Origin of the sequence: Pantoea sp. GCM10028869, assembly GCF_042666835.1 — a bacterium.
GTDB classification, from domain to species: domain Bacteria; phylum Pseudomonadota; class Gammaproteobacteria; order Enterobacterales; family Enterobacteriaceae; genus Pantoea; species Pantoea leporis.
Map to the genome: position 1 here is coordinate 259,229 of NZ_JBHTGO010000005.1, position 57,671 is coordinate 316,899.

A 57,671-nucleotide genomic window follows, 5' to 3' on the forward strand; every position below is an offset into this window, starting at 1 on the left:
TTCTGATTATTAAAGGTGCCAACCAACAGTTGAAGCCAGCCGATATCGATGCCGCCGCTGACGCGTTGAAAAGCTGCCAGTTGATCATCCTGCAGCTGGAGATCCCGCTGGAGACCGTTTATTACGCCATTGATTTTGCCCGTCAGCATGACATCAAAGTGATCCTCAATCCGGCACCGGCGGTGGCGGATCTCAATATCGACTACGCCTGCAAATGCGACTTTTTCATGCCGAATGAAACCGAGCTGCAGATCCTCACCGGCATGCCGGTCACCACGGATGAAGAGGTGAAGCTGGCGGGGCAATCGCTGCTCAAACGCGGGCTGAAAAACCTGATCATCACGCTGGGCGGGCGCGGTTCGCTGTGGATGTCTGGCGACAGCGTGCATCAGGTTGCCCCCACCGCGGTAAAAGCAGTGGATACCAGCGGCGCGGGCGATGCCTTTATCGGCTGCTTCGCCCACGAGTTGGTGAAAAGCGGCGATATCCCGGCCGCGATGGCGCAAGCCTCGGCTTATGCCGCCTGCAGCGTGACCGGTCGCGGCACGCAGCGCTCCTATCCCGACGCGGAAACCTTCCAGCGTTTTCTCAACGTTCACTGAGGTCGAGTTATGCAACCGAACATTGTTCAGCAATCTGATGGCTATCTGAATAAAACGCCGCTGTTCCAGTTCATTTTGCTCTCGTGCCTGTTCCCGTTGTGGGGCTGTGCGGCGAGTCTGAACGACATCCTGATCACCCAGTTCAAAAGCGTGTTCGCGTTAAGCGATTTCGCCAGCGCGCTGGTGCAGAGCGCGTTCTATGGCGGCTACTTCCTGATCGCTATTCCGGCCTCGCTGGTGATCCGCAAAGCCACCTATAAACTGGCGATTTTATTGGGACTGGCGCTGTATATCGTGGGCTGCGTGCTGTTCTATCCCGCGTCGCACATGGCAACCTACACCATGTTCCTGGCGGCGATTTTCGCCATCGCCATCGGTTTGAGCTTCCTCGAAACCGCCGCCAACACCTACAGCTCGATGATTGGTCATCGCGATCACGCCACGCTGCGCCTGAATATCAGCCAGACCTTCTATCCGGTGGGCGCACTGATGGGCATCGTGCTGGGCAAATATCTGGTGTTTCAGGAGGGCGACAGTCTGGAAAGTCAGCTGGCCGGCATGAATGCGGAACAGGCGCATGCGTTCCGTCTCACCATGCTGGAGCATACGCTGGAACCCTACAAATATCTGGTGATGGTGCTGGTGGTAGTGATGCTGCTGTTCCTTTTCACCCGCTATCCGCGCTGCAAACCGGAAAGCAGTGAAAAATCGTTGCCGTCGCTCGGCGAGACTTTCCGCTACCTGGCGGCGAATCGTCACTTCAAACGCGGGATTCTGGCGCAGTTCTTGTATGTCGGCATGCAGGTGGCGGTGTGGTCGTTCACCATTCGTCTGGCGCTGACGCTCGGCGCGGTCAATGAACGCCATGCCTCTAACTTTATGATTTACAGCTTCATCGGCTTCTTTATCGGTAAATTTATCGCCAACGTCCTGATGACGCGCTTCCGTGCGGAAAAAGTGTTGATTGCCTACTCGCTGCTGGGTGCTCTGGCGCTGGCGTATGTGATGTTTGTGCCAAACTTTACCGCCGTGTATGCCGCCATCCTGGTCAGTGCGCTGTTTGGTCCGTGCTGGGCGACGATCTACGCTGGAACGCTGGCTACCGTCGATAACAAATACACCGAAGTAGCGGGCGCGTTTATCGTGATGTCGATTGTCGGTGCTGCCTTTATTCCTGCGATTCAGGGCTTCGTCTCCGATCATCTGGGATCGATGCAGCTGGCGTTCGGCGTTTCGCTGCTGTGCTTCGCCTGGGTGGGTTACTTCTTCTGGGGCGAGCTGCGTCATAAAAAACAGGCAGAAGCAGCCGGTCGTTTAGTTGAGGAGATGCCATGAAAACCCGTTTACCGTTACGTCGTGAGCAGTTTCATGAAACGCCAGCCACGCTGCTGCGCAACGAAACGTTCCACGTCGAGCTGTTTCGCTATCCCGCAGGCGTGGAAGCGGTACGCATCAGCAATCCACGCGGCACGGTGATCGTACTGCCGTTTTACGGTCAGATGGTGTGGGACGCTAACTTTGACGGCCATTCGCTGACCATGGGCCACAGCTTTAAGCAGCCGCTGCCCGGCAGTTCGATCATTGATACCTACGGCTGTTTCGCTTTCCACTCCGGGCTGCTGGCCAACGGCTGTCCGGCAGAGGATGACGATCATCCGCTGCATGGCGAAATGGCCTGCGCGCGCATGGACAGCGCGTGGATGGTACTGGAGGACGATCGCCTGTCGCTGGAGGGCGAAACCGAGTATGTGAAGGGCTTTGGCCATCACTATCTTGCCGCACCGGCGGTGCGCCTTGAGGCCAATGCTGCGCGCCTGCACATTGAGATGAACGTCACTAACCTGGCAGGCGCTCCGATGCCGCTGCAGTATATGTGTCATCTGAACAGCGCCTGGCTGGATCAAGGGCGTTTCCAGCAGTCGATCCCGACCGATGCGTTCCAGCTGCGCAGCTCGATCCCGGCGCACGTCAAGCCTACCCCACAGTGGCGCGCATATACCGATCAACTGGCGCGCGATCCGCAGGCGTTTCAGCAGCTGGATCAGCCGCAGATGTGCGATCCGGAGATCGTGTTTTTCGCCGACGATCTCCAGCAGTACGGCGATGAGATGCAGTTCGAGCTGCACTCACCGCAAGGGTTTGCCCTGATGACGCGCTTCTCCAGCCAGCAATTCCCACACGCCACGCGCTGGATGCTGCATAACCGCGATCAGCAGGTCGCCGCCTATGTGCTGCCGTCAACCTGCCGCCCGGAGGGTTTCAAAGCCGCACAGCGCGCCGGCACGCTGATTGAGCTGGCCCCCGGCGAACAGCGCCATTTCAGCGTTGAGACCGGGATTTTGTAATCAATGGCGGTCTTAGGATCGCCATTTTAAAATCAATATCAACAGCGGATGTTGATATTAAAAATCATTTAAAAAATATCAAATATACCCCTATCTCCCCTCGGTTAATTGCAATGATCTAATGATTTAGATCAAATTATTAAATAAGAGGATGTGCATTATAGTAATTTTATTTAAATTTACGTTCAGGGAAGGATTATGGCATCTGTACCGATAGGACCTGGTGCATTAATTATTCAGAATAATATGCGTGAAGCCAGATGTAATGGTATGTCGAGAGGTATGGCGACACCGGCAACCTATTACTGGTTTTATCAAAAAGTACGCAATCGCGGCCCTTGGGATTACAAACAATTCGACTTCAATTGGGCTGCTTTTGGAAACTTCAATTTTGGCGCTTCAGGCAGAGCGGCTGGCATACCCGATGACATTTTGCTGATGGGCGCGGGATTTGCTCAAACACTCGCTGGCACATCAAAACCTCGCTGGGGAAAGTGGTATGATGTTCCTCCCTATGGAGATGATCCCACAGATCAACGCAATATACGCGAGGGAATTGAGTATGCTAAACAGCACGGTTATTAAGCGATTTCATTTGATACTGACTCTTCTTTTGCTGATTATTATTGGTTTTTTAGTCATCGGTAATGAAAGCTCACGCGATAATGATGTGTTGAAGCGTAGTCAAAAAATCAATCAATCTTCCTGGCTATATATGACTGAATACAGTGCTGGCGGTGCCACTGTTCCTGTTATTTATCGATATTATTTAACCAGTGAGATTACCGGCAACGAAAAACAAGTTTTAAATAAACTTAAAACGTTGGAACCTCTCATTGAAGGTGTAGGAAGCATCCGCTCAATTAACATATCAGCTAATGGGCATATCACCTTTAGGTGGAGTGGAAAAATAGTGTCAGTGAGTAGTAAAGTTGGCATGGCAGATTTTGAATTTGAAAATTAAATAAAATATTTAAAATGCTCTAAACGACGTGCCTCCTGCTTGTAGACGCGGCCGTTAAGCCGCTCTTTTGAATTATCAAGCTCAACTAAATCGCCACTAATCCGCGTACGCCGTCGGCTTCCATGGCGGATCCGGCGCCGCGCTGCACGATCTCGCCGCGCGACATCACCAGATAGCTGTCGGCCAGTTCGGCGGCGAAATCATAAAACTGCTCGACCAGCAGGATCGCCATATCGCCGCGCTGCGCCAGCTGGCGGATCACCGCACCGATCTCCTTGATCACCGACGGCTGGATCCCTTCGGTTGGCTCATCGAGGATCAACAGCTTTGGTGAACAGGCGAGGGCGCGGCCAATCGCTAATTGCTGCTGTTGTCCGCCCGACAGGTCGCCGCCGCGGCGCGCTTTCATCTCACGCAGCACCGGAAACAGTTGATAGATCTCCTCCGGCACCGCTTTGGCCTGTGCGCCAGAAAAACGCGCCAGCCCCATCAGCAGATTCTCTTCCACCGTCAGACGCGGGAAGATTTCGCGCCCCTGCGGCACATAAGCGATACCGGCCTGCACGCGCTGATGCGGCTTGCGGCTGTTGATCACATTATCCTGCCAGCGAATTTCGCCGGATTTAGCCGGAATCAGCCCCATCAAACATTTCAGTAACGTGGTTTTACCCACGCCGTTACGTCCCAGCAGGCAGGTAATTTCACCCGGCTTCGCTTCAAACGACAGGCCGCGCAGAATGTGGCTGCCGCCGTAATATTGATTCAGTTCCGTGACTTGCAGCATGTTAACGCCCCAGATAAACGTCGATAACCCGATCGTCCGCCTGCACTTCGCGTAACGATCCCTCGGCCAAAACCTGGCCCTGATGCAGCACGGTGACGTGATCGGCAATGGTTTCAACAAAGCCCATGTCGTGCTCGACCACCATCAGCGAATGCTTACCGGCGAGGCTGCGAAACAGCTCGGCGGTGTATTCGGTTTCGGCATCGGTCATGCCGGCTGCCGGTTCATCCAGCAGCAGCAGATGCGGGTCCTGTACCAGCAGCATGCCGATTTCCAGAAACTGCTTCTGGCCGTGCGACAGCAAACCGGCTTTGCGCTGACGCTCGCCGCCCAATCGCAACAGTTTTAGCACCTCATCAATGCGATCCTGCTGCTCGCTGTTCAACCGCGCGCGCAGGCTGGCCCACACTGATTTGTCGTTTTTCAGCGCGATTTCCAGATTCTCAAATACCGTTAGCGCTTCGAATACCGTGGGTTTCTGGAACTTGCGCCCAATACCGGCGCGCGCGATCTCCACCGGCGACATTTTGCTGAGATCGGTATCCTGGTCGTAGATCACCTGGCCATTATCCGGTCGGGTTTTACCGGTGATCACATCCATCAGCGTGGTTTTTCCCGCGCCGTTGGGGCCGATCACGCAGCGCAGTTCGCCCACGCCGATCTTCAGTGAGAGATCGGTGAGCGCACGAAAGCCGTCGAACGAGACGTTGATCTTCTCCAGCTGCAATACCGGATCGCTTTGTTCACGATAGCGATCCGAGGGATGAGGTTGGGTAAACAGGTGTTCAGTCATCACGCCTCCGGCGCAGCAGGCCAATCACGCCACGCGGCAGGAACAGCGTGACCAGGATAAACATCAGGCCAAGGAAAAACAGCCAATATTCCGGGAAGGCGACGGTGAACCAGCTTTTGGCTCCGTTAACGATGGCGGCACCAAGCAGCGGACCAATCAGCGTGCCGCGTCCGCCCAGCGCCACCCATATCGCCGCTTCAATCGAGTTGGTTGGCGACATTTCGCTGGGGTTGATAATGCCAACCTGCGGCACGTAGAGCGCGCCCGCCAGCCCGCACAGCACCGCCGACAGCGTCCAGACAAACAGCTTGAAGCCTTTGGGATCGTATCCGATGAACATCAGGCGGTTCTCCGCATCGCGCACCGCGGTCAACACGCGGCCAAACTTGCTGCGTGCCAGCGCGAAGCCAATGCCGAGGCTGACCAGCAGCAGCAGCACCGTGGCGACAAATAGCCCAATACGCGTGCCGGTAGCGGTGACGTTAAAGCCGAGCAATGTGGTGAAGCCGGTAAAGCCGTTATTACCGCCGAAGCCGGTTTCGTTGCGGAAAAACAGCAGCATGCCAGCGTAGGTCAGCGCCTGCGTCATGATTGAGAAGTAAACGCCTTTGATTTTCGAGCGGAAGGCGAAGAAGCCGAACACCAGCGCCAGTAAACCCGGCACCAGCATGATCAGGCACAGCGCCCAGGCAAAATGTTGCGTGCCCGCCCAAAACCACGGCAGCTCACTCCATGAAAGAAAAGACATGAACGCGGGCAGGCCGTCGCCGGATGCCTGGCGCATCAAATACATGCCCATCGCATAGCCGCCAAGCGCGAAGAACAGGCCGTGACCGAGCGACAGCAGCCCGGCGTAACCCCACACCAAATCGAGCGCCACCGCGACCACGGCGTAACAGAGAATCTTGCCGACCAGCGTTAGCGTGTAGGTGGAGATCGCCAGCGGATGGGTGGCGGGCAGCAGGGCGCAGAACGGCAGCGCCAGCAGCAGCACAGCGATCACCACGCCGAGGCTGAGCGTCAGGCGTGGCGCTTTGCGCGCAATAGTTAACGTCATTGGCTGGCTCATCAGTCAATCACCCTCCCTTTGAAGGCAAACAGGCCCTGCGGACGTTTCTGGATAAACAGCACGATCAGCACGAGGATGAGGATTTTTCCCAGCACCGCGCCAATCTGCGGCTCCAGCACTTTATTAAGAATGCCAAGACCAAAGGCCGCGACCACGGTGCCCGCCAGTTGGCCGACGCCACCCAGCACCACCACGAGGAAGGAGTCGATGATGTAGCCCTGACCGAGCTCCGGCCCGACGTTGCCGAGCTGCGACAGCGCCACGCCGCCGAGTCCGGCGATGCCAGAACCGAGGCCAAACGCCAGCATATCGATGCGTCCGGTCGGCACGCCGCAGCAGTCAGCCATTGCGCGGTTCTGCGTCACGGCGCGCACGCTCAGGCCGAGACGGGTTTTATTCAGCAGCAGCCAGGTGAGGGCCAGCACGGCAAACACGAACAGGATCACCGCGATACGGTTGTACGGCAGTACCAGATTCGGTAATAGCTGCAGCCCGCCGGAGAGCCAGCCTGGGTTAGCCACTTCCAGGTTCTGCGCGCCAAACAGCATGCGCACCAGTTGAATCAGCATCAGGCTGATACCCCAGGTGGCGAGCAGCGTTTCCAGCGGACGTCCGTACAGATGGCGGATGATGGTGCGCTCCAGCAGCATGCCCATGCAGGCGGTGACCAGAAAGGCCACCGGCAGCGCCAGCAGCGGATACCAGGCCAGCCACTGCGGTGCGAACTGCTGGAACAGGCTTTGCACAAACCAGGTGGCGTAGGCACCCAGCATCAGCATTTCGCCGTGCGCCATGTTGATTACGCCCAGCAGGCCGTAGGTGATCGCCAGACCGAGCGCGGCCAGCAGCAGAATCGAACCGAGCGACAGGCCGGTAAACGCCTGACCGAGCAGATCGCCCCACATCAGGCGCTGTTTAATCTGCTTCAGGCTGGCGGCGGCGGCATCACGCACGCTGGCATCGGGTTCATTGCTGGACTGGGTTAAGCGCGTGAGGCTGGCCTGCATGTTGGGATCGCTGGATTCGCCGAGCAGTTTGACAGCCTTAAGGCGCAGCGCCGCATCCGGGCTGGCGAGTTGCAGGTTGGCCGCTGCCATCAGCAGTACGTCGTGCACTTTCGCGTCTTTTTCCAGCGTCAGACGCTGCTCAATCAGCGGCAGCATATCGGCGACGCCATCGTTTTGTAGTTGTTGTGCGGCACGTAAACGGATCGCGGCATCATCGCTCACCAGCTGATGGGCGGCGAGAGCGCTGGCGATCAATACGCGCAGGCGGTTGTTCATGAACAGCTTTTTGGTGTCGCCGTCGGGCTGTTGCGCGCTGTCGAGCGGCTGCAACGCTTCACCTTGTTTGCTGAACGGCTGCTGTTTTTGATCGATGACCACGGTTTCATTGCGCAGCGCCTGCAGCAGCGGCAAGCGACTGGCCTGCGGTGCGGCGGCCCACTGCTGGAGCAGCGTGGCTTGTTGCGCGCGGCTGGCGGCCGCGAAGTCTGCGCCATCGCCCGCCTGGGCGAGCCAGGGCAGCAGTAACAGCAGACAGCAGAGATAACGGCGGATTGTCATGGTTCTGGCCCTGATGGTGAGAAGTTGTTTTGGTTTGGATTGGTGTGGCTGTCCCCCTCCTCGGTCCTCCCCCATAAATGGGGGAGGAAGACGTTGCCCAATGCCAGCAATGAACATGCATGTGGCAGCGTCTCCTTCCCCCATTTATGGGGGAAGGCCGGGATGGGGGACAGCCAGCACAACCCCTACTGCGTTGATTTCACCGGATGGTCCGGCTTCTTATCATTACCCGCAATGTACGGGCTCCACGGCTGGGCGCGTACCGGTTGCTCGGTCTGCCACACCACGTTGAACTGACCGTTCTCTTCCACTTCACCAATCATCACTGGCTTATGCAGGTGATGGTTGGTTTTATCCATGGTCAGGGTGAAACCGTCCGGGGCTTTAAAGGTCTGTCCCGCCATCGCCGCGCGCACTTTATCCACATCGGTGGTGCCCGCTTTCTCTACCGCCTGCGCCCACATGTGCAGGCCAACGTAGGTCGCTTCCATCGGGTCATTCGTCACCACGGTGTTGGCGTTCGGCAGGTTGTGCGCCTTAGCGTAGGCGCGGTAATCCGCGACGAACTTCTGGTTAGTTGGGTTATCCACCGACTCGAAGTAGTTCCACGCCGCTAGCTGACCGACCAGCGGTTTGGTATCAATGCCGCGCAACTCTTCCTCGCCGACGGAGAAGGCGATCACCGGGATATCCGTGGCTTTGATGCCCTGATTGGCCAGTTCTTTGTAGAACGGCACGTTGGAGTCGCCGTTGATGGTGGAGATCACCGCGGTTTTGCCACCGGCAGAGAACTTCTTAATGTTGGAGACGATGGTCTGATAATCGCTGTAACCAAACGGCGTATAGACCTCTTCGATGTCTTTATCCTGTACCCCTTTGGTGTGCAGGAAGGCGCGCAGTATCTTGTTGGTGGTGCGCGGATAGACGTAGTCGGTGCCCAGCAGGAAGAAGCGTTTCGCGCTGCCGCCATCTTCACTCATCAGGTATTCCACCGCCGGAATCGCCTGTTGGTTCGGCGCGGCGCCGGTGTAGAACACGTTCGGCGACATCTCTTCGCCTTCGTACTGCACGGGATAAAACAGCAGGCCGTTCAGCTCCTCAAACACCGGCAGCACCGATTTACGCGATACCGAAGTCCAGCAGCCAAACACCGCCGCCACTTTGTCCTGCGTCAGCAACTGGCGCGCTTTCTCAGCGAACAGCGGCCAGTTGGAGGCCGGATCGACCACCACCGGTTCCAGCTTTTTGCCCAGCACGCCGCCTTTGGCGTTGATCTCATCGATAGTCATCAGCGCCACATCCTTCAGCGGCGTTTCGGAGATCGCCATGGTGCCGGAGAGCGAGGACATAATGCCGACCTTGATGGTGTCAGCAGCCTGCGCCGCAAAGGCAAAGCCCATGCTGACCACAGAGGCAGAGAGCGCGAAAGCCTTGAGCAACGAACGTCTTTTCATCAGTAAACCCCTCACGATGTTTGTATTGTTATTCAATGGGTTGAAGTCGAGCCTGCTGTAACATATGCAATGTGATCTTTCTGACCTCTGCCTTACTGACGGCAATATGGTCGGTTAAAATGCGCTGCGCCTCCTCGGTTTGTTGCTGGAAAATCGCCCGTAAAATCTGAGCGTGCTCGCGGTATGTCGCCTCCATTCGGTCGTCTCGGGTAAAATCGAGACGGCGAATGATGCGGATTTTTTCGGTCAGTTCGGCGTGGATGCGCGCCATCTCCTGATTGCCAGCGGCGGCCACCAGCGCCATGTGAAAGGCTTCATCCTGCGCCGAAACCGCTTTGCCATCGGCCAGCGGCGGTGCATCCATCCAGAAGCTTTTCAGCGCGGTGAGCATGTCGATGCACTGCGGTGCGGGCAGTGCGCACAAGCGGCGCACCGCTTCGCACTCCAGCACGGTGCGAAAGTCGTACAGCTCTTCGAAATATTCAAAGTCAAACGGCTTCACCTGCCAGCCGCTGCGGAACCACACTTCGACGTAGCCCTCGCGCTCCAGCCAGAACAGCGCCTGACGCACCGGCGTGCGGCTCACTTCCAGCCGATCGGCGATTTCGTTTTCGCTAAAACGATCGCCCGGCATCAGTCGGAACTCAAAAATGTCCTGCTTCAGCGCCTGATAAACCTTTTCGGCCAGCGCTTCCGGACGACCTTTGCTACGAGGGCTCGTATTCATGCCGACTCCTTATTCCAGCCACAGCAGGGCATCGCCCGGACTCACCGGACGTCCTGCCTGGCAGGCAATGCGTTTCACCGTGCCGGCCTGCGGCGCGACAATCGCCAGTTCCATTTTCATCGCTTCCACGATGATCAGCGTTTGACCGGCTTCCACCGCGTCGCCCGGCTGCACCAGCACTTTCCAGATGTTGCCGTTCATATCGGCGCACACCGCCAGCGCATCGTCGTCGACTTCGGCCACAGCCAGCGTCTCCTCGGTGGTGAGCGGCGCGTTCTGCTCTTCCTGCGCCCACAGCATCACTTCCTGTTCGAAGGCGGCGGACTGACGCTGGCGGAAATCACTGATCGATGCGGCGTTTTCCGCCAGGAATTGATGATGGGCGGCGAAGTCGAAGACCGTTTCTTCGATGCGCACCGTGGCGCGGCCTTCGCGGAAGTCATCGCGCAGCTGCGTCAGTTCGTCTTCCGTTACCGGATAGAAGCGCACCTGATCGAAGAAGTGCAGCAGCCACGGCTCGTCGGCCGCGAACTGATCGTTTTTCAGGAATTTGTTCCAGATTGGCAGCGTGCGGCCTACCAGCTGATAACCGCCGGGTGAATCCATGCCGTAGATGCACATGTACATGCCGCCAATGCCAACCGTGCCTTCAGCGGTAAAGGTGCGCGCCGGGCTGTATTTGGAGCTCAGCAGGCGATGGCGTGGATCGATCGGTACCGCGCACGGCGCGCCGAGATAGACATCGCCGAGGCCGAGAATCAGGTAGCTGGCATCAAAAAGGGTGTCGCGCACCGCTTCGCGGCTCGCCAGGCCATTAATACGCTGGATAAAATTGACGTTATTTGGCAACCACGGCGCGCTGGCACGCACGGTTTCCTGATAACGTTCGACCGCGCCGAGCGTGGCGCTGTCTTCGAAGGCCATCGGCATCCAGACAATACGCGACGGCACTTTCAGCTGGCTGACATCGCCGAGCCCGGCTTCCAGTTCCAGCAGCAGCTGCATCAGCTGTTTCTGGCTGAGAATCAGGCTGTCGTAGCGCACCTGCAGAGAGCGTACGCCTGGCGACAGCTCTTCCACGCCCGGCACCGCGCGTTCACGCAGCGCATTCATCAGCAGATGCACGCGCAGACGCAGCGCCAGATCCAGCACGTTATCGCCGTACTCAATCAGCACATATTTATCGCCCGCCTGGCGATAAACCGCCGCTGGCGTGGTTGCCGTGGCGGGGAGCGCCGCCAGCAAGGTGGCGGAACCGATAGCGCTGGCTGCTAAAGAGGGCACCGCAAAGGCCGGCGCGTGGCTGCTGCGCAGCGTGGCCACGCTATGCGCCTGGGCTTTTTCCAGCGCCACCGCTTCGTCGGCGCTGATTGGGTGGAAGCGAATTTTATCGCCCGGTTTCACCTGGCCGACTTTCCACAGTTCGGCTTTGGCTATGGTCACCGGGCAGACGAAGCCGCCGAGGCTAGGGCCGTCGTGCGTCAGGATCACCGGGAAGTCGCCGGTGAAGTTCACCGCGCCGATGGCGTATTCGCAGTCATGCACGTTGGACGGATGCAGGCCGGCTTCGCCGCCGTTGGCGCGCGTCCATGTCGGTTTCGGGCCAACCAAACGCACGCCGAGGCGGTTGGAGTTGTAGTGCACCTGCCAGTCGCTGGCAAAGAACTCATCAATCGCCGCCTGAGTGAAGAAATCCGGTGCGCCGTGCGGTCCATACAGCACGCCGATGCGCCATTCAGTGCCGTAGTGCGGCACCAGCGCATGATCGAGCGCCTGCGGGGCGCTGACCGGCGCGGGCGTGGTGCAGGCAGCGAGCTGCGGCTGGGAGATTGGCAGCATATCGGCGACGCGCAGAGTGCGTCCGGCGTGGCCGCCAAACTGGCCGAGCGAGAAGGTGGATCGGCTGCCGAGATATTCCGGCACGTCGAACCCGTTGCGCACCGCTAAGTAGGTGCGGCAGCCGCTCTGCGCGCGGCCCAGCGTCAGGGTTTGTCCCGCTTTGACGTGGACGGGCTGCCAGTAGGCGATGTTTTCGCCATCGACGTCGGCTGGGCAATCAGCACCGGTCAGGGCGATGACGGCATCGCTGTGGAAGCGCAGCGTGGGGCCTTGCAGCGTGAATTCCAGACCGGCGGCGCTGTCGTGGTTGCCGACAATGCGATTGGCGAGGCGGAAGGCGAAATCGTCCATTGGGCCGGACGGCGGTACGCCGATATCCCAATAGCCGAGGCGGCCAGGGAAATCCTGAATGCTGCTGAAGGTGCCGGGTTGCAGCACTTCAATCACGCTGGCGGCTGGTGTGAAGCTATCGAGGAAGCGCGTCCACACGTTGCCGCTGCGGAAGGCGTCTGTGGCGACGATCTGGCGCAGATAATCGAGATTGCTGGCGATGCCGTGCAGCTGCGTGGCGTCGAGCGCCTGCTGCATCTTCGCCAGCGCCGCTGCGCGCGTCTCGGCATGCACGATCAGTTTGGCGATCATCGGATCGTAAAACGCCGAAACTTCGGTGCCGGTAGCGATCCAGCCATCAACGCGCACGTCATCCGGGAAACTGACGTGGGTCAGCACGCCGGGGCTGGGCTGGAAGTTTTTCAGCGGATCTTCGGCGTAGATACGCACTTCAATCGATGCGCCAGCGGGCGCTTGCTGCAGGCGCGCCCAGTCGAGGGCATCGCCAGCGGCGACTTTCAGCATGCACTCAACCAAATCAAGGCCGGTGACGCATTCGGTGACCGGATGTTCAACCTGCAGGCGGGTGTTCACTTCGAGGAAGTAGAAGGCATCTTGTTCGGCGTCGTAGATGTATTCCACCGTACCGGCGCTGCGATAATTCACCAGCTCGCCAAGGCGCACCGCAGAAGAGAGCAGCGCTTCACGCGTTGCCTGCGGCAGATTCGGTGCAGGCGTCTCTTCTACCACTTTCTGGTTGCGGCGCTGCAGCGAACAGTCGCGTTCGCCGAGCGCGATCACTTTGCCGCTGCCGTCGCCAAAAATCTGCACTTCAACGTGGCGCGCGCGATCGATGCAGCGTTCTAAAAACACGCCCGCATCGCTGAAGAACTGCTCGCCAAGGCGGCGCACGCTCTCCCACGCATTGCGCAGCGCATCGGCGTCGGCGCAGCGCGTCAGGCCAATGCCGCCACCGCCCGCGGTGCTTTTCAGCATCACCGGATAGCCGATGGTGTCGGCGGCGCTTAAGGCTTCTTCCAGCGAACTCAGCAGCGGCGTGCCCGGCGTCATTGGCACGCCCGCGCTGGCGGCAAGCTCACGCGCGCGGTGTTTCAGGCCAAACTCGCCAATCTGCTGCGCGGTGGGGCCGACAAAGGCGATGCCGGCTTTTTCACAGGCATCGGCAAACGGCAGGCTTTCTGACAGGAAACCGTAGCCCGGCCAGATGGCTTGCGCGCCAGTTTCCTGCGCGGCGGCGAGGATTTTATCGATGCGTAAATAGCTGTCGCTGGCTTTGTCGCCGCCGAGGGCGATGGCGACGTCGGCTTCTTTGACGTGGCGCGCGTTGCGGTCAGCGTCGGAATAGACGGCGACGCTTTTCACGCCGAGGCGTTTTAAGGTGCGAATGGCGCGGCAGGCGATTTCGCCACGGTTAGCAATCAGAACGGTGCTGAACATGCTTATTTACTCCCCAGAGAGGCCAGCCAGTTGCGCCAGCCGCCAAATTCGGTAATTTCCAGCGCCTGCGACAGCACCGCCGGTTCACAGATAAAGCCTTTGACGATGCGTCCGTCGGCCAGCGTCAGCGAGCCAATGCCGAGCGGGGCCGGGATTTCCGCCACGAACTCGCCAAAGCGCGCCAGCGGGATATCCCACAGTTCCACGGTGATTGCCGCACCGCTGTCGCTACGCAGCAGGCCCGGCTTCTTAATCGGGCCATCGAGCAGGGCGAACAGACGGTAATGGCTGGCGGTTTGCGTCTCTTCGACCAGCACCGCCTGGCGCGTGGTGAGCTGGAAGTTGAGCGGCATGCCGGTGAGATGCGCACCCACCACCGCCACGCGGACGTGATCGGCGGAAACCGGCAATGCGCCTTGCTGAGCAGGCTGCGCCTTGCCGGTGGCACCGAGCGGCAGCGCCATCTGCTGCTGCCAGCGCAGGCCAAAACCAGCCAGCGCGTGATCGTGCCACGCAGGCGCAATCAGCGTGATGCCGGCAGGCAAACCATCGGCGCGGAACGGTGCAGGCAGCGCCAGCGCGCTGAGATCGGCCAGGTTGGTGAAATTGGTGTAGGTGCCGAACTGCGAGTTGTAGTGCACCGGCTCCTGCTGCATTTCGTCCAGCGTATGGATGGTTGGCGAGGTGGGCACCACCAGCGCATCGAACTGCGCCAGCGTTTGCTGAATCTGGCGCGTCAGTTCGGCGCGCAGGTATTCCGCCTGATAGGCTTCGACTGCGGTGTATTTCAGGCCGCTGCTGACGATGCCGTACACCACCGGATCCATCTCTTCCGGGCGGTTGATCATCTCGCCCACCGCCACGGTGCGTTCGGCAACCCACGGACCGTAATAGAGCTGTTCGGCGAGTTGATGGAACAGGGAAAAATCGATCGGATGCAGCGTGGCGCCGCCGGCCTGCAATTGCTCCAGCGCCGCCAGCCAAGCCGCTTCGGCTTGCTTGTCGCCGAAGAATTCAGGCGTGGCGGGAATGGCGAAATCGGGCTGCGCTTTGAAGCTGGCTGGCGCGGTGTGCGGATTGCTGCGCGAATAGGCATCGCCCGCGTCGTAGCCGCCCGCTGCGGTGGCCACCGCGAAGGCATCTTCGACGGTTAACGCGAACACGGAAATGGTGTCATTGAGGCGGCAAGCCGGCACCACGCCGCTGGCAGAGAACCAACCTTTGGTCGGCTTGAGGCCAACGATGTTGTTGAAACCGGCGGGCACGCGGCCCGAACCGGCGGTGTCGGTGCCGAGCGAGAAGCCCACCAGACCGCGCGCCAGCACCGACGCAGAACCGGAGCTGGAGCCGCCGCTGACGTAATCAGGATTGAAGGTGTTGCTCACGGCACCAAACGGCGAACGCGTGCCGACTAAGCCGGTGGCGTATTGGTCGAGGTTGGTTTTGCCAATCACCACCGCGCCTGCTGCTTTGAGTTGCGCGACAACAAAGGCATCGGCTTCGGCGGTGTAGGTGAAGGCCGGGCAGGCGGCGCTGGTCGGCCAGCCAGCGACATCAATATTATCTTTTACCGCAAACGGCACACCAAACAGCGGCAGCGCCGCCGGGTTGCGCTGATAGCTCGCCAGCAGCGGTTCAATCTGTGCCTGCAGCTGCGCGGGCGTGGCAAGATAGAGCCACGCGTTATCCTGCGCGTCGAGGGCGTCGAGATGAGCCGCCAGCAAGGCGGTAATCTGTTGTGGATCCTGTTGGTAACTGCGTTGCCAATCCTGGAGCGTAAAGCCAAAGGTCGATGCCATGAGTGAATTCCAACTGGTATACAAGATGGAATTCAACAGAGCAAAGCGCGTGCCATTTTTGTAAGCCGATGAAACCGCGTAGTTAATTGATGTGTAATACGTTTTTCTGATGATAAATTGCACAACGGCGGCGCAAACGCTGCGCAACGGCGGTGCGCGAGCGTAAATTTTGTGAAGAACATGGCAAGAGACGGTTGGCCTGGTTAGCATGAAAGAAATCTGGCATGAGCTGGATCGCAGCACTGAGAGGAGAGCGTAATGGAGAAGTGGCGTTACTGGATGCTAGGGATCTGTCTGGCCAGCACGGCCAGCAGCGTATGGGCCGATTCGCTGGATCAGCAGCGACAGCGCTATGCGCAAATCAAGCAAGCCTGGGATAACAAACAGATGGACCAGGTGACGCAGCTGATGCCGACGCTGCAGGATTATCCGCTCTACCCGTATCTGCAATATCGCCTGCTGGCGCAGGATCTCGATCAAGAGACGCCGCTGGCGGTGAAGAACTTTATTCAACAGTATCCTACGCTGCCACCGGCACGCTCGCTCTCAACGCGCTTTGTGAATGTGCTGGCGAACCGTCAGGATTGGCAGGGCGTACTCAGCTTCAGCCCGGATGAACCGAAACCGGTGCAGGCGCGCTGTAACTGGTATTACGCTAAGTGGGCGACCGGCCAGCAGCAGGCGGCGTTTGCCGGTGCGAAAGAGATTTGGCTGCGCGGCACTGCGTTACCGAACGACTGCGACAAGCTGTTTTCGGTATGGCAAGCCAGCGGGCAACTCTCGCCGATCACCATTCTCGAGCGTATTCGTCTGGCGATGAAAGCCGGTAACGACAGCCTGGTGAATTACCTGGCGAAAATGCTGCCGGCGGATTATCAAACCACCGCCAGCGCGCTGATTGCGCTGCAGCAGAATCCGCAAACCGTCACCACCTTTGCCAGCAGCATGGGACCCACCGATTTCACCCGAATGGCGACCAGCTACGCCTTCGCCCGCGTGGCGCGTGAGGATATGGATAACGCGCGCATGATGATCCCGCAGCTGGTGCAGGCGCAGAAGATGAGCCAGGCCGATGAGCAGGACCTGAAAGAGACCGTGGTGTGGCGCATGATGGGCGCGGATCTCACCAGCGAGCAGGCGCGCTGGCGTGATGCGGTGGTGATGAACAGCGAATCTACCGCGCTGGTGGAGCGCCGCGTACGCCTGGCGCTGAGCCAGAACGATCGTCGTGGTCTCAATACCTGGATCGCGCGTTTGCCGGTGGAAGCCAAAGAGAAAGATGAGTGGCAATACTGGCAGGCGGATCTGCTGATTTCGCAGGGCCGTAAAGAGGAAGCCAACGATATTCTGCGGAAGCTGATGCAGGCGCGCGGCTTCTATCCGATGGTCGCGGCGCAGCGTTTGGGCGTGGAGTATCCGTTGCAGGTCGACAAAGCTCCGGCAGCCGACAGCAGCGTGACGCAAGGTGCGGAAATGGCGCGCGTGCGTGAGCTGATGTATTGGGGGCTGGATAACCTGGCACGCAGCGAGTGGGCCAATCTGATCTCCAGCAAAACCCGTTCGCAGCAGCAGATGCTGGCGCGTTACGCTAACGAGCAGGATTGGTGGGATCTCAGCGTGCAGGCCACCATCACCGCGAAAATGTGGGATAGCCTGAAAGAGCGCTTCCCGCTGGCATGGCAAAACCTTTACCAGCAATACACCAGCGACAAAGGCATTCCGCAGAGTTATGCGATGGCGATTTCACGCCAGGAGAGCGCGTGGAATCCGAAAGCGCGTTCACCGGTGGGCGCCAGCGGATTGATGCAGGTGATGCCCGCTACGGCGACGCATACCGTGAAGATGTATAACATTCCCGGCTATGTGAACAGCAGCCAGCTGCTGGATCCGCAGACCAATATTCAGATCGGTACGCAGTATCTGGAGTATGTCTATCAGCAGTTTGGTCAGAACCGAATCTTCTCTTCGGCCGCCTATAATGCCGGTCCGGGACGCGTGCGCAGCTGGCAGAAAACCAGCGGCGGTAATTTGGATGCGGTGGCGTTTATCGAAACCATCCCGTTCTCCGAAACGCGTGGCTACGTGAAAAACGTGCTGGCCTACGATGCCTATTACCGCTACTTCATGGGCAAGCCGGACAAGATTCTCGCCGACAGTGAGTGGAATCGCCTGTATTGACTGTGCTATGCTTCTGTACTCGTTAATGAGTACGGAAGCCCTTCATGAGCCAACCCCTTTCTTCCCAGCCGGAATCGGCTCAGCCTGTTGAAGATAACTGGCTGCGATTTATCGAACTGATGCAAAATGCCTTTGCCGATGGCGTGGCGCTGCCGTTATTACAACTGATGATGACGCCGGATGAACGTGAATCCTACGGGACGCGTTTGCGCATTATTGAAGAGCTGATGAACGGCGATATGAGCCAGCGTGAACTGAAGAACGAGTTGGGCGTTGGCATCGCCACCATTACGCGCGGGTCTAATAGTCTGAAAGAGGCGCCGCCAGAGCTAAAACGCTGGCTGGAAGCGCGTCTTGGCCGCGGTTAACGCTGGCTGTAGAGCGGATGGGTGAACGGACACAGCGCCAGAATCAGCGCCTGATGGTAGACGCTGGAGCGGCTCAGGAGGCCGTGGGTAAGGGCACCAATCGCGCCACCTTTGTGTTTGATATTCTCCACGCCGGTTAAGCGTGCCATCTCATCACCCAGTTCATGCCCGGCAGCCAAGCCTGCCACGACAATCGGCGGCAGCGTAAAGCTGGCCGAACGTGATTCTCCGCGCTGCTGCGCGTTTTCAATCACCATCCAGGCAAAGGCGCAATCGCCTTCGATTCCCGCTTCGATCGCCACCCAGTAATCGGCCCGTGGACGCGTTTGACGCGCGTTCTCTACCCGCTGACGTGCGCCAGTTCGCGTTTCAACATCACTAAGTGGCTGGGCTGCGACGCCGCTCTCGACCTCAACCCCTTCGATGTGGCAGGATCCTTCGCCGAAAACGTCGTTGAACGCCTGAGCAATCGCGCGAATTTTTGCCGGGTTGATGGTGGCTGCGACAACATGGTACATAATTGTTTGAACCCTCGAGGCAAATTTGTCGCAGTATAACGGAAATTAAGCATGCTACAGGTCTATCTTGTTCGTCACGGTGAAACGGTATGGAATGCGGCTCGGCGCATTCAGGGGCAGTCTGACAGCCCGTTAACGGAAAAAGGTGAGCAGCAGGCTCAGCAAGTGGGCGAGCGAGTGAAATCGCTGGGCATTACCCATGTGATTGCCAGCGATTTGGGACGGACGCGGCGTACGGCAGAGATTATCGCCGATGCGTGTGGCTGCACCGTGACGCTTGATGCGCGTCTGCGCGAGCTCAATATGGGCTGCCTGGAACAACGTCCACTCGATGGCTTAACCGAAGAAGAGGAACACTGGCGGAAAACGCTGGTGGATGGCACCACTGCTGGACGTATTCCGGGTGGCGAATCGATGGCGGAGATGGCGACGCGGATGCACGAAGCGCTGAATGCACTGCTGGAGCTGCCTGCCGGCAGCCGTCCGCTGATTGTCAGCCACGGGATGGCGCTGGGCGTGTTGGTCAGTACCATTCTCGGTTTGCCTGCGCATGCGGAACGTCGTTTGCGTCTGCGGAATTGCTCGATCTCGCGCGTGGATCATCAGCAGAGCGCGTGGCTGGCGGCCGGTTGGGTAGTTGAGACGGCGGGCGATGTGTCGCATCTGGATGCGCCAGCGTTAGACGAGCTTCAACGCTAAGCCAAAATAAAAATGCCGTCGCGATGACGGCATTTTTTTATTAGTTATTCTGTTGGCGAATCGGAATCAGGTATTCGCAGCGGATTTCCGTTGGCGGCTCGCTACGTTTTTTACCCCCGTGCGTGTAGAAACGCTCGATGTCCTGTCCCTGACGACGCACTAATCCCAGCGTTGGCATACAAGTGCCGTACAGCAGCAGGATAAATTCACCCAGCGCGCTGCGCGCACCGTTGTAGGTGAACTGCACGTAATCACCGGCTTCCACAATCACGCTCTGATTCGACTGCATGCTTTTTGCCAGCTGATCGGCAGGCACCGCAGTGGTGTAAAGAATCTCCTGCTCATCATCTTTCTCATGGCTGGCGCGCACCTGATGCAAGCCATACAGCACCGGCGGCACCGTGTCGGTTTCCAGCAGGAACTGCTTCCAGAAATGCAGGCGCATCTCATCGCGATAGCTGGAAATCTGCTCCAGCGTACAGGAGTAACTCTGCGTCTGGCCGACCAACACCGTTTCTGGCAGCGTGACAAACTGCGCTTCCGGCATGCTGTTATTGTCGAGACGAATTGGCGGGCGAATGCCAAACGAGTTCCACTCCGATGAGCGACGATACCAGGCAGGCGTTTGGTTGAATTGCTTTTTAAACGCACGGGTAAAGGTCTGCTGCGAATCGAAGCGATATTGTAACGCGATGTCGAGGATGGGGCGGCTGGTCAGGCGAAGCGCCACCGCGGCTTTCGACAGCCGACGCGCGCGAATGTACGCACCAATCGCGTGGCTGGTTACTTCCTTGAACATCCGCTGTAAATGCCACTTGGAGTAGCCTGCTTTCTGCGCAACGTTATCTAATGAAAGCGGTTGATCCAGATGGCTCTCCAGCCAGACAAGCAAATCGCGAATGATACCGGCTTGGTCCATAAAACATCCTCATAACTCTCTGGTGGCGCAACTATGAAGTCGTCGAATAATAGCACGAAATGCACAAAAGCGTGGGGGCGGTTTGCTAATCGAGTGTGCTAAGTCAAAGCGGGTTAAAACCCTTTTAGGTTTGGTTCTCTGTTCGATTGACAGTACATTACATTCTCATCTATTCGATTGGCAATGGTAACTCAATGACAATAGCTCGTATTCTTATAATCACGTTGGCAACATATGTATTCAGTGCTGGCGTTCAGGCCGAAGAGATCGGCTCAGTTGACACGGTATTCAAGATATTTGGCCCCGATCATAAGATCGTGGTAGAAGCCTTCGATGACCCCGACGTAAAAAATGTAACCTGTTATATCAGCCGGGCAAAAACCGGCGGTATTAAAGGGGGATTAGGTTTGGCGGAAGACACGTCCGACGCGGCCATCTCCTGTCAACAGGTGGGACCGGTAGAGCTTAGCGAGAAAATCGCACAAGGCAAGGCGCAAGGTGAAGTGGTGTTCAAAAAACGCACATCACTGGTGTTTAAGAAGCTGCAGGTGGTGCGCTTCTTTGACCAAAAACGTCATGCGCTGGTGTACCTAAGCTATTCCGACAAGGTGGTGGATGGATCGCCGAAGAATGCGCTGAGCGCCGTGCCGATTATGCCGTGGCATTAATGCAGGCATAAAAAAACGCCCTCACGGGCGTTTTTTCTTTCAACGCTTAATCCTGCAGTTCGCCGCAGAAGCGGTAACCTTCGCCGTGAATGGTGGCGATGATTTCTGGCGTGTCTGGCGTGGATTCGAAATGCTTACGGATGCGGCGGATGGTGACATCCACGGTACGGTCATGCGGCTTCAGCTCGCGGCCGGTCATCTTCTTCAGCAAGTCACCACGCGTCTGGATTTTGCCAGGGTTTTCACAGAAGTGCAGCATGGCGCGGAATTCACTGCGCGGCAGCTTGTACTGGTCGCCGTTCGGACTGATCAGTGAGCGGCTGTTGATATCCAGCTCCCAACCGTTGAAGCGATAGCTTTCAACGGTACGGCGTTCTTCACTTGGCATCGCCAGATTCATGGTGCGCGACAGCAAATTGCGTGCACGAATCGTCAACTCACGCGGGTTGAACGGTTTGGTGATGTAATCATCGGCACCGATTTCCAGACCGAGGATTTTATCCACTTCATTATCACGGCCGGTAAGGAACATCAGCGCGACGTTTGCTTGCTCACGCAATTCGCGCGCCAACAGCAAACCGTTTTTACCTGGCAGGTTGATATCCATAATCACCAGATTGACGTCATTTTCCGTCAAAACCTGATGCATCTCGGCGCCGTCGGTGGCTTCATAGACCACGTAACCTTCTGCCTCAAAGATACTTTTGAGGGTGTTACGCGTGACCAGTTCGTCTTCAACGATAAGAATGTGCGGGGTCTGCATGTTTCGCTACCTAAAATTTGCCAACAAATCGAAAACAGGGCGTACGTCGGTTACGCTAATGTGCTGCAACCGGTATACGAAATAATCTTCGGAATACACCATCCATCTACGTCAACTTCAGTGTTAGCTCAGCCAGTCAGGATGGATATTTGCACGCCCCGAGGATCTCGGACAGGCGCTCATCCTAACCGTATTAACAGCAACCTAACAGCACCAACAACAACCGATAAGCATAAAAACAACGCTTCGTTGACTTATATCAAATGCAAGTGTAGCACGTTAACACTTTTATGAAAAACTTCTCCAGGATTGCTAGTTTAGCTCACAAAATGCAGCATTTTTGCTACATTTCGTCCTTATAAAACCAAAACTAAAACACGCAGGAAATTATATTTCAATGATATGAAAGAAAAGGGTTTTATATTCAATAGGTCCGATAATTTTGCTTATGCCCGCTAATTTCCACTACAGCTGGATTTATCCCTCTTTTAACATCGTTAACATCTTATTTTCTCCTCTAGCCGCAGTTGGTATTTTCTCTCCTGCATGCCAACATAATGCGAGTTGTTAACAGTTCGATGGAAAAATCATGCATTTCCCCTTAATCCTTGTCTCTCCCGCTCGTCCGGAAAATATCGGTGCGGCTGCTCGCGCTATGAAAACCATGGGATTTAGCGAGCTGCGCATTGTCGCCAGCGATGCCTGGCAAGATCCCGCAGCACGCCGAGTGGCGCACGGCGCCGGTGAGATCCTCGATAACGTCAAAACCTACGCCACGCTGAGCGAGGCGCTCAAGGATGTCGATTTTTCCGTAGCGACCACCGCACGTAGCCGCGCGAAATTCCGCTATTACGCTACGCCCAGCCAGGTTGAAAACATCCTGCAGGAGAAGCGCCAATGGCTGAGCCGCATCGCGTTGGTGTTTGGCCGTGAAGACAGCGGCTTAACCAATGAAGAGCTGGAGCAGGTCGATCTGTTAACCGGCATTCCGATGGCCAATGATTATCCGTCGCTGAATCTCGGTCAGGCAGTGATGGTGTATTGCTATCAGCTGTCGGCGCTCAATCAGATTGCGGCTGAGACCGCAGAAGTGGCGAATGAGCAGCAGTTGCAGGCATTGCGCCAGCGCTTTCATCAGTTGCTGGTCAAGCTGGATGTGAGTGATGACGTCAAAATGGCGGACTGGATCGATCAGCGCATCGGCCTGCTGGAACAGCGTGACAGCGCCATGCTGCATCGTTTGTTACACGACGTAGAAAAAAAACTTATAGATAATTGCTCGAATAAATCCTGAGATGCTAGTGACTGATGCGGCAATCCGCCGCATCTCCTGAACGATCGCGATAATTTTTGCCTCAGCAAGCGCAGCACTGCGCAACGCCAGGGACGGCGCGGCTAAGACAAATTCGTTGACTTAACGTGCGCTTTGCTTTACTTCTGGAAGGCAGACGGACAAGACAAAGACAGACAGAAAAAAATCTAAATGCGTAAACTCAGCCTGAACACCACAATTATTATTACCACCACCATTACCACAGGTAACGGTGCGGGCTGACGCATACAGGAAAAACAAAGAAAAAAGCCCGCACCTAAACAGTGCGGGCTTTTTTTTCGGCAAAAATTCAGGAGAGCTTCAAATATGCGAGTGCTGAAATTCGGCGGAACCTCAGTAGCCAATGCGGAACGTTTTCTCCGTGTGGCGGATATTCTGGAAAGCAATGCACAACAGGGACAGGTTGCGACCGTACTCTCTGCACCAGCAAAAATTACCAATCATCTGGTGGCGATGATTGAGAAAACCATCAGCGGCCTGGACACGTTGCCGAATATCAGCGATGCCGAACGTATTTTTGCCGATCTGTTGCAAGGCTTGCGTGATGCGCAGCCGGGATTTGATTATGACGGACTGAAAACCCGCGTTGAACTGGAATTTGCACAGCTGAAACAAGTGCTGCACGGCATCAGCTTGCTGGGCCAATGTCCGGACGCTGTGAATGCCGCCATCATCTGCCGTGGCGAAAAGCTGTCGATTGCTATTATGGAAGCGCTGCTGCAGGCGCGCGGCCACAAAGTTACCGTTATCGATCCGGTGGAGAAGCTGCTGGCGATTGGTCATTACCTTGAATCCACCGTTGATATCGCCGAATCCACGCGTCGCATCGCCGCCAGCCAGATCCCAGCCGATCACTTTATCCTGATGGCCGGTTTCACCGCCGGTAATGAGAAGGGCGAACTGGTGGTGCTGGGCCGCAACGGTTCTGACTACTCCGCCGCCGTGTTGGCTGCGTGTTTGCGCGCTGATTGCTGTGAAATCTGGACCGATGTTGACGGCGTTTATACCTGCGACCCGCGCCAGGTACCTGATGCGCGCTTACTGAAATCGATGTCGTATCAGGAAGCAATGGAGCTCTCCTACTTCGGCGCCAAAGTCTTACACCCGCGTACCATCGCGCCCATCGCCCAGTTCCAGATTCCTTGCCTGATCAAAAACACCGCTAACCCGCAAGCGCCGGGCACCTTAATTGGTGGCGAAGGCGAGCTGGATGAGAATCCGGTGAAAGGCATTACTAACCTGAATAACATGGCGATGTTCAACGTGTCAGGTCCGGGCATGAAAGGCATGGTCGGCATGGCGGCGCGCGTTTTCGCCGCAATGTCACGCACCGGCATCTCCGTGGTGCTGATCACCCAATCCTCTTCGGAATACAGCATCAGCTTCTGCGTACCACAAAGCGAGCAGGCGCGTGCGCGTCGCGTGCTGGAAGAGGAGTTCTATCTGGAGTTGAAAGATGGCTTACTCGATCCGCTGGACGTGCTGGAACAGCTGGCGGTGATCTCGGTGGTCGGTGATGGCATGCGTACGCTGCGCGGCATCTCGGCTAAATTCTTCTCGGCGCTGGCGCGAGCCAACATCAATATCGTGGCGATTGCGCAGGGCTCGTCTGAGCGTTCCATCTCGGTGGTAGTGAGCAACGATGAAGTCACCACCGGCGTGCGAGTGGTGCATCAGATGCTGTTCGCTACCGATCAGGTCATTGAAGTGTTCGTGGTCGGCGTTGGCGGTGTGGGCGCAGCGTTGCTGGATCAGCTGCATCGCCAGCAGACGTGGCTGAAACAGAAGCACATCGATCTGCGCGTGTGCGGCATCGCTAACTCGCGGGCGCTGTTGACCAACGTACACGGTATCGATCTCAGCAACTGGAAGGCAGAACTGAACGAAGCCAAAGAGCCGTTCAATCTCGGTCGCCTGATGCGTTTGGTGAAAGAGTATCATCTGCTAAACCCGGTGATCGTCGATTGTACCTCCAGCCAGGCGGTTGCCGATCAGTATGCCGATTTCCTTGCCGAAGGTTTCCATGTCGTCACGCCGAACAAAAAGGCCAACACGTCGTCGTGGAATTATTACCAGCAGATGCGTGCAGCGGCAGCAAAATCGCGCCGTAAGTTCCTGTACGACACCAACGTTGGTGCCGGTTTGCCGGTGATCGAAAACCTGCAAAACCTGATGAATGCCGGGGATGAACTGATCAAGTTCTCCGGTATTCTCTCTGGCTCGCTCTCTTTTATCTTCGGCAAGCTTGATGAGGGCGTTTCGCTGTCGGAAGCGACCAAAATGGCGCGTGAGATGGGCTTTACCGAGCCGGATCCACGTGACGATCTTTCTGGCACCGATGTGGCGCGTAAGCTGCTGATTCTGGCGCGTGAAGCGGGGCATCAGCTGGAGCTTAGCGATATCGATATCGAACCGCTGCTGCCCGCCAGCCTGACGGAGATCGCCGACGTTGAGCAGTTTATGCAACGTCTGCCGGAGCTGGATAACGCCTTTGCCGCGCGCGTTGCCAAAGCGCGTGACGAAGGTAAAGTATTACGCTTCGTCGGCGCGATTGAAGAGGGTGGCGTCTGCAAAGTGAAGATTGACGCGGTGGACGGCAACGATCCGCTGTACAAAGTGAAGAACGGTGAGAATGCGCTGGCATTCTACAGCCGCTACTATCAGCCAATCCCGCTGGTTCTGCGTGGATATGGTGCAGGGAATGATGTCACAGCAGCGGGCGTGTTTGCTGACCTGCTGCGTACGCTGTCGTGGAAGTTGGGAGTTTGATGATGGTAAAAATTTATGCACCGGCCTCGATAGGTAACGTCAGCGTCGGCTTTGATGTGCTTGGCGCGGCGGTTTCGCCGGTGGATGGCACCTTGCTAGGTGACTGCGTTTCCGTGGAAGCCGCCGACAGCTTTAGCCTGGTGAACTCCGGGCGTTTTGTCAGCAAACTGCCGACCAATCCGCAGGAGAACATCGTTTATCAGTGCTGGGAGCGTTTTTGCCAGGCGATTGGTAAACAAGTTCCGGTGGCGATGACGCTGGAAAAGAATATGCCGATTGGTTCCGGACTCGGCTCAAGCGCCTGTTCGGTGGTTGCCGGTTTGATGGCGATGAACGAATTCTGCGGCAAACCGCTCAATGACACCGAACTGCTGGCGCTGATGGGCGAGCTGGAAGGGCGTATTTCCGGCAGCGTACACTTTGATAACGTTGCGCCCTGCTTCCTTGGCGGCGTGCAGCTGATGATTGAAGAGAACGGCATCATCAGTCAGGAGGTGCCGTGCTTTGACGAATGGCTGTGGGTGATGGCGTATCCGGGGATTAAAGTCTCCACCGCCGAAGCGCGTGCCATTCTGCCGGCACAGTACCGCAAAGAGGATGCCATTAAGCATGGCCGCCTGCTGGCAGGCTTTATTCACGCTTGTCATACGCGTCAGCCTGGGCTGGCGGCTAAACTTATGCAGGATGTTATCGCCGAGCCGTATCGCACCAAACTGCTGCCAGGCTTCGCCGATGCGCGTAAAGCGGCGCAGGATATTGGCGCGCTGGCGTGCGGCATTTCGGGCTCCGGCCCGACACTTTTCGCCGTTTGCAACGAGATGGCAACGGCACAGCGGATGGCAGACTGGCTGAGCCAGCACTATCTGCAGAATGAAGAAGGTTTCGTCCACATCTGCCGTCTTGATACGGCTGGCGCACGTAAATTGGGATAACGCATGAAACTCTACAACCTTAAGGATCACAACGAGCAGGTTAGTTTTGCTCAGGCCGTTAAACAGGGCCTCGGCTCGCAGCAAGGGCTGTTTTTCCCGCTCGAACTGCCGGAATTCGAACTGACCGATATCGATGCCATGCTGGAGATGGATTTCGTCAGCCGCAGCAGCAAAATTCTCTCTGCCTACATTGGCGATGAAATTGCAGCGCATCAGCTGGCCGAGCGCGTGAAAAACGCCTTTGCTTTCCCGGCGCCGGTGGCGAAGGTCAGCGATGATGTGGCTTGCCTCGAGCTGTTCCACGGTCCAACGCTGGCGTTCAAAGACTTTGGCGGCCGCTTTATGGCGCAGATGCTTTCCTATGTGAGCGGTGCGGATGAGCAGATCACCATTCTGACCGCCACGTCCGGCGATACCGGCGCCGCCGTGGCGCATGCCTTTTACGGCATGGAAAACGTGCGCGTGGTGATTCTCTATCCGCAGGGCAAAATCAGCCCGCTGCAGGAGAAATTGTTCTGTACGCTGGGCGGCAACATCGAAACCATCGCGGTTGAAGGCGATTTCGATGCGTGTCAGGCGTTGGTGAAACAGGCGTTTGATGATGAAGAGCTGAAAAAGGCGATTGGCCTGAACTCGGCGAACTCCATCAACATCAGCCGTCTGCTGGCGCAGATTTGCTACTACTTCGAAGCGGTAGCGCAGCTGCCACAAGAGAAGCGCAATCAGCTGGTGGTGTCGGTGCCGAGCGGTAACTTCGGTGACTTAACGGCTGGCCTGCTGGCGAAATCATTGGGTCTGCCGATCAAGCGCTTTATCGCTGCGACCAACGCGAACGATACCGTGCCGCGTTTCCTCGGCAACGGAGCATGGCAGCCAAACGCCACGGTAGCAACGCTGTCGAACGCCATGGATGTCAGCCAGCCGAACAACTGGCCGCGCGTGGAAGAGCTGTTCCGCCGCAAAACCTGGCGTTTGACCGATCTGGCGTACGGCGCGGTAACCGATGAAACCACCAAATCCACCATGCGCGAGCTGGCAGAGATTGGCTATATCTCTGAACCGCATGCGGCGATTGCTTACCGTTTGCTGCGCGACAACCTGCAGGAGGGCGAATATGGCCTGTTCCTCGGGACTGCGCATCCGGCGAAGTTCAAAGAGAGCGTGGATGAGATTCTGGGTCAGGATCTGCCGCTGCCAAAAGAGCTGGCCGAGCGCGCCGATTTGCCGCTGCTGTCGCACAACCTGAAAGGCGATTTCGCGGAGCTGCGGGCGTTTTTGCTGAAGTAAGTGCTGACTGGGGTAAGTGCTCGCTGTCCCCCATCCCGGCCTTCCCCCGCTAGCGGGGGAAGGAGACGCTGCCACATGCAGCCTCCAAACTCACATATTGCAGCATCTTCCTCCCCCATTTATGGGGGAGGACCGAGGAGGGGGGCAGCGAGCACAATCCATTGCAGCGCTTGCTGAACTATTTCTGCTCGCGGCGCTTAAACACCAGCTCGTTATCTTTACTTTCTGCCGCGTCAAAGAAATACCCATCCACATCGAACTTCTTCAACTGCGCAGGCTTGGTGAGGCGGTTCTGAATCACATAGCGGCTCATCAAACCGCGCGCTTTCTTGGCGTAGAAGCTGATGACTTTAAATTTGCCATTCTTCTCATCCAGGAATACCGGCTTGATCAGTTCGGCGTTGAGTTTCTTCGGCTTGATGGCTTTGAAATACTCATCAGATGCCAGATTGATCAGCACATCGTCGCCTTGTTCAGCAATCGCCTCGTTTAACTTCTCAGTCAGCAAATCGCCCCAAAAGCTGTAGAGATCTTTCCCGGCCGGATTCGCCAGCTTAATGCCCATCTCCAGGCGATAAGGCTGCATCAAATCGAGTGGGCGCAGCAGGCCGTAAAGACCCGACAACATGCGCAGATGCTGCTGGGCAAAGTCAAAATCGTCGTCGCTAAAAGTTTCGGCCTGCAAACCGGTATACACATCGCCTTTGAACGCCAGGATCGCCTGACGCGCATTCTCCAGCGAGAAGGGCGGCTGCCATTGGTTAAAACGATCGGCATTCAGGTGCGCCAGCTTGTCGCTAATGCCCATCAGTGAGCTGATTTGCGCCGGTGAAAGATCGCGCGCAACGTCAATTAATTGGTGTGATTTTTCTAACAGCGCCGGTTGGGTAAAACGTTGTGTCGCCAGCGGGCTTTCATAGTCCAGTGTCTTCGCTGGTGAGATAACCATCAGCATCGTGTACGTCCTCTTTGACCCGCAGGTTTATCAGGGAATTGAAGGGAAAATGTCGCAAGGAGTGTAGCAAAAAAGCGGCATGGATCGGCAAATCGCTCCCATTTGTTAGCGCTATCGTAAAGGGCACTTCGTGGTGTTGCGCCGTCACTTGTGCGTGATATTATCGCAACAGCCTTTTACACCCTGACAGTCAACCTAAGAGAAAGAGAACCATGACGGACAAACTTACTTCCTTGCGTCAGCTGACTACTGTGGTCGCCGACACCGGTGATATCGCGGCGATGAAACTTTACCAGCCGCAGGACGCGACCACGAACCCTTCTTTGATTCTCAACGCCGCTCAAATCCCTGAATACCGCAAACTGATTGACGAAGCCATTACCTGGGCACGTCAGCAGAGCAGCAACAAAGAAGATCAGCTGGCGCTGGTTTCTGACAAGCTGGCCGTCAACATTGGTCTGGAAATTCTCAAACTGATCCCTGGTCGCATCTCGACTGAAGTCGATGCGCGCCTCTCTTACGACACTGAAGCGAGCATCGCTAAAGCGCGTAGCCTGATCAAACTGTACAACGATGCGGGCGTCAGCAATGACCGTATCCTGATCAAACTGGCGTCAACCTGGCAGGGCATTCGTGCTGCTGAGCAGCTGGAAAAAGAAGGTATCAACTGTAACCTGACGCTGCTGTTCTCCTTCGCGCAGGCGCGTGCCTGTGCCGAAGCGGGCGTGTTCCTGATCTCTCCATTCGTTGGCCGTATCCTCGACTGGTACAAGCAGAACACCGATAAGAAAGAGTATGCAGCCCACGAAGATCCAGGCGTGGTGTCTGTGGCTGAAATCTACAGCTACTACAAGCAGCACGGTTATGAAACCGTGGTAATGGGCGCAAGCTTCCGTAACGTTGGTGAAATCATTGAGCTGGCTGGCTGCGACCGTCTGACCATCTCTCCGGGCCTGCTGAAAGAGCTGGCTGAGAGCGAAGGCACCGTTGAGCGTAAGCTGAGCTACACCGGCGAAGTGAAAGCGCGTCCAGCGAAGATGACCGAAGCTGAGTTCTTCTGGCAGCACAACCAGGATCCAATGGCCGTTACCAAACTGGCTGAAGGTATCCGCAACTTTGCCATCGATCAGGGCAAACTTGAGAAGATGATCGCCGAGCTGCTGTAAGGTGATTGGCCGTGGCGGCAACCGCTGCCACGGTTTTACGTTTTTTCCCCCGCTTCTTGTATTATCCTTCTAACTACTCACGTCATTTGCTGCCATGCAGCTAACCACAGCGATAACTCTATGGATACTTTACGAATTGGATTAATTTCCGTTTCCGATCGTGCTGCTAACGGCATCTATCAGGATCAGGGCATTCCGGCGTTAGAGAGCTGGCTCACCGCCGCGCTGGCTACGCCGTTTGAAATTGAAACGCGTCTGGTGCCGGATGAGCAGCCAATGATTGAGCAGGCGATTTGCGAGCTGGTCGATGAGCTGTTCTGCAATTTGGTCCTCACCACCGGCGGCACCGGACCGGCGCGGCGTGATGTGACGCCAGATGCCACATTGGCGGTTGCCGACCGTGAAATGCCGGGCTTCGGCGAGCAGATGCGCCAAATTAGCCTGCAATTTGTGCCGACCGCTATTTTGTCTCGCCAGGTTGGCGTGATCCGCAAGCAGTCGCTGATCCTCAATCTGCCGGGCCAGCCAAAATCCATTAAAGAGACGCTGGAAGGGCTGAAAGCGGAAGATGGAACGGTAAAGGTGCCGGGGATTTTTGCCGCTGTACCTTATTGTTTACAGCTACTGGAAGGGCCGTATGTGGAAACTCATGCCGATGTGGTAGCAGCTTTTCGCCCCAAAAGCGCCCGTCGTGAGACAAATGACTAAAAATCGGCATTTTCAGGCATAAAATCCAGCGGCACTGGTGTGGCAAAATATTGACGGTATAGTAATTCAATCTTTACATAAGTTGTTTTGCCTCTGGATACCGCTGGATTATGGATACGCACGCAACGCGCCGACTCAACGGGCAGGATTACAAAACCCTGTCGCTGGCCGCCCTTGGTGGGGCGCTGGAATTCTACGACTTCATTATCTTCGTCTTCTTTGCCGCCGTGATTGGCGAACTGTTCTTCCCGCCTGACATTCCTGAATGGTTGCGTCAGGTGCAGACTTTCGCCATCTTTGCTGCGGGTTATCTGGCGCGTCCGTTAGGCGGCATTATCATGGCGCACTTTGGTGACAAAGTGGGGCGTAAGAAGATGTTCAGCCTCAGTATTCTGCTGATGGCGCTGCCGACGTTGGCGATGGGCGCATTGCCCACTTATGCCAGCATTGGCATCGCTGCGCCGTTATTGATGCTGCTAATGCGCGTGCTGCAAGGCGCGGCTATCGGCGGTGAAGTGCCTGGCGCGTGGGTGTTTGTCGCCGAACATGTGCCTGAAAAACGCATTGGTTTTGCCTGCGGCACGCTGACCGCAGGCTTAACCGCAGGGATTCTGCTCGGTTCGCTGGTGGCAACGGTGCTGAACACCACGCTGTCACCGGCTGCGATGCGCGATCATGGCTGGCGCATTCCTTTCTTCCTCGGCGGTGTGTTTGGCTTGCTGGCGATGTATCTGCGTCGCTGGCTGCATGAAACCCCGGTGTTCCAGCAGATGCAGCAGCGTAAAGCGCTGGCAGAAAAAATGCCGCTGCAAACCATTTTCGCCAGCCATAAGCGAGGCATCGTAATTTCGATGCTGCTCACCTGGCTTCTGTCGGCCTGCATTGTGGTGGTGATTTTGATGGCGCCGACGCTGATGCAAAAACAGCATGGCATTCCCGCCGCGCTCAGTCTGCAGGCCAACAGCTTCGCCACCATTATGCTGCTGCTGGGTTGTGTTATCGCCGGATGGCTGGTGGATCGCTTCGGCGCGGCGCGTTCGCTGATCGTCGGTTCAATACTGCTGGCGATCGGCAGCTGGAACTTCTTCCATCAGTTAAGTAGCACGCCGGAAATGCTGTTTGTTTGGTACGGTTTAGCGGGCCTGAGCGTGGGGGTCGTCGGTGTAGTGCCGTTTGTGATGGTGCGCGCATTCCCGGCGGCGGTGCGCTTTACCGGCATCTCATTCTCGTACAATGTTGCTTACGCGATTTTCGGTGGTCTGACGCCGATTAGCGTAACGCTGATGATGAGCCTGACGCCAATGGCGCCTGCCTGGTATGTGCTGGCGCTGGCGATAATTGGCTTTATGGTGGGAATCTGGCTGTGGCGCGATAGCCGTCAGCAGTATGCGCAGTTAGATATGTCGCTGCACTCGTCATAATGCAAAAAGCGGAGCCAAACAGCTCCGCTATTCATTTGTCACTCGCCAATCGGCAATACCGTACGACCAAACTTCTCGTTCAGCACTTCGCCCATCGCCAGATAGAACGCACTCAAACCGCAAATAATGCCAATCCAGCCGGCAACGCGCAGCAACCCCGCGTTGTCGGTCAGGTGGCCGATAGCCAGCAGCGCAAACAGCAGCGTCAGGCTGGCGAAGATGAACTGCAGCATTTTCGGTGACTTCAGCGTGCCGAAAAACAGGAATGCAGTGAACACGCCCCACAGCGCGAGATACGCGCCAAGGAAGTGGCCGTCGGCCGCCTCTGCCAGCCCCAGTTTCGGCAGCAGCAGAATTGCCACCAACGTTAACCAGAAGCTGCCGTAAGAGGTAAAGGCGGTCAGCCCGAAGGTGTTGCCTTTCTTATATTCCAGCAGCCCGGCAAAAATTTGCGCGATGCCGCCGTAGAAAATCCCCATCGCCAGGATGATCACATCCATCGCAAACAGGCCGGTGTTGTGTAAGTTGAGCAGGATGGTGGTCATACCGAATCCCATCAGGCCCAACGGGGCGGGATTCGCCAGCGTGGTATTGCTCATAATTCCTCAGAAGCAGCGTTGAAGATGTTGTTCGTGTTTTACACCCGCGCAAACCGCTGGGGGCGCGAGGCGCTGCATAATAAGCGGCCTCTTTTTGCCCAACTTTGATCTGAATCGACGAGAGAATGAAATTTTTTTTAGTTTTAACCCTTGATGCGCATCGAACCGGCCCCATTTACTTGTCATCGAGCGTTGTGAGGCAGCAAAAAAAGCCTGCTTCAGCAGTTGAAAGTGGTCAGTTTGACCGCATCTCTGTTTCACAACCCAAATTGGCAAAGAATTTAAGTAGGAGACGTTTAGATGGGCAAGATTATTGGTATTGACTTGGGTACAACCAACTCATGTGTTGCAGTTATGGATGGTGGTAAAGCACGCGTACTGGAAAACGCCGAAGGCGATCGCACCACGCCGTCGATCATTGCGTATGCACAGGATGGCGAAACTCTGGTGGGTCAACCGGCTAAACGTCAGTCTGTGACCAACCCGCAGAACACCCTGTTTGCGATCAAGCGCCTGATTGGCCGTCGCTTCCAGGACGAAGAAGTACAGCGTGATATTAAAATTATGCCGTACAAAATCATCGGCGCAGATAACGGCGACGCATGGCTGGACGTAAAAGGCCAGAAAATGGCACCGCCGCAGATTTCTGCTGAAGTGCTGAAAAAGATGAAGAAAACCGCGGAAGATTTCCTCGGTGAAGCCGTCACTGAAGCGGTTATTACCGTTCCAGCTTACTTCAACGATGCGCAGCGTCAGGCGACCAAAGACGCCGGCCGTATCGCGGGTCTGGAAGTAAAACGTATCATCAACGAACCAACCGCAGCTGCACTGGCTTACGGCCTGGATAAAGGTCAGGGCAACCGCACCATCGCGGTATACGACCTGGGCGGTGGTACTTTCGATATCTCAATCATTGAGATCGATGACGTTGATGGCGAGAAAACCTTTGAAGTTCTGGCAACCAACGGTGATACCCACCTTGGTGGTGAAGACTTCGATAGCCGTCTGATTAACTATCTGGTGGCTGAATTTAAGAAAGATCAGGGCATCGATCTGCACAACGATCCGCTGGCCATGCAGCGTCTGAAAGAAGCGGCAGAGAAAGCCAAGATCGAGCTGTCCTCAGCACAGCAGACCGACGTTAACCTGCCGTACATCACGGCGGATGCGACCGGTCCTAAGCACCTGAACATCAAAGTAACACGTGCGAAACTGGAATCACTGGTTGAAGACCTTGTTTCTCGCTCTATCGAGCCGTTGAAAGTGGCTCTGCAGGATGCGGGTCTGTCTGTTTCAGACATCAACGACGTGATCCTGGTGGGCGGTCAAACGCGTATGCCAATGGTTCAGGCGAAAGTGACTGAGTTCTTTGGTAAAGAGCCACGTAAAGATGTGAACCCGGATGAAGCGGTAGCCGTGGGTGCTGCGGTTCAGGGCGGCGTGTTGGCGGGTGAAGTGAAAGACGTTCTGCTGCTGGACGTGACTCCACTGTCGCTGGGTATCGAAACCATGGGCGGCGTGATGACTTCGCTGATTAGCAAGAACACCACCATCCCAACCAAGCACAGCCAGGTGTTCTCTACCGCTGAAGACAATCAGTCTGCCGTGACCATTCACGTGCTGCAGGGTGAGCGCAAGCGTTCAGGCGATAACAAATCCTTGGGCCAGTTCAACCTCGACGGTATCCAGGCTGCACCGCGCGGTATGCCGCAGATCGAAGTCACCTTCGATATCGATGCAGATGGTATCCTGCACGTGTCTGCGAAAGACAAAAACAGCGGTAAAGAGCAGAAGATCACCATCAAGGCTTCTTCTGGTCTGAATGAAGAAGAGATCGAAAAAATGGTGCGTGACGCGGAAGCGAACGCCGAGTCTGACCGCAAGTTCGAAGAGCTGGTTCAGACCCGTAACCAGGGCGATCAGATTTCGCACAGCACCCGTAAGCAGCTGGACGAAGCGGGCGACAAACTGTCTGCTGACGACAAAGCGCCAATCGAAGCTGCGTTGACCGAGCTGAACACCGCGCTGAAAGGCGAAGACAAAGCAGAAATCGAAGCCAAAATGCAGGCATTGATGGAAGTGTCCAGCAAACTGATGGAGCTGGCACAGCAGCAGGGTCAGGCAGCTGATGCAGGCGATGCTTCTGCACAGAAAGAAGACGACGTTGTCGACGCTGAGTTCGAAGAAGTTAAAGACAAAAAATAATTGCCCCTGACCGGGCGCGACGGCTGGCCTGACAGCCGTTGAAACCAGCACGGGCGTAGGAGATCTCTCCACGCCCGTGCGATCATGTTAAGGGCAGAACAAATATGGCTAAGAGTGATTTATACGAGATCTTAGGCGTCTCTAAATCCGCAGATGAGCGTGAAATCAAAAAGGCTTATAAGCGCCTGGCGATGAAATACCATCCGGACCGTAATCCGGACAATAAAGAAGCCGAAGCGAAGTTTAAAGAAATTAAGGAAGCCTACGAAATTCTGACCGACGCACAGAAGCGTGCGGCCTACGACCAATATGGTCACGCAGCCTTTGAACAAGGCGGCATGGGCGGCGGTGGTGGCTTCGGCGGCGGCGGCGCTGACTTCAGCGATATCTTTGGCGACGTATTTGGCGATATTTTTGGTGGTGGCCGCCGTCAGCGTGCCGCACGTGGCGCCGATTTACGCTACAACATGGAGCTAACGCTGGAAGAAGCGGTACGCGGCGTGACCAAAGAGATCCGCATTCCAACACTGGAAGAGTGCGATGTCTGCCACGGCAGCGGCGCGAAAGCGGGGACCAAACCGCAGACCTGTCATACCTGTCACGGCGCAGGCCAGGTGCAGATGCGTCAGGGCTTCTTCACTGTGCAGCAGGCGTGTCCGACCTGTCACGGTCGCGGTTCAGTGATCAAAGATCCGTGCCATGCTTGTCATGGTCACGGTCGCGTTGAGCGCAGTAAAACCCTGTCGGTGAAAATTCCAGCAGGCGTGGATACCGGCGATCGCATTCGTCTGACCGGCGAAGGTGAAGCGGGCGAACAGGGCGCACCAGCGGGCGATCTGTACGTTCAGGTTTCGGTGAAAAAGCACCCGATCTTCGAGCGCGAAGATAATAACCTGTATTGCGAAGTGCCGATTAACTTTGCGATGGCAGCATTGGGTGGCGAGATTGAAGTGCCGACGCTTGATGGACGTGTGAACCTGAAAGTGCCTTCTGAAACGCAAACTGGCAAGCTGTTCCGCATGCGCGGTAAAGGCGTGAAATCGGTGCGTGGTGGTGCGGTAGGCGATTTGCTGTGTCGTGTGGTGGTGGAAACGCCAGTTAGCCTCAATGACAAACAGAAAGCGTTACTGCGTGAACTGGAAGAGAGTTTTGGCGGCCCGAGCGGTGAGAAAAACAGCCCGCGCTCCAAAAGCTTCCTCGACGGCGTGAAGAAGTTTTTTGACGATTTAACACGTTAATCCCGTCTGGCATGCTTAATAAAGCGGAGAGGAAACTCTCCGCTTTTTTTATGTTTTCCCGCCAACGCGTCGCTCCTGATATAAGCTCAATCTGCCTGGCGTGAGATAAAAGCAGAAACCCTTTCGTAATGCATCGGTATTATCGAGTCGTTAACGAGACATAAGCTGCTTTTAACGAGGTGTTTGAGTCGCTACACTTCTCAGCCTAAATGTCTCTACTCAGGAGGAGTTGTGAACAAACCCCGTTCTCTTCGAAGCTTACTGAAAAGCTTTATTGCCAGCGATGCCAGCAACGGCATGGTGCTGATTCTGGCGGCCGTCGCGGCAATGATTTTGGCTAACAGCGCGGAAACCGCTCAAGCTTATCAATCGTTTCTCGCCGAGCCGGTGCAGATTCGCTTCGGTGCATTAGACATCAGCAAAAACCTGCTGCTGTGGATCAACGATGCCATGATGGCGCTGTTCTTCCTGCTGATTGGTTTGGAAGTGAAACGTGAACTAATCACCGGTGAACTTGCCAGCCGCGATCGCGCCATTTTCCCGGTGATTGCGGCAATTGGCGGCATGGTTATGCCGGGACTGATTTTCCTGCTGCTTAATTATGGCGATCCTATTGCACGTAACGGCTGGGCAATTCCTACTGCTACTGATATCGCCTTTGCTTTGGGCGTGCTGGCACTGTTGGGCAGCCGCGTGCCAACCGCGCTGAAAGTGTTCCTGATGGCGCTGGCGATTATTGATGATCTCGGCGCTATCGTGATTATCGCGCTGTTCTACACCAGCGATCTCTCCGTGCTGTCGCTGAGCGTGGCGGCAGGTGCGATTGTGCTGCTGGCGATTCTCAATCGTTGTGGCGTGCGTAACATTGCCATCTATATGTTGGTCGGCATTGTGCTGTGGACGGCGGTGCTCAAATCGGGTGTGCACGCAACGTTAGCGGGCGTGATTGTTGGCTTCTTCGTGCCGCTGGAAGAGAAGAACGGCCACTCTCCGGCAGAGCATCTGGCGCATGGTTTAATGCCGTGGGTAAACTGGCTGATTCTGCCGCTGTTCGCTTTTGCCAACGCCGGCATTTCGCTGAGCGGCATCACCTTTATGGATACGCTGTCGCCAGAGCCGCTGGGCATCATTCTCGGCTTGCTGATTGGTAAACCGTTGGGTATCACGCTGTTCTGCTGGCTGGCGGTGAAGTGGCGGCTGGCGGTGTTGCCGCCGGGCACCACGATACGCGATATCATGGCGATTGGTGTGCTGTGCGGTATCGGCTTCACCATGTCAATCTTTATCAGTTCGCTGGCGTTTGATGCCGCCCATGAGCAACTGGTGACCTTCTCCAAGCTGGGGATTCTCAGTGGCTCGCTGCTCTCAGCGGTGATTGGTTACACGCTGCTGCGCATCAAACTGCGTTAAAAAGAGGAAGGGGGCGAAAGCCTCCTTTTTTGCCGATGAATCAGCTCAACTTTAATCATCTCTACTATTTCTGGCAGGTGTGTAAAGCCGGTTCGGTAGTGCGCGCTGCGGATGTGCTGTGCCTGGCGCCACAGACGGTCACTGGCCAGATTAAATCGCTGGAAGAGCAACTCGGCGGCGTGCTGTTTCGTCGTCAGGGGCGCGGTTCAGTGCCGACGGAACTTGGCCAACTGGTGTTTCGCTATGCCGACCGCATGTTCATGCTGAGCCAGGAGATGCTCGATATCGTTAACTACCGCAAAGAGTCGCATCTGCTGTTTGATGTTGGCGTAGCGGATGCCTTGTCTAAGCAACTGGTGAGCAAGGTGCTGCAGGCTGCGGTGGTGGCTGAAGAGGGAATCCATCTGCGCTGCTTTGAATCAACGCACGAGATGCTGCTGGAACAGTTAAGCCAGCACAAGCTGGATATGATTCTTTCCGATTGCCCAATTGATTCGACTCAGCAGGAAGGGCTGTTTTCGGTCAAGCTGGGCGAGTGTCCGATCAGCTTCTGGTGCAACACACCGTTACCGACGCTGCCGTTTCCTGCCAGCCTGGAAGAGCGGCGTTTGCTGATTCCGGGGCGTCGCTCGATGCTGGGTCGCAAACTGCTGAACTGGATTCACAGCTAGGGATTGCAAGTGGAGATTCTGGGCGAGTTTGATGATGCGGCATTAATGAAAGCTTTTGGTGCGCTTAACAACGCGATATTTGTGGCTCCGACGCTGTATGGCGACGAGATTTACCGGGATGACGCCATCAAAGAGATTGGGCGGTTGGATGCGGTGATGGAGGAGTATCACGTGATCTTTGCCGAACGGATGATTCAGCATCCGGCGGTACAGCGGATCTGCCATCGCGACTTTAGTGCGCTGTTTACCCCTGAATTGCAGGCATAAAAAAACCGGCTAAACGCCGGTTCTTTTTTACAAAGCGATTAACAGACGGGCGATTAAGCCAGTTTGTTGATCTGAGCAGTCAGGTTTGCTTTATGACGTGCAGCTTTGTTTTTGTGGATCAGACCTTTAGCAGCCTGACGGTCCACGAGTGGTTGCATTTCGTTGAATGCGTTCTGCGCAGCAGCTTTGTCGCCTGTTGCGATAGCCGCGTATACTTTCTTGATGAAAGTACGCATCATTGAACGGTTGCTTGCGTTATGCTTGCGACGTTTCTCAGATGTTACGGCGCGTTTCTTAGCTGATTTGATATTAGCCAAGGTCCAACTCCCAAATGTGATCTATATGGACAAATCAAAGGCCGAGGACTATGCCTTTTGCGCCTTCTTATGTCAATGGATTTGTGCAAATAAGCGTCGTTTTAAAAACAACACTCGATTACGTAATTGATGGCGCAGGATTCTACCAGCAACGCGGCGTTGAATACAGTATTTCGCAGCAAAAATCTTCAGATCCTTGCTAAGCAACTGGCCACGCGTGGAATAAGCCGCGCCAGAAGCAGGAAAGGCACGTATACGGGTTAACCTAAACGCCATTCAAGGGTATAATCCGCCGATTTCCACCGGTTTGAGTCAGCCATGAAGTTTATCCGCGGTATTTATAATCTGAAAGAGCAGCATCGCGGCTGCGTCCTGACCATTGGCAATTTCGATGGCGTACATCGCGGCCACCAGGCTTTGATGGTGCAGCTGATTGCCGAAGGACGAAAACGCAATCTGCCGGTGGTGGTGATGGTATTTGAGCCACAACCGCTTGAGCTGTTTGCCGGCGATAAAGCCCCGGCGCGCCTTACGCGTTTGCGTGAAAAGCTGAAGTACCTCGAACAAGCGGGTGTTGATGCCGTACTCTGCGTACGTTTTGATCGTCGCTTCGCTGCGCATTCGGCGCAGAGTTTTATTTCCGAATTGCTGGTAGACAAGCTCAACGTCAAGTTCCTGGCCGTCGGCGATGATTTCCGCTTCGGCGCTGGTCGCCAGGGGGATTTCCTGTTATTACAGAAAGCCGGTGCGGAGTATGGCTTTGAGGTTATCAGCACCCAGACCTATTGTGACAGCGGCAAGCGCATCAGCAGCACCGCCGTTCGTCAGGCGCTGGCGCAGGATGATTTTGCGCAAGCCGAAGCGCTGCTGGGCCATCCGTTCAGCATCTCAGGCCGCGTAGTGCACGGCGATGCACTCGGGCGCACCATCGGTTTTCCAACGGCTAATCTCCCTTTGCGTCGCACCGTTACGCCGGTTAAAGGCGTGTTTGCGGTGGCAGTGTTGGGCCTTGGCGATCAGCCGCTGCCCGGCGTGGCCAATATTGGTACGCGCCCAACGGTAAAAGGTTTACGTCAGCAGCTTGAAGTTCATCTGCTCGACACACATATGAATCTCTATGGGCGTCACATTGAAGTGGTGCTGAAACAGAAGATTCGCGATGAACAGCGTTTCACTTCGCTGGACGCGCTGAAAGAACAAATTGCGAAAGATGTGGTGACAGCCCGCCAATTCTTTGGGCTAAAAACACCGGTTTAATGACCGAAATACGGAATCGAGAATCTGATGAGTGACTATAAATCTACCCTGAATTTGCCGGAAACGGGGTTCCCGATGCGTGGCGATCTGGCCAAGCGTGAACCGGGAATGCTGCAACGTTGGTATGATGACAACCTGTACGGCATCATCCGCGAAGCCAAAAAAGGGAAAAAAACCTTTATTTTGCACGATGGCCCTCCTTATGCGAACGGCAGCATTCATATTGGTCACTCAGTTAACAAGATTCTGAAAGACATTATCGTTAAGTCGAAAGGCATGGCGGGCTACGACTCGCCGTACGTTCCAGGTTGGGACTGCCACGGCTTGCCGATTGAGCACAAAGTTGAACAGATGATTGGTAAGCCGGGCGAAAAAGTGAGTGCGTCTGAATTCCGTGCCGCTTGCCGCCAATATGCGGCAGAGCAGGTTGAAGGGCAGAAAAATGACTTCATCCGCCTCGGCGTGCTCGGTGACTGGGATCGTCCTTATCTGACGATGAATTTCCAGACCGAAGCCAACATCATCCGTGCGCTGGGTAAAATCATCGGCAACGGCCATCTGCACAAAGGCGCTAAGCCGGTGCACTGGTGCATGGATTGCCGTTCGGCGCTGGCTGAAGCGGAAGTGGAGTATTACGACAAAACTTCGCCATCCATCGATGTGATGTTCAATGCCGTGGATGCCGATGCGGTGCGCGCGAAGTTTGGCGTCGCGGCTTCAGAAGGCCCGGTTTCACTGGTGATCTGGACCACCACGCCTTGGACCATGCCAGCCAACCGTGGTATCTCGCTGCATCCTGAATTTGAATACCAGCTGCTGCAAATCGACGGTCGCAGCCTGATTCTCGCCAAAGAGATGGTTGAGAGCGTGATGAAGCGCGCGGGCATCAGCGACTGGACCGTGCTGGGCGAATGCAACGGCGCGGCGCTGGAGCTGCAGCTGTTCCAGCATCCGTTCCTCGAGCAGATCCAATCGAAAGTGGTATTGGGTGAGCATGTGACGCTGGAAGCCGGTACCGGTGCGGTACATACCGCGCCAGGCCATGGCCCGGATGACTATGTTATCGGTCAGAAATACGGTCTGGAAACCGCCAACCCGGTGGGGCCGGATGGCGCGTATCTGCCAGGCACCTACCCGACGCTGGATGGTGTAAACGTCTTTAAAGCCAACGACATGATCGTTGAGCTGCTGAAAGAGAAGGGCGCGCTGCTGCACGTGGAGAAGCTGCTGCACAGCTACCCGCACTGCTGGCGTCATAAAACGCCAATCATCTTCCGTGCCACGCCACAATGGTTCATCAGCATGGATCAGAAAGGCCTGCGTGCGCAGTCGCTGAAAGAGATCAAAGGCGTGCAGTGGATCCCAGATTGGGGCCAGGCGCGTATCGAAGCGATGGTAGCGAACCGTCCGGACTGGTGTATCTCACGTCAGCGTACGTGGGGTGTGCCAATGGCGCTGTTCGTGCATAAAGAGAGCGAGCAGCTGCATCCGGATACGCTGGAGCTGATGGAGAAAGTCGCGAAACGGGTTGAGCAGGACGGCATTCAGGCGTGGTGGGATCTCGATCCGCGCGACCTGATGGGCGACGACGCGGACCATTACGTCAAAGTGCCAGACACCTTAGATGTCTGGTTCGACTCCGGATCAACCAGCTACGCGGTGGTGGATGCGCGTCCTGAATTCGGCGGCCATACGCCAGATATGTACCTGGAAGGTTCGGATCAGCATCGCGGCTGGTTCATGTCTTCACTGATGATCTCCACGGCGATGAAAGGCAAAGCGCCTTATCGTCAGGTACTGACGCACGGTTTCACCGTGGATGGTCAGGGCCGCAAGATGTCGAAATCGATCGGCAACACCGTGGCGCCGCAGGATGTGATGGATAAGCTGGGTGCAGACATTCTGCGTCTGTGGGTCGCTTCTACCGATTATTCCGGTGAGATGGCGGTCTCCGACGAAATCCTGAAGCGTGCCGCAGACAGCTATCGTCGTATCCGTAACACCGCGCGTTTCCTGCTGGCAAACCTTGCTGGCTTTAACCCGGCGACCGATTGCGTCAAGCCGGAAGAGATGGTGGTGGTGGATCGCTGGGCGGTTGGCCGTGCGCTGGCAGCGCAGCAGGATATCGTGCACTCCTACGAAAACTACGATTTCCACGAAGTGGTGCAGCGTCTGATGCACTTCTGCTCAATCGAAATGGGCTCGTTCTATCTCGATGTGATCAAAGATCGTCAGTACACCGCAAAAGGCGACAGCCTGGCGCGTCGCAGCTGCCAAACCGCGCTGTGGCACATCGTTGAAGCGCTGGTGCGCTGGATGGCGCCAATCATGTCCTTCACCGCAGACGAAATCTGGGGCTACCTGCCGGGCGAGCGCGCGAAATACGTGTTCACCGAAGAGTGGTATCAGGATCTGTTTGGTCTGGCAGATAACGAAACGCTGAACGATGCTTATTGGGATGATGTGCTGAAAGTCCGCGGTGAAGTGAACAAGGTGATTGAGCAAGCGCGTAGCGACAAACGCATCGGCGGTGCGCTGGAAGCGACGGTGACGCTGTATGCGGATGCCGAGCTGGCAGCCAAGCTGCAGGCGCTGGGCGATGAGCTGCGTTTCGTGCTGTTAACTTCAGGCGCGACCGTGGCGGATTACGCTACTGCCAGCGATGAAGCGCAGCAGAGCGAGCTGTTCAAAGGTCTGAAAATCGCGCTGCACAAAGCAGAAGGCGAGAAATGTCCGCGCTGCTGGCATTACACTACTGACGTTGGCCAGAATCCGGAGCATGCTGCGGTGTGTGGTCGTTGCTACACCAACGTCGCCGGCAATGGCGAACAGCGGAAATTTGCCTGATGAGTAAAGCGCTCTCTTCAACCGGTTTGCGCTGGCTTTGGCTGGTGCTGGTGGTGATTGCCATCGATTTTGGCAGCAAGATGTGGGTCATCAACAACATGATGCTGCATGAAACGCAGCCGCTGATGCCGTTCCTGAACCTGTTCTACGCGCATAATTATGGCGCGGCGTTCAGCTTCCTGGCCGACAAAGGCGGTTGGCAGCGCTGGTTCTTCGCCGGCATCGCCATTGCTATCGTGGTGGCGCTGTTGGTGATGATGTATCGCAACGCTGCCAGCAACAAATTAACCAATATTGCCTACGCCCTGATTATCGGCGGGGCGTTGGGTAACCTGTTTGACCGTTCGTATCACGGCTTTGTGGTCGATTTTATCGACTTCTATGTCGGTGACTGGCACTTCGCGACCTTTAACATCGCCGACTGTGCCATCTGCATCGGCGCGGCGCTGGTAGTGCTGGAAGGTTTTCTCAGCCCGAACGGCAAACCGGCTAAACAGAAAGGGTAACTGATGACAGACTTAGTTCAGCGCGATAGCGCGTTGCTGGTGCATTTTACGCTGAAGCTGGAGGATGGCTCGACGGCCGAATCCACGCGCGCCAACGGCAAACCTGCGCTGTTCCGTCTGGGTGATGGCAGCCTGTCGGGCGCGCTGGAACAGCAGCTACTCGGACGTAAAGTGGGCGACAAGCACGCATTTACGCTGGAGCCGGAAGATGCGTTTGGCGGCACCAGCCCGGATCTGGTTCAGTACTTCTCACGTCGTGACTTCAACGATGCGGGCGAGCCGGAAGTCGGTGCCATCATGCTGTTTAGCGGCCGCGGCGGCAGCGAAATGCCTGGCGTGATCCGTGAAGTGTCCGGTGACTCGATCACCGTAGACTTCAACCATCCGCTGGCGGGCCAGCGCATTCAGTTTGACATTGAAGTGCTGGAGATTGATCCGGCGCTGGAGGCCAACGATGCAAATCCTGTTAGCTAACCCACGCGGTTTCTGCGCAGGCGTTGATCGCGCCATCAGCATTGTTGAGCGCGCGCTGGAGATGTACGGCGCGCCCATCTACGTGCGTCACGAAGTGGTGCATAACCGCTACGTGGTGAGCAGCTTGCGCGAACGTGGGGCGATCTTCATTGAAGAGATCGCTGAAGTGCCGGATAACGCTATTCTGATCTTCTCCGCGCACGGCGTATCGCAAGCGGTTCGCGCCGAAGCCAAAGCGCGTAACCTCACCATGCTGTTTGATGCAACCTGTCCGCTGGTGACCAAAGTGCATATGGAAGTGGCGCGCGCTAGCCGTAAAGGTGTTGAAGCGATTCTTATTGGTCACGCGGGGCATCCGGAAGTGGAAGGCACCATGGGCCAGTACAGCAATCCTAACGGCGGCATGTATCTGGTGGAATCGCCGGAAGATGTGTTCAAGCTGAACGTCAAAGATGAGAGCAACCTGTGCTTTATGACGCAGACCACACTTTCAGTCGATGATACTTCGGACGTGATTGATGCACTGCGTCAGCGCTTCCCGGCGATTATCGGTCCACGTAAAGATGACATCTGCTACGCCACTACCAACCGTCAGGAAGCGGTACGCGTCTTAGCGCGTGATGCTGAAGTGGTGCTGGTCGTTGGATCGAAAAACTCCTCTAACTCGAACCGTTTGGCCGAACTGGCGCAGCGTGCTGGTAAGCTGGCGAAGCTGATTGATTCGGCTGATGACATCCAGGAAGAGTGGGTCAAAGACAAGCAGGTCATCGGCGTCACAGCGGGCGCTTCTGCTCCTGATATTCTGGTGCAACAGGTGATTCAACGTCTGCGTGAGCTCGGCGGTGAAGCGGCGATTGAGCTGATTGGCCGTGAAGAGAACATCGTGTTTGAAGTGCCAAAAGAGCTGCGCGTCGACGTGCGAAACGTGCAGTAAGCGGTTTACACCGCAGTAAAATCAGGCCGACATTGTTCGGCCTTTTCTTTGCCTGTCGCTACAGGAAATCCTGCTTCCAGCATGCGGGATTGCTTTTACTGATAATGTTTCGCGGCTGGCATAAAATTCTTATATCCCTTTATTGTTGTGGCGTGACTGTTATCTGACCGTTAACCTGTTTACGCTTTACATGCATAGATTTGTATCAGGAATGAATAATTATGAGTGAAATCCGCATTGCTATCGTTGGTGCGCCGGGTCGCATGGGACGCAATTTGATTCAGGCCGTACAGCAGGCGGAAGGTGTTGCGCTAGGCGCAGCACTGGCGCGTAGCGGTTCGTCATTGCTGGGCGTAGATGCTGGCGAACTGGCGGGCATCGGTAAAACGGGCGTGATCGTCTCTGACGACCTGCAAAAGGTGGTTAACGACTTCGATGTCCTGATCGATTTTACCCGTCCGGAAGGCACGCTGGAGTATCTGGCGTTTTGCCGACAGCACAACAAAGCGATGGTGATCGGTACCACCGGTTTTGATGAAGCCGGTAAAGCGGCGATTCGCGCGGCTGCTGAAGAGATTGGCATCGTGTTCGCCGCTAACTTCAGCGTGGGCGTCAACCTGGTGCTGAATCTGCTGCAGCAGGCAGCGAAGGTGATGGGCGACTACGCGGACATTGAAATCGTTGAAGCGCACCATCGTCACAAAGTTGATGCACCATCAGGTACTGCGCTGGCGATGGGCGAAGCGATTGCCGATGCCATGAAGTGGAATCTGGATGAGCACGCGGTGTATGCCCGTGAAGGTCATACCGGTGAGCGTAAAGCGCAAACCATCGGATTTGCTACCGTGCGCGCTGGTGATATCGTCGGCGAACACACCGCGATGTTTGCAGATATTGGTGAGCGCGTAGAGATTACCCACAAGGCTTCCAGCCGTATGACCTTTGCAAATGGTGCAGTTAAAGCGGCAAGCTGGTTAAAGAACAAGAAATCTGGCCTTTACGACATGCGTGATGTGCTGGATTTATCGATGTTGTGAGTGTTGTGAACCATCGTGATGTGGTTATTTCAATCGGTAAGACATTGATTGACGAGGGCAATGTGATCATTGCCCTTTATTTTATCTGTAAATGACCATTTTGCTATATTATTGGTTCGAAGTGCTTATTTGTCGAAGTTGATGAGTGATTATCAGGCTTGCGATGGCTAATTTTGACCGTTTGGTCAAAAATTTATGCGCGCCAGCACCAGTTTGCCATTATCGCCGTCAGGCAACCGATTATTTTTCCGAGTTATCTCACTCTTTTGTCGCCTTTCGCCGTTTTTAACATTCAGTTGCCCGAAATATACAAAAAAATAACCACATATTGTAGACAAGGTGCGGGGCGATCATTAGAATGCGCGCAATTTGCCAAAATTCGAGTACTCAGGCGGGTTTTGCATTGATTCTGGTACTGCTTTTGAATTAATATGCAAATATTGTGACTGTTTATTCCCTGGAGGATGTTTTGATTAAGTCAGCGCTCTTGGTTCTGGAAGACGGAACCCAATTCCACGGTCGGGCCATCGGGGCTACGGGGTCGGCAGTGGGGGAAGTTGTTTTCAACACTTCAATGACCGGTTATCAAGAAATCCTCACTGATCCTTCCTATTCCCGCCAAATCGTTACCCTCACTTATCCCCATATCGGCAATGTTGGCGTTAACGCCGCCGATGAAGAATCCAGCCAAATCCATGCTCAAGGCCTCGTTATTCGCGATCTGCCGCTGATTACCAGCAACTTCCGCAGCGAAGAAAGTCTGGCAGCTTACCTGCAGCGCAATAACATCGTTGGCATCGCCGATATCGACACGCGTAAACTGACCCGTTTGCTGCGCGAGAAGGGTGCACAGAGCGGCTGCATTATTGCGGGTGATAATCCGGATGCCGCACTGGCGCTGCAGAAAGCGCAGGCGTTCCCGGGCTTGAAAGGCATGGATCTGGCGAAAGAAGTGACAACCGCGGAAACCTACGCGTGGCAGCAGGGCAGCTGGACACTGGAAGGTGACCTGCCGGAGCAGAAAACGGCGGAAGAGCTGCCGTTCCATGTGGTGGCGTACGATTACGGCGCTAAGCGCAACATCCTGCGTATGCTGGTGGATCGCGGCTGCCGCCTGACGGTCGTGCCGGCGCAAACTCCGGCGGAAGAGGTTCTGGCACTTAATCCAGACGGTATTTTTCTGTCGAACGGTCCTGGCGACCCGGAGCCATGCGACTACGCCATTAACGCCATTCAGGCGTTCCTGAAAACCGATGTTCCGGTATTCGGTATCTGCCTTGGCCACCAGCTGTTAGCGCTGGCGAGCGGTGCCAAAACCATCAAGATGAAACTCGGCCACCACGGCGGCAACCATCCGGTAAAAGATCTTGATAACAACACCGTGATGATCACCGCACAGAACCACGGTTTTGCGGTTGATGACAGCCAATTACCGGCCAATCTGCGCGTGACGCATGTGTCGCTGTTCGACCAAACCGTGCAGGGCATTCATCGCACTGACAAACCGGCCTTCAGCTTCCAGGGACACCCGGAAGCGAGCCCAGGCCCGCACGATGCGGCGCCACTGTTCGATCACTTTATCGAATTGATCAAAGCATACCGTTCTAACGCGAAGTAATCAGGAGCCCACGATGCCAAAACGTACAGACATAAAATCCATCCTGATTCTTGGTGCTGGCCCGATCGTTATCGGCCAGGCATGTGAATTTGACTACTCCGGTGCGCAGGCGTGTAAAGCGCTGCGTGAAGAGGGCTACCGCGTCATTCTGGTGAACTCGAACCCGGCAACCATTATGACCGACCCGGAAATGGCCGATGCGACTTACATCGAGCCGATTCACTGGGAAGTGGTACGCAAGATTATCGAAAAAGAGCGCCCGGATGCGGTGCTGCCAACCATGGGCGGCCAGACAGCTCTGAACTGTGCGCTGGAGCTGGAGCGTCAGGGCGTGCTGGCTGAGTTCGGCGTCACCATGATTGGTGCAACTGCCGATGCCATTGATAAAGCCGAAGATCGTCGTCGCTTCGACGTGGCGATGAAGAGCATTGGTCTGGGCACCGCACGTTCCGGTATCGCGCATACCATGGAAGAAGCGCTGGCGGTGGCCGAAGACGTTGGCTTCCCGTGCATCATCCGCCCTTCCTTTACGATGGGCGGCACTGGCGGCGGTATCGCCTATAACCGCGAAGAGTTCGAAGAGATTTGCGAACGCGGTCTGGACTTGTCGCCAACCAATGAGCTGCTGATTGATGAGTCGCTGATTGGCTGGAAAGAGTACGAGATGGAAGTGGTACGTGATAAAAACGACAACTGTATCATCGTCTGCTCGATCGAAAACTTCGATGCAATGGGCATCCACACCGGTGACTCTATCACCGTGGCGCCCGCGCAAACTCTGACCGACAAAGAGTATCAAATCATGCGTAACGCCTCGCTGGCGGTACTGCGTGAAATCGGTGTCGAAACCGGTGGTTCGAACGTCCAGTTCTCGGTGAACCCGAAAGATGGCCGTATGATCGTCATTGAAATGAACCCGCGCGTATCGCGTTCGTCAGCGCTGGCTTCAAAAGCGACCGGCTTCCCGATTGCCAAAGTGGCGGCAAAACTGGCGGTGGGCTTTACCCTTGATGAACTGATGAACGACATCACCGGCGGCTTAACGCCTGCATCGTTCGAACCCTCTATCGACTACGTCGTTACCAAGATTCCTCGCTTCAACTTCGAGAAGTTCGCCGGTGCCAACGATCGTCTGACCACGCAGATGAAATCGGTCGGTGAAGTGATGGCGATTGGCCGCACGTTCCAGGAATCGATGCAGAAAGCGCTGCGCGGTCTGGAAGTCGGTGCCAACGGTTTCGACCCGAAAGTCAGCCTCGACGATCCAGAAGCGTTAACGCGCATTCGCCGCGAACTGAAAGATGCCGGTTCTGACCGTATCTGGTACATCGCCGATGCGTTCCGCGCCGGCATGTCAGTTGATGGTGTGTTCAACCTCACCAACATTGATCGCTGGTTCCTGGTGCAGATTGAAGAGCTGGTGCGTCTGGAAGAGCAGGTTGAACGCGAAGGTGTGAACTCGCTGAACGCGGAGTTCCTGCGCGCGCTGAAGCGTAAAGGCTTTGCTGATGTCCGTCTGGCCGCGCTGGCGGGCGTATCTGAGGGCGAAATCCGTAAGCTGCGTCAGCAATTTAACCTGCACCCGGTTTATAAACGCGTTGATACCTGCGCGGCTGAATTCGCCACCGACACCGCCTATATGTACTCAACCTACGAGGAAGAGTGCGAAGCCAATCCAAACCAGGATCGTGAAAAAATCATGATTCTGGGCGGCGGTCCAAACCGTATCGGCCAGGGCATCGAGTTTGATTACTGCTGCGTGCATGCGGCGCTGGCGCTGCGTGAAGACGGTTACGAGACCATCATGGTCAACTGTAACCCGGAAACCGTCTCAACCGACTACGACACCTCGGATCGCCTCTACTTCGAGCCGGTCACGCTGGAAGATGTGCTGGAAATCGTGCGTATCGAGAAGCCGAAAGGCGTCATCGTACAGTACGGCGGCCAGACGCCGCTGAAACTGGCACGCGCGCTGGAAGCGGCTGGCGTGCCGGTGATTGGTACCAGCCCGGACTCGATTGACCGTGCAGAAGACCGTGAGCGTTTCCAGCAGGCGGTTGATCGCCTGAGCCTGAAGCAGCCGGCTAACGCCACCGTTGCCACGCTGGAACAGGCCGTTGAGAAAGCAGCTGGGATCGGTTATCCGCTGGTGGTGCGTCCTTCTTATGTGCTGGGCGGCCGCGCGATGGAGATCGTTTACGACGAAATCGACCTGAAGCGTTACTTCCAGACCGCTGTATCGGTCTCTAACGATGCGCCAGTGCTGTTGGATCGCTTCCTCGATGATGCGGTTGAGGTGGATGTTGATGCGATTTGCGACGGCGAGCGCGTACTGATTGGCGGCATCATGGAGCACATCGAGCAGGCGGGCGTGCACTCCGGTGACTCCGCATGTTCACTGCCGGCCTACACGCTGAGCACTGAAATCCAGAACGTGATGCGTCAGCAGGTGGAAAAACTGGCCTTCGAGCTGAACGTACGTGGCCTGATGAACGTGCAGTTCGCGGTGAAGGACAATGAAGTTTACCTGATTGAGGTCAACCCACGTGCCGCGCGTACCGTGCCGTTCGTGTCGAAAGCCACTGGCGTGGCGCTGGCGAAGGTTGCCGCGCGCGTGATGGCAGGTAAAACGCTGGCTGAACAGGGCGTCACCAAAGAAGTAATTCCACCGTATTACTCGGTGAAAGAAGTGGTGCTGCCGTTCAACAAGTTCCCAGGCGTTGACCCGATTCTCGGCCCAGAGATGCGCTCTACCGGTGAAGTGATGGGCGTCGGTCGCACCTTCGCTGAAGCCTTCGCCAAAGCGATGCTGGGTGCCCAGAGCAACATGAAGAAAACCGGTCGCGCGTTGCTGTCAGTGCGTGAAGGCGATAAGAAACGTATCGTCGACCTGGCGGCAAAACTGCAGAAGTTTGGTTTCGAGCTGGATGCGACACACGGTACCGCAGTGGTGCTGGGCGAAGCGGGCATCAATCCACGTCTGGTAAACAAGGTGCATGAAGGTCGTCCGCACATTCAGGATCGCCTGAAGAATGGCGAATATACCTACATCGTCAACACCACGGCGGGACGTCAGGCGATTGAAGACTCCAAGCTGATTCGTCGTAGCGCGCTGCAGTACAAAGTGCATTACGACACCACGCTGAACGGCGGTTTTGCCACAGCGATGGCGCTGAACGCGGATCCAACGGAGCAGGTAATTTCGGTGCAGGAAATGCACGCGCAAATTAAAGGCTGATTCCAATTGGCTACCCATTAACGGCTCCTGCGGGGGCCGTTTTTTTATCCTTTTACCAATGCCCGCATTTCCTTATCTGTAAAAATCCTATTGATTTGACATATGTTTTATCAGTTGATGCGGAAAGCGTTACACCTCGGAATATCCGCACAAAATTATAAATAAGATCCCAGTTAGCGCACCGTACTATTTCGCCCGCTCACCAATAGAGCGCTCACCTTAACTGGGATATAAAAATGCAAATGCGTGCTTTCACTCTCAGCGCTATTGCTGCGTTACTCGCAGCGGCGCCACTCGCCAGCCAGGCGGAAATTACTTTACTCAAGCAGGATCCACAGGCGGGCGATGCGCTAAGCCGTCTCGACTTCAAAGTGGGCGGCAGTATTCGTCCGCAGTTCCAACATCAGAATGGCGTGAACGACAAATCGTACAAACGTAATGGCTACGACGGTGGCTCACGCTTCCGCTTCAGCGCCAATTATTACCTGTTCGACGACGTAAGCTGGGTCGGTTACTACGAGCTGGGCGTTAACTTCCCGGCCTGGTGGGGTTGGGACAATCATCATGCAGATGGTGCGAATAACACCTCGCGCCGCCAACTTTATACTGGCTTCAAAAGCGCCACCTTGGGTGAGCTCTACTTTGGTCAGCAGAACAGCGTTTACTACGATGTCGTAGGAGCGAAGACCGATATCTGGGATTACGACATGCTGGCGCAGGCGCCGGGCAACGGCATCAATGGTGATTACGATGGTTCTTACCGTTCGCGCAAAATGCTGAAGTACAAAAATACCTTCGGCGATGCGGATGTGTATGCGTCGTACCTGTTTGAAGATAATGAGTTCCTGCCAGGTAACGGCCTGCGCTATAAGCGTAAAGGCGGCGGCTCGCTGGGTGTGAACTATCACATCACCAAAGACCTGGCATGGGGCACTGCGTGGAACTACACCCGCGCCGATATCCGCAATCCAGGCAATGGCGACAGCAAACGCTATGACCAGAATATCTACGGTACCGCTCTGAGCTGGACGCCGGATAACTGGACGCTGTCAGCCGGAGCGGGTTGGTATGAGAACTTCTCCCCAACCAAACGTAATACCGTTAACAATTACTTCGCGGATGACGCGTGGGGCATCGAATACTTTGCCGGCTACAAATTCCCAATTGGCCAGTATGCGGTGAAATCTATTCAGCCTTACTTCATGGGCGACCGTCTGGAGTTCGTCAACGGACGTGACTACAAGCGTATTGATAACGGCGTTGGTGTGAGTGCGCAGCTGAATTACGGCTTCCGTGTCGACTACGAATATGTCATCACCTCCAGCACCGACAAGTCACTGGGCAACGTGAATCTGGTGCGTCTACGCTACGATTTCTAAAGCGTTTCAACGGCTCCTGCGGGAGCCGTTTTCTTTTTTTGCACAGAGTGCGCTTTTCTTTACACTGCGATACCAATAACGCGACGTTTCGCACGGAGTTGTGCCGCCTCGTCAGCAATTTCTGGCTCCTCGCCCCGCAATTGCCGGGAAAGTCGGTGTAAAACTCTGTCCAATAACAAAAGTGCGGTGGCATCGGAGCTTTACGCAAATAGCGGGGGCGGCCTATCGACGAAAGTTTCGCCTTTACGTATGATGGCGCCAATTTTTTCCAGTAGGTCTTTTAACATGATTAGTCTGATCGCGGCACTGGCAGCGGATCGCATTATTGGTATGGAAAACGCCATGCCATGGAACCTGCCAGCAGATTTGGCATGGTTCAAACGTAATACCTTGAATAAGCCGGTGATTATGGGTCGTCTGACCTTTGAATCGATTGGCCGCCCGCTTCCTGGACGCCTGAACATTGTGGTCAGCAGCCAGCCGGGCAACCACGAAGGCGTTACCTGGGTGACATCGCTGGAAGAGGCGGTAAAAGCGGCGGGTGATGTCGAAGAGATGATGGTGATTGGTGGTGGACGCGTTTACGAGCAGATGCTGGCTCGCGCGGATCGCCTCTACCTGACCCATATCGATGCGGAAGTGGAAGGGGATACGCAGTTCCCGGATTACGAACCGGACGAGTGGCAGTCAACCTTCAGCGAATTCCATGACGCCGATGAGCAGAACTCGCACAGCTACTGCTTCGAGATCCTGGATCGCCGCAAGTAACGTTGCCAGTGATGGCGACCCATAAAAAACCCCGCTTATGCGGGGTTTTTTATTTACGGCGTATCACTTAACGGTGGATGCGCACTCACCGCGCTGTCGGCCATTGCCTGTTCGCGATTGGATGCCTGTACGTAATACTGTTTGGTTTCCCAATGCAGCAGCGTCAATGTTCCACCCCAGCAGCAGCCGGTATCCAGACCAATCACATGTTCCGGTGTGCCTTTACCTTCCAGCGATGCCCAGTGACCAAAGATCTGCGTATAGTCGCTGTCGATTTTGCCCGGCACCTTAAACCACGGCTTGAGCGGCGGCGGCGCTGATTCAGGCGACTCTTTGCAGATCATATCCAGCTGGCCGTTCGGGAAGCAGAAGCGCATGCGCGTCAGCGCATTAGTGCTAAAGCGCAGTCGCGCCAGACCGCTGAGTTCCGGCGTCCAGTTGTTTGGCATGTCGCCATACATCGCATCCAGAAACAGCGGATAGCTGTCGCTGGAGAGCACCGCTTCCACTTCACGCGCGCACAGCTGCGCCGTCTCTAAATCCCATTGCGGCGTAATGCCCGCATGCGCCATCAACAGCTTCTTCTCTTCATCTACCTGCAACAGTGGCTGACGACGTAACCAGTTAATCAACTCATCGGCATCATCGGCTTCCAGCAGCGGCGTCAGGCGATCTTTCGGCTTGTTACGGCTGATACCGGCATACACCGCCAGCAAATGCAGGTCGTGATTACCCAGCACCAGGCGCACGCAATTTCCCAGCGATTTTACATAGCGCAGCACATCGAGCGAACCGGGGCCGCGCGCCACCAAATCGCCGGTAAGCCATAAGGTGTCCTGCTGCGGATCGAAGTCAACCTGCGCCAACAGCGCACGAAGCTCGTCATAACAGCCATGAACATCGCCAATCAGGTATGTACTCATTGTCAGTCCGATTAAAACGCGCCGCCCGGACGGGCCGGGCGGAGGAGGATTAGTGAATGTGGGTTTGCACCGCGAGTCGGAACACCGGAATCTCGACGTGGAACTCTTCGCCCGCATCGTCGATCATCACATAGTGGCCTTGCATGGTGCCCATCGGCGTCTCCAGAATCGCGCCGCTGGTGTACTGATACTCGCCGCCGGCCGCAATGTGCGGCTGTTCGCCGACCACGCCTTCACCTTGCACTTCAGTCTCGCGACCGTTGCCGTTGGTGATCAGCCAATAGCGGCTACGCAGCTGGACGTTGCTGCGCCCCAAATTGCGAATGGTGATGGTGTAGGCAAACACGTAGCGATCCTCGTCGGGCAAGGATTGCGACTCCACATACTGGCTATGCACATGGATACAGACGCGGGCCAAATCACTCATGCACTCAACTCTCCGGAGTTTCTGCCTGATGCTTGCTCAACCAGTTTGCCAGTTGGCAATATTGCGCCACAGAGACGTTCTCTGCACGCAGCGAGGCATCGATTTCTAATTGATCCAGCGCACCAGCCGCAAACATATGAGCAAGGCTGTTGCGCAGCGTTTTACGGCGTTTACCAAAGGCTTCCGTGGTGATACGGCTCAGCAGACGAATATCGCTGACCGGATACTGTGGCTGCATATACGGTACTAAACGCACCACGGCCGATTCCACTTTCGGTGCCGGCGTGAAGGATTCTGGTGGCACTTCGAGCACAGGAATAACCTGGCAATAGTACTGCGCCATCACGCTCAAACGACCGTAAGCTTTGCTGCCCGGACCGGCGACTAAACGATTCACCACTTCTTTCTGCAGCATGAAGTGCATATCTTTAATCGAACCAGTATAGCTGAAAAGGTGGAACATCAGCGGCGTCGAGATGTTGTACGGCAGGTTGCCGAACACGCGTAGCGGCTGACCTTTCTCTTGCGCCAGCGCAGAGAAATCAAAGGTCATCGCATCCTGCTGGAAAATGGTCAGCTTAGGACCGAGGAACGGGTGCGTTTGCAGACGCGCAGCAAGGTCGCGGTCCAGCTCGACCACGGTCAGCTCATCCAGACGTTCGCCTACCGGCTCGGTTAATGCACCCAAGCCGGGGCCGATTTCCACGATAGCTTCACCTTTTTGCGGGTGAATGGCGGAGACAATGCTATCGATAATGTACTGATCGTTCAGGAAGTTCTGCCCGAAACGTTTACGGGCGTAATGCCCCTGATGGACGCGATTATTCATTACTGCTCTTGATCATAGTGATGGCGAGATTAAGCGCCGTGATAAAGCTGCCCGGTTCTGCCTGACCGAGACCGGCTAATTCAAGCGCGGTGCCGTGATCGACAGAAGTCCGGATAAAGGGCAGGCCAAGTGTGATATTCACCGCGCGGCCAAACCCCTGAAATTTTAGCACCGGCAAGCCCTGGTCGTGATACATCGCCAGAACTGCATCGGCATGTTGCAGGTATTTCGGCTGGAACAGCGTATCGGCTGGCAGAGGTCCGGTAAGTTGGATGCCTTGCTGGCGCAGTTCGTTGAGGGCCGGAATGATAGTATCAATCTCTTCGCGGCCCATATGGCCGCTCTCGCCGGCATGCGGATTAAGGCCGCAGACGAAAATATGAGGATGCGGTAAACCAAACTTCTGCTGCAGATCCCGATGCAGAATGGTGATCACTTCATGCAGCGTGTCGCGGGTAATTGCGGCAGAAACATCTTTCAGCGGCAGATGGGTGGTAGCCAATGCCACACGCAACTCTTCTGTTGCCAGCATCATCACCACTAAATCGCCACCGGCGCGATCGGCAAAAAACTCGGTATGACCGGTAAACGGAATGCCCGCATCGTTGATCACGCCTTTGTGCACCGGACCGGTAATCAGCGCGGCAAATTCGCCGTTCAGACAACCGTCACAGGCGCGCATCAGCGTTTCCAGCACGTAGTGACTGTTTGCGACGCAGAGTTCTCCGGCGGTCACTGGCTGAGCGGTATCGACCTGCAGCAGCGTAAGCGTGCCGGCCTGCTGCGGTTGTGCCGCAACGCCAGGTTGATAGTCACGCAGCGTCAGCGGCAAACCCAATAAAGCAGCGCGACGGCGCAAAAGCTCGCCGTCGCAGCAGACCACCAATTCAACCGGCCAGTTTTGCTGCGCCAGTTGCAGGGTGAGGTCGGGACCAATCCCGGCGGGTTCGCCGGGCGTGATCACCACACGATAATTACTGACCATTGTTATCCAGAATTTTCACGTAAGCACTGGCGCGCTGTTCCTGCATCCAGGTTTGCGCTTCTTCCGCGAATTTACGGTTGAACAGCATGCGATAGGCGCGCTCTTTCTGCGCGGCATCGGTCTTATCAACCTGACGCGTATCCAGCAACTGAATCAAGTGCCAGCCAAATGAGGAGTGAACCGGCTGGCTGACCTGGCCTTTCTGCAACTTCAGCAATGCATCGCGGAATGCCGGATCGTAAATCTCTGGAGATGCCCAGCCGAGATCGCCGCCCTGGTTAGCCGAACCCGGATCGTCGGAGAACTGTTTGGCCGCTGCGGCGAAGGTGGTTTTACCACTTTTAATATCCGCTGCGATCTGTTCGATTTTGGCCTGCGCCTGAGCGTCGGTCAGGATCGGTGACGGCTTCAGCAGAATGTGACGCGCATGCACCTCAGTCACAGAGATGCTTTTGCTTTCGCCACGCAGGTCGTTCACCTTCAGGATGTGGAACCCAACACCTGAACGGATTGGACCGACGATATCGCCTTTCTTCGCGGTGCTCAGCGCTTGCGAGAACAGCGTTGGCAGCTCTTCAATTTTGCCCCAACCCATGTTGCCGCCTTTCAGCGCCTGCGGATCGGCTGAGTAAGTCACGGCCAGCTTGCCGAAATCGGCGCCGCCTTTCAGCTGAGCAACCAGTTGGCGCGCCAGCGTTTCCTGGTCGTCAACCTGCTGCTGCGTCGGGTTTTCTGACAGCGGCAGCAGAATCTGGCTGATGTTAAGCTCAGTACCTTGCGTGTTCTGCGCACCCACCTGCGTAGCCAGCGTATCCACTTCCTGCGGCAGGATAGTGACGCGGCGACGCACTTCGTTGTTACGCACTTCTGAAATCAGCATCTCTTTGCGGATCTGCGCACGATAATCGTTGTAGTTCATACCGTCGTAGGCCAGACGGCTACGCAGCTGATCGAGGCTCATGCGGTTTTGGGCGGCAATGTTCTGAATTGCCTGATCCAGCTGCTGATCGGTAATCTGCACGCCCGCTCTTTCACCCATTTGCAGAATGATGGCATCCATGACCTGACGTTCAAGGATCTGATGACGTAAGGTTTTGTCATCAGGGAGTTGCTGGTTTGCCTGCTGCGCCTGTGATTTCACGGTGCGCATCATGTTATCAACGTCACTTTCCAGTACCACGCCGTTGTTCACGACTGCGGCAACTTTATCAACCACTTGTGGGGCTGCGAACGCAGTGTTAGCGGTAATCGCTACACCAAGAATCAGCATTCTCCAGTTCTTCATACTTTATCCATTGTTGTTTCCGCACTGCGGGAGAGCCTGTCAAA

49 protein-coding genes, 1 pseudogene and 1 other annotated feature (1 of these 51 cut by a window edge) are annotated in these 57,671 nt (G+C 55.9%); of the genes and pseudogenes, 31 read left to right on the plus strand and 19 right to left on the minus strand.

Translation table 11 applies throughout. From position 1 onward, the window contains the following. From rbsK to ACFQW4_RS15255, 5 genes are all read left to right on the plus strand, one after another. On the plus strand, positions 1–602 hold the 3' portion of the coding sequence (rbsK, locus tag ACFQW4_RS15235) for a ribokinase (RefSeq protein WP_377726042.1). It extends 316 nt beyond the left edge of the window; the window shows 602 of its 918 coding nt (coding positions 317–918); its start codon lies off the left edge, out of view; its stop codon occupies positions 600–602. Positions 603–611: 9 nt separating this feature from the next. Continuing rightward, on the plus strand, positions 612–1,937 hold the full coding sequence (gene fucP, locus ACFQW4_RS15240) for an L-fucose:H+ symporter permease (protein ID WP_110867486.1): 1,326 nt from the start codon (positions 612–614) through the stop codon (positions 1,935–1,937). After that, positions 1,934–2,947 (plus strand): aldose 1-epimerase family protein, encoded by a 1,014-nt coding sequence (locus tag ACFQW4_RS15245; RefSeq protein ID WP_110867487.1) that lies wholly within the window; start codon positions 1,934–1,936, stop codon positions 2,945–2,947. The genes fucP and ACFQW4_RS15245 overlap by 4 nt, the downstream gene beginning before the upstream one ends. A gap of 198 nt (positions 2,948–3,145) precedes the next feature. Beyond that, entirely contained in the window at positions 3,146–3,532 is a 387-nt protein-coding gene (locus ACFQW4_RS15250) for a polymorphic toxin type 44 domain-containing protein (protein ID WP_192412430.1), read from the plus strand. Continuing rightward, on the plus strand, positions 3,510–3,911 hold the full coding sequence (locus ACFQW4_RS15255; RefSeq protein ID WP_377726045.1) for a hypothetical protein: 402 nt from the start codon (positions 3,510–3,512) through the stop codon (positions 3,909–3,911). Before ACFQW4_RS15250 ends, ACFQW4_RS15255 begins: the two co-directional genes overlap by 23 nt. Before the next feature lie 85 nt (positions 3,912–3,996). Here the strand turns inward: ACFQW4_RS15255 and urtE are convergent, their stop codons facing one another. The 8 genes from urtE to atzF all read right to left on the minus strand — a co-directional run bounded on the left by urtE (position 3,997) and on the right by atzF (position 15,729). Further along, a complete protein-coding gene (urtE, locus tag ACFQW4_RS15260; protein ID WP_192412426.1) occupies positions 3,997–4,695 on the minus strand; it encodes an urea ABC transporter ATP-binding subunit UrtE in 699 nt (232 codons plus the stop codon). Between the two features lies 1 nt (position 4,696). Then, on the minus strand, positions 4,697–5,488 hold the full coding sequence (urtD, locus tag ACFQW4_RS15265; RefSeq protein WP_277974500.1) for an urea ABC transporter ATP-binding protein UrtD: 792 nt from the start codon (positions 5,486–5,488) through the stop codon (positions 4,697–4,699). After that, positions 5,481–6,557, minus strand: a complete 1,077-nt coding sequence (gene urtC, locus ACFQW4_RS15270; protein ID WP_192412424.1) for an urea ABC transporter permease subunit UrtC — start codon at positions 6,555–6,557, stop codon at positions 5,481–5,483. Before urtC ends, urtD begins: the two co-directional genes overlap by 8 nt. Next, a complete protein-coding gene (gene urtB / locus ACFQW4_RS15275; RefSeq protein WP_377726048.1) occupies positions 6,557–8,122 on the minus strand; it encodes an urea ABC transporter permease subunit UrtB in 1,566 nt (521 codons plus the stop codon). Before urtB ends, urtC begins: the two co-directional genes overlap by 1 nt. Before the next feature lie 185 nt (positions 8,123–8,307). Further along, positions 8,308–9,576 carry an urea ABC transporter substrate-binding protein gene (gene urtA / locus ACFQW4_RS15280; RefSeq protein ID WP_101762170.1) on the minus strand — a complete coding sequence of 423 codons (1,269 nt, stop codon included), beginning with the start codon at positions 9,574–9,576 and terminating at the stop codon, positions 8,308–8,310. A 28-nt stretch (positions 9,577–9,604) separates the two neighbouring features. Continuing rightward, complete coding sequence (locus tag ACFQW4_RS15285) at positions 9,605–10,303, minus strand: GntR family transcriptional regulator (RefSeq protein ID WP_192412422.1); 699 nt, start codon at positions 10,301–10,303, stop codon at positions 9,605–9,607. Between the two features lie 9 nt (positions 10,304–10,312). Further along, on the minus strand, positions 10,313–13,930 hold the full coding sequence (uca, locus tag ACFQW4_RS15290) for an urea carboxylase (RefSeq protein WP_377726051.1): 3,618 nt from the start codon (positions 13,928–13,930) through the stop codon (positions 10,313–10,315). Positions 13,931–13,932: 2 nt separating this feature from the next. Next, positions 13,933–15,729, minus strand: coding sequence for an allophanate hydrolase (atzF, locus tag ACFQW4_RS15295; RefSeq protein ID WP_377726053.1), 1,797 nt, complete (start codon positions 15,727–15,729; stop codon positions 13,933–13,935). A 258-nt stretch (positions 15,730–15,987) separates the two neighbouring features. Here atzF and sltY point away from each other — a divergent pair, with 258 nt between their 5' ends. Both sltY and trpR read left to right on the plus strand, forming a co-directional pair. Further along, positions 15,988–17,907, plus strand: coding sequence for a murein transglycosylase (gene sltY, locus ACFQW4_RS15300; protein WP_377726055.1), 1,920 nt, complete (start codon positions 15,988–15,990; stop codon positions 17,905–17,907). A gap of 44 nt (positions 17,908–17,951) precedes the next feature. Then, positions 17,952–18,275, plus strand: coding sequence for a trp operon repressor (gene trpR / locus ACFQW4_RS15305; protein WP_101762165.1), 324 nt, complete (start codon positions 17,952–17,954; stop codon positions 18,273–18,275). Here trpR and yjjX read toward each other — a convergent pair. After that, positions 18,272–18,793, minus strand: coding sequence for an inosine/xanthosine triphosphatase (gene yjjX / locus ACFQW4_RS15310; RefSeq protein ID WP_101762164.1), 522 nt, complete (start codon positions 18,791–18,793; stop codon positions 18,272–18,274). The genes trpR and yjjX overlap by 4 nt on opposite strands. Positions 18,794–18,844: 51 nt before the next feature. Here yjjX and gpmB point away from each other — a divergent pair, with 51 nt between their 5' ends. Continuing rightward, positions 18,845–19,492, plus strand: a complete 648-nt coding sequence (gene gpmB, locus ACFQW4_RS15315; protein WP_101762163.1) for a 2,3-diphosphoglycerate-dependent phosphoglycerate mutase GpmB — start codon at positions 18,845–18,847, stop codon at positions 19,490–19,492. 40 nt (positions 19,493–19,532) lie between these two features. Here the strand turns inward: gpmB and robA are convergent, their stop codons facing one another. Continuing rightward, positions 19,533–20,411: an MDR efflux pump AcrAB transcriptional activator RobA gene (gene robA, locus ACFQW4_RS15320; protein ID WP_110867499.1), complete on the minus strand. Its 879-nt coding sequence runs from the start codon at positions 20,409–20,411 to the stop codon at positions 19,533–19,535. A gap of 194 nt (positions 20,412–20,605) precedes the next feature. Between robA and creA the strand changes: the two genes are divergently transcribed. Continuing rightward, positions 20,606–21,079, plus strand: a complete 474-nt coding sequence (gene creA / locus ACFQW4_RS15325; protein ID WP_101762161.1) for a protein CreA — start codon at positions 20,606–20,608, stop codon at positions 21,077–21,079. 46 nt (positions 21,080–21,125) lie between these two features. Here the strand turns inward: creA and arcA are convergent, their stop codons facing one another. Then, positions 21,126–21,842 (minus strand): two-component system response regulator ArcA, encoded by a 717-nt coding sequence (arcA, locus tag ACFQW4_RS15330; protein ID WP_008108686.1) that lies wholly within the window; start codon positions 21,840–21,842, stop codon positions 21,126–21,128. A 589-nt stretch (positions 21,843–22,431) separates the two neighbouring features. Here arcA and ACFQW4_RS15335 point away from each other — a divergent pair. From ACFQW4_RS15335 to thrC, 5 genes are all read left to right on the plus strand, one after another. Continuing rightward, positions 22,432–23,136: a tRNA/rRNA methyltransferase gene (locus ACFQW4_RS15335; RefSeq protein WP_377726059.1), complete on the plus strand. Its 705-nt coding sequence runs from the start codon at positions 22,432–22,434 to the stop codon at positions 23,134–23,136. A gap of 189 nt (positions 23,137–23,325) precedes the next feature. Further along, the gene (gene thrL / locus ACFQW4_RS15340) at positions 23,326–23,397 is read left to right on the plus strand and encodes a thr operon leader peptide (protein ID WP_071531027.1); all 72 of its coding nucleotides are present in this window, start codon (positions 23,326–23,328) and stop codon (positions 23,395–23,397) included. Next, positions 23,333–23,455: a sequence feature (Thr leader region), on the plus strand. It overlaps the preceding gene by 65 nt. Positions 23,456–23,481: 26 nt before the next feature. Then, complete coding sequence (thrA, locus tag ACFQW4_RS15345; protein ID WP_110867500.1) at positions 23,482–25,944, plus strand: bifunctional aspartate kinase/homoserine dehydrogenase I; 2,463 nt, start codon at positions 23,482–23,484, stop codon at positions 25,942–25,944. 2 nt (positions 25,945–25,946) lie between these two features. After that, positions 25,947–26,876 carry a homoserine kinase gene (gene thrB / locus ACFQW4_RS15350; protein WP_137386843.1) on the plus strand — a complete coding sequence of 310 codons (930 nt, stop codon included), beginning with the start codon at positions 25,947–25,949 and terminating at the stop codon, positions 26,874–26,876. 3 nt (positions 26,877–26,879) lie between these two features. Beyond that, a complete protein-coding gene (gene thrC, locus ACFQW4_RS15355) occupies positions 26,880–28,163 on the plus strand; it encodes a threonine synthase (protein WP_008108676.1) in 1,284 nt (427 codons plus the stop codon). A 178-nt stretch (positions 28,164–28,341) separates the two neighbouring features. Here the strand turns inward: thrC and yaaA are convergent, their stop codons facing one another. After that, positions 28,342–29,118, minus strand: coding sequence for a peroxide stress protein YaaA (gene yaaA, locus ACFQW4_RS15360; RefSeq protein WP_101762158.1), 777 nt, complete (start codon positions 29,116–29,118; stop codon positions 28,342–28,344). Between the two features lie 212 nt (positions 29,119–29,330). Between yaaA and tal the strand changes: the two genes are divergently transcribed. The 3 genes from tal (at position 29,331) to ACFQW4_RS15375 (ending at position 32,413) form a co-directional block, all read left to right on the plus strand. Then, entirely contained in the window at positions 29,331–30,284 is a 954-nt protein-coding gene (tal, locus tag ACFQW4_RS15365) for a transaldolase (protein ID WP_101762157.1), read from the plus strand. A gap of 120 nt (positions 30,285–30,404) precedes the next feature. After that, entirely contained in the window at positions 30,405–30,992 is a 588-nt protein-coding gene (gene mog, locus ACFQW4_RS15370) for a molybdopterin adenylyltransferase (RefSeq protein WP_101762156.1), read from the plus strand. Between the two features lie 110 nt (positions 30,993–31,102). Continuing rightward, a complete protein-coding gene (locus ACFQW4_RS15375; protein ID WP_377726063.1) occupies positions 31,103–32,413 on the plus strand; it encodes an MFS transporter in 1,311 nt (436 codons plus the stop codon). Between the two features lie 38 nt (positions 32,414–32,451). On the opposite strand, the gene satP is transcribed toward ACFQW4_RS15375, so the two are convergent. Further along, on the minus strand, positions 32,452–33,012 hold the full coding sequence (satP, locus tag ACFQW4_RS15380) for an acetate uptake transporter (RefSeq protein WP_354467070.1): 561 nt from the start codon (positions 33,010–33,012) through the stop codon (positions 32,452–32,454). Between the two features lie 300 nt (positions 33,013–33,312). Here satP and dnaK point away from each other — a divergent pair, with 300 nt between their 5' ends. The 4 genes and pseudogenes from dnaK (at position 33,313) to nhaR (ending at position 38,803) form a co-directional block, all read left to right on the plus strand. Continuing rightward, positions 33,313–35,217 carry a molecular chaperone DnaK gene (dnaK, locus tag ACFQW4_RS15385; protein ID WP_101762153.1) on the plus strand — a complete coding sequence of 635 codons (1,905 nt, stop codon included), beginning with the start codon at positions 33,313–33,315 and terminating at the stop codon, positions 35,215–35,217. 104 nt (positions 35,218–35,321) lie between these two features. Next, on the plus strand, positions 35,322–36,455 hold the full coding sequence (gene dnaJ / locus ACFQW4_RS15390; RefSeq protein ID WP_377726066.1) for a molecular chaperone DnaJ: 1,134 nt from the start codon (positions 35,322–35,324) through the stop codon (positions 36,453–36,455). A 231-nt stretch (positions 36,456–36,686) separates the two neighbouring features. Continuing rightward, complete coding sequence (gene nhaA / locus ACFQW4_RS15395) at positions 36,687–37,865, plus strand: Na+/H+ antiporter NhaA (protein WP_377726068.1); 1,179 nt, start codon at positions 36,687–36,689, stop codon at positions 37,863–37,865. 35 nt (positions 37,866–37,900) lie between these two features. Next, a pseudogene (nhaR, locus tag ACFQW4_RS15400) lies at positions 37,901–38,803 on the plus strand (transcriptional activator NhaR). Between the two features lie 53 nt (positions 38,804–38,856). On the opposite strand, the gene rpsT reads toward nhaR, so the two are convergent. Then, complete coding sequence (gene rpsT / locus ACFQW4_RS15405) at positions 38,857–39,120, minus strand: 30S ribosomal protein S20 (RefSeq protein WP_036619798.1); 264 nt, start codon at positions 39,118–39,120, stop codon at positions 38,857–38,859. A gap of 318 nt (positions 39,121–39,438) precedes the next feature. Here rpsT and ribF point away from each other — a divergent pair, with 318 nt between their 5' ends. The 10 genes from ribF (at position 39,439) to folA (ending at position 53,178) form a co-directional block, all read left to right on the plus strand. Beyond that, entirely contained in the window at positions 39,439–40,377 is a 939-nt protein-coding gene (ribF, locus tag ACFQW4_RS15410) for a bifunctional riboflavin kinase/FAD synthetase (protein WP_377726070.1), read from the plus strand. A 27-nt stretch (positions 40,378–40,404) separates the two neighbouring features. Beyond that, positions 40,405–43,224 carry an isoleucine--tRNA ligase gene (gene ileS / locus ACFQW4_RS15415; RefSeq protein WP_192412412.1) on the plus strand — a complete coding sequence of 940 codons (2,820 nt, stop codon included), beginning with the start codon at positions 40,405–40,407 and terminating at the stop codon, positions 43,222–43,224. Further along, on the plus strand, positions 43,224–43,730 hold the full coding sequence (gene lspA, locus ACFQW4_RS15420; RefSeq protein ID WP_101762147.1) for a signal peptidase II: 507 nt from the start codon (positions 43,224–43,226) through the stop codon (positions 43,728–43,730). Before ileS ends, lspA begins: the two co-directional genes overlap by 1 nt. A 3-nt stretch (positions 43,731–43,733) precedes the next feature. Next, positions 43,734–44,204 carry an FKBP-type peptidyl-prolyl cis-trans isomerase gene (fkpB, locus tag ACFQW4_RS15425; RefSeq protein ID WP_101762146.1) on the plus strand — a complete coding sequence of 157 codons (471 nt, stop codon included), beginning with the start codon at positions 43,734–43,736 and terminating at the stop codon, positions 44,202–44,204. Then, entirely contained in the window at positions 44,185–45,138 is a 954-nt protein-coding gene (gene ispH, locus ACFQW4_RS15430; protein WP_064737614.1) for a 4-hydroxy-3-methylbut-2-enyl diphosphate reductase, read from the plus strand. The genes fkpB and ispH overlap by 20 nt, the downstream gene beginning before the upstream one ends. A gap of 221 nt (positions 45,139–45,359) precedes the next feature. After that, positions 45,360–46,175 (plus strand): 4-hydroxy-tetrahydrodipicolinate reductase, encoded by an 816-nt coding sequence (dapB, locus tag ACFQW4_RS15435; protein ID WP_008108654.1) that lies wholly within the window; start codon positions 45,360–45,362, stop codon positions 46,173–46,175. Between the two features lie 469 nt (positions 46,176–46,644). After that, positions 46,645–47,793, plus strand: coding sequence for a glutamine-hydrolyzing carbamoyl-phosphate synthase small subunit (gene carA / locus ACFQW4_RS15440; protein WP_101762144.1), 1,149 nt, complete (start codon positions 46,645–46,647; stop codon positions 47,791–47,793). A 13-nt stretch (positions 47,794–47,806) separates the two neighbouring features. Beyond that, entirely contained in the window at positions 47,807–51,031 is a 3,225-nt protein-coding gene (gene carB, locus ACFQW4_RS15445) for a carbamoyl-phosphate synthase large subunit (protein ID WP_101762143.1), read from the plus strand. A gap of 236 nt (positions 51,032–51,267) precedes the next feature. Further along, positions 51,268–52,410 carry a porin gene (locus ACFQW4_RS15450; protein ID WP_377726075.1) on the plus strand — a complete coding sequence of 381 codons (1,143 nt, stop codon included), beginning with the start codon at positions 51,268–51,270 and terminating at the stop codon, positions 52,408–52,410. A 285-nt stretch (positions 52,411–52,695) separates the two neighbouring features. Further along, a complete protein-coding gene (gene folA, locus ACFQW4_RS15455; protein ID WP_101762141.1) occupies positions 52,696–53,178 on the plus strand; it encodes a type 3 dihydrofolate reductase in 483 nt (160 codons plus the stop codon). 53 nt (positions 53,179–53,231) lie between these two features. Here folA and apaH read toward each other — a convergent pair whose 3' ends face one another. Genes apaH through surA form a run of 5 tightly spaced genes read right to left on the minus strand, consistent with a single transcriptional unit; the run spans position 53,232 to position 57,627 of the window. Further along, a complete protein-coding gene (gene apaH, locus ACFQW4_RS15460; protein WP_210080882.1) occupies positions 53,232–54,101 on the minus strand; it encodes a bis(5'-nucleosyl)-tetraphosphatase (symmetrical) ApaH in 870 nt (289 codons plus the stop codon). A 49-nt stretch (positions 54,102–54,150) separates the two neighbouring features. Next, complete coding sequence (gene apaG, locus ACFQW4_RS15465; protein ID WP_101762139.1) at positions 54,151–54,528, minus strand: Co2+/Mg2+ efflux protein ApaG; 378 nt, start codon at positions 54,526–54,528, stop codon at positions 54,151–54,153. A gap of 4 nt (positions 54,529–54,532) precedes the next feature. After that, on the minus strand, positions 54,533–55,357 hold the full coding sequence (gene rsmA / locus ACFQW4_RS15470; RefSeq protein WP_008108647.1) for a 16S rRNA (adenine(1518)-N(6)/adenine(1519)-N(6))-dimethyltransferase RsmA: 825 nt from the start codon (positions 55,355–55,357) through the stop codon (positions 54,533–54,535). Then, positions 55,350–56,342 (minus strand): 4-hydroxythreonine-4-phosphate dehydrogenase PdxA, encoded by a 993-nt coding sequence (gene pdxA / locus ACFQW4_RS15475; protein WP_137385139.1) that lies wholly within the window; start codon positions 56,340–56,342, stop codon positions 55,350–55,352. The genes rsmA and pdxA overlap by 8 nt, the downstream gene beginning before the upstream one ends. Then, a complete protein-coding gene (surA, locus tag ACFQW4_RS15480) occupies positions 56,332–57,627 on the minus strand; it encodes a peptidylprolyl isomerase SurA (RefSeq protein WP_101762137.1) in 1,296 nt (431 codons plus the stop codon). Before surA ends, pdxA begins: the two co-directional genes overlap by 11 nt. Positions 57,628–57,671 lie beyond the last annotated feature (44 nt).

Coding starts and splice junctions, on each gene's coding strand:
- fucP (WP_110867486.1), top strand. CDS start 612: ATGCAACCGAACATTGTTCAGCAATCTGATGGCTATCTGAATAAAACG.
- ACFQW4_RS15245 (WP_110867487.1), top strand. CDS start 1,934: ATGAAAACCCGTTTACCGTTACGTCGTGAGCAGTTTCATGAAACGCCA.
- ACFQW4_RS15250 (WP_192412430.1), top strand. CDS start 3,146: ATGGCATCTGTACCGATAGGACCTGGTGCATTAATTATTCAGAATAAT.
- ACFQW4_RS15255 (WP_377726045.1), top strand. CDS start 3,510: ATGCTAAACAGCACGGTTATTAAGCGATTTCATTTGATACTGACTCTT.
- urtE (WP_192412426.1), bottom strand. CDS start 4,695: ATGCTGCAAGTCACGGAACTGAATCAATATTACGGCGGCAGCCACATT.
- urtD (WP_277974500.1), bottom strand. CDS start 5,488: ATGACTGAACACCTGTTTACCCAACCTCATCCCTCGGATCGCTATCGT.
- urtC (WP_192412424.1), bottom strand. CDS start 6,557: ATGAGCCAGCCAATGACGTTAACTATTGCGCGCAAAGCGCCACGCCTG.
- urtB (WP_377726048.1), bottom strand. CDS start 8,122: ATGACAATCCGCCGTTATCTCTGCTGTCTGCTGTTACTGCTGCCCTGG.
- urtA (WP_101762170.1), bottom strand. CDS start 9,576: ATGAAAAGACGTTCGTTGCTCAAGGCTTTCGCGCTCTCTGCCTCTGTG.
- ACFQW4_RS15285 (WP_192412422.1), bottom strand. CDS start 10,303: ATGAATACGAGCCCTCGTAGCAAAGGTCGTCCGGAAGCGCTGGCCGAA.
- uca (WP_377726051.1), bottom strand. CDS start 13,930: ATGTTCAGCACCGTTCTGATTGCTAACCGTGGCGAAATCGCCTGCCGC.
- atzF (WP_377726053.1), bottom strand. CDS start 15,729: ATGGCATCGACCTTTGGCTTTACGCTCCAGGATTGGCAACGCAGTTAC.
- sltY (WP_377726055.1), top strand. CDS start 15,988: ATGGAGAAGTGGCGTTACTGGATGCTAGGGATCTGTCTGGCCAGCACG.
- trpR (WP_101762165.1), top strand. CDS start 17,952: ATGAGCCAACCCCTTTCTTCCCAGCCGGAATCGGCTCAGCCTGTTGAA.
- yjjX (WP_101762164.1), bottom strand. CDS start 18,793: ATGTACCATGTTGTCGCAGCCACCATCAACCCGGCAAAAATTCGCGCG.
- gpmB (WP_101762163.1), top strand. CDS start 18,845: ATGCTACAGGTCTATCTTGTTCGTCACGGTGAAACGGTATGGAATGCG.
- robA (WP_110867499.1), bottom strand. CDS start 20,411: ATGGACCAAGCCGGTATCATTCGCGATTTGCTTGTCTGGCTGGAGAGC.
- creA (WP_101762161.1), top strand. CDS start 20,606: ATGACAATAGCTCGTATTCTTATAATCACGTTGGCAACATATGTATTC.
- arcA (WP_008108686.1), bottom strand. CDS start 21,842: ATGCAGACCCCGCACATTCTTATCGTTGAAGACGAACTGGTCACGCGT.
- ACFQW4_RS15335 (WP_377726059.1), top strand. CDS start 22,432: ATGCATTTCCCCTTAATCCTTGTCTCTCCCGCTCGTCCGGAAAATATC.
- thrA (WP_110867500.1), top strand. CDS start 23,482: ATGCGAGTGCTGAAATTCGGCGGAACCTCAGTAGCCAATGCGGAACGT.
- thrB (WP_137386843.1), top strand. CDS start 25,947: ATGGTAAAAATTTATGCACCGGCCTCGATAGGTAACGTCAGCGTCGGC.
- thrC (WP_008108676.1), top strand. CDS start 26,880: ATGAAACTCTACAACCTTAAGGATCACAACGAGCAGGTTAGTTTTGCT.
- yaaA (WP_101762158.1), bottom strand. CDS start 29,118: ATGCTGATGGTTATCTCACCAGCGAAGACACTGGACTATGAAAGCCCG.
- tal (WP_101762157.1), top strand. CDS start 29,331: ATGACGGACAAACTTACTTCCTTGCGTCAGCTGACTACTGTGGTCGCC.
- mog (WP_101762156.1), top strand. CDS start 30,405: ATGGATACTTTACGAATTGGATTAATTTCCGTTTCCGATCGTGCTGCT.
- ACFQW4_RS15375 (WP_377726063.1), top strand. CDS start 31,103: ATGGATACGCACGCAACGCGCCGACTCAACGGGCAGGATTACAAAACC.
- satP (WP_354467070.1), bottom strand. CDS start 33,012: ATGAGCAATACCACGCTGGCGAATCCCGCCCCGTTGGGCCTGATGGGA.
- dnaK (WP_101762153.1), top strand. CDS start 33,313: ATGGGCAAGATTATTGGTATTGACTTGGGTACAACCAACTCATGTGTT.
- dnaJ (WP_377726066.1), top strand. CDS start 35,322: ATGGCTAAGAGTGATTTATACGAGATCTTAGGCGTCTCTAAATCCGCA.
- ribF (WP_377726070.1), top strand. CDS start 39,439: ATGAAGTTTATCCGCGGTATTTATAATCTGAAAGAGCAGCATCGCGGC.
- ileS (WP_192412412.1), top strand. CDS start 40,405: ATGAGTGACTATAAATCTACCCTGAATTTGCCGGAAACGGGGTTCCCG.
- lspA (WP_101762147.1), top strand. CDS start 43,224: ATGAGTAAAGCGCTCTCTTCAACCGGTTTGCGCTGGCTTTGGCTGGTG.
- fkpB (WP_101762146.1), top strand. CDS start 43,734: ATGACAGACTTAGTTCAGCGCGATAGCGCGTTGCTGGTGCATTTTACG.
- ispH (WP_064737614.1), top strand. CDS start 44,185: ATGCAAATCCTGTTAGCTAACCCACGCGGTTTCTGCGCAGGCGTTGAT.
- dapB (WP_008108654.1), top strand. CDS start 45,360: ATGAGTGAAATCCGCATTGCTATCGTTGGTGCGCCGGGTCGCATGGGA.
- carB (WP_101762143.1), top strand. CDS start 47,807: ATGCCAAAACGTACAGACATAAAATCCATCCTGATTCTTGGTGCTGGC.
- ACFQW4_RS15450 (WP_377726075.1), top strand. CDS start 51,268: ATGCAAATGCGTGCTTTCACTCTCAGCGCTATTGCTGCGTTACTCGCA.
- folA (WP_101762141.1), top strand. CDS start 52,696: ATGATTAGTCTGATCGCGGCACTGGCAGCGGATCGCATTATTGGTATG.
- apaH (WP_210080882.1), bottom strand. CDS start 54,101: ATGAGTACATACCTGATTGGCGATGTTCATGGCTGTTATGACGAGCTT.
- apaG (WP_101762139.1), bottom strand. CDS start 54,528: ATGAGTGATTTGGCCCGCGTCTGTATCCATGTGCATAGCCAGTATGTG.
- rsmA (WP_008108647.1), bottom strand. CDS start 55,357: ATGAATAATCGCGTCCATCAGGGGCATTACGCCCGTAAACGTTTCGGG.
- pdxA (WP_137385139.1), bottom strand. CDS start 56,342: ATGGTCAGTAATTATCGTGTGGTGATCACGCCCGGCGAACCCGCCGGG.
- surA (WP_101762137.1), bottom strand. CDS start 57,627: ATGAAGAACTGGAGAATGCTGATTCTTGGTGTAGCGATTACCGCTAAC.